Source organism: Hyphomonas sp. NPDC076881, assembly GCF_050269995.1.
Classification (GTDB): Bacteria; Pseudomonadota; Alphaproteobacteria; order Caulobacterales; family Hyphomonadaceae; genus Hyphomonas.
The window spans coordinates 56,564-112,821 of record NZ_JBNNJJ010000001.1 but is presented as its reverse complement, the minus strand read 5'-3'; the positions used below and the strand labels follow the sequence as shown (position 1 = coordinate 112,821).

Here is a 56,258-nt window from a genome sequence, read left to right as displayed (position 1 = left end):
CCGGCGGTTGGGGCAAACCTTCATTCTGGAGACCGAACCGGACGGAACACGCACCGTACTCACAGGCCGCACCGGCCTTTTGCAGGAGCCGCGCTCCGGGGAGTGGGAAATTATTCTTCAGGAGGGCGCGGGCGCATCCTATCGCGACAGCGATCCGCCAGATGAGTATGACAGGATCGAATTTGCAGAGCTTATCTGGCCGGTCATCCCGGATGCCGGACAGTACCGCGAACGCGGTAATGACGAGCGGGAGTTGTTCCTCTCCGAACTGCTTAGCCCATCATCAGCAGCCAGCGGAGAGGGCGTTGAGCCTGCCGTCGCGGCCTCGGCGTTTCATGACCGAACCAGCCGCGCAGCCTTGCTGCTGGTCATGCCCTTCATCGCCATCCTTCTGGGCTTGAACCTCGGCCGGATCGCGCGCTCCAGCGGTGTGATTCTGGGTATCCTCATCCTGCTGGGCATTCAGAAGGTTCTGGAGTTTACTCTGGTCCAGGCCAGCGAGGGGATCATCCCCTCCTGGGCAGGCTTCTGGCCCATCGTCTTTCTTGCCGCGCTCGTCTCGCTTGCCTTGTTCCAGCGTCTTTCCGAAGGCAGCCTTCTTGCCGGGCGCCGCAGGATCGTTGCCCGCCAGGGAACCGATTATGCCAGCGCCCTTGCCGGGAAGCAGGCTACATGACTACGCGACTTACCCGGTATCTCTCCTTGCTTTTCCTGCAGCGGCTGCTCGTTGTAACGCTGGCGCTTGTGGCGCTGCTGGGCGTCCTCGACGCACTCAGCAATGCCGACAAGCTGCCTGCTGGCGCCGGGTTTGAGGGGCAGATGCGGTATATGTGGCTGCGCCTGCCGGCCCTGTTCGACCGGATTGTCGTCTTTGCCTTTCTGCTGGCAGCGCTTCTCACCTATGCATCACTGTTCCGGCGCAATGAACTCGTATCGATCTCCGCTTCCGGTATTTCCGTATTCGGACAGATGAGGACGCTGGCGCCCGTCGTCTTCATGGCGGGCGTGGTCTCTGCCTTGGTAATCGATACTACGGGCCCGCCCTCCAGCCGCGCGTTGCAGGCCTGGCTCGGCGTAGATGCGCTTCAGGAAGACGCCCAGACGCCGGAAAAGCTCTGGCTTTCAGATGGTCCGCTGCTGATCGAATTGAGCAGCATGCAGAATGATGAATTAAGCGGCATCACGATTTTCGAACGGAATGCCGAAGGGGCCGTTATTTCCGTCACGATGGCCGAAACCGCGCGTCCCGCTGATGGTGGCTGGCAGCTCACCAACACCAGCCAGCGGCGCTTCGATGGTGATGCGCCCCGCGAGATGTCCTTCTGGCCAAGCCCGCAAACGCCAGATAGCCTTCAGCTGCTGCTCGCGCCCCCCCGGGATCTGGCCGTCTCGAATCTCCTTGCGCTCAGTGAAATGCGCGGATCGGGCAGCCGCCCATCCGGCGCTTATCTCCTCTGGGCGCTGAACCGGATATTGCTGCCAGTCACTGTAATCGGCTTTCTGTTCCTGGCCGTGCCGATCATGCAGGTCTATGGCAGGCGGTCGAATGCCGATCTGGCCGTTGCCGGGGGAGTTGCCGCTGGCTTTGTTTATATGGTGGTAGACGGCATCCTGAAAACGCTGGCAGAAAATGGCAGCCTCAGTCCGGTATTAGCCGTTGCGCTTCCAATCATCGTCCTCTTCTGCGCCAGCCTGTGGCTGGCGTTAGACCGTGAGGTCAGAAAATGAGCCGCCAGATCGGCTTTATCGTCAATCCGCTCAGCCACACAGTCCAGCGCAAAGGTTCAACGCTCGAACGGGTTGCCGCGCGCGTGGAAGGTGCCGTGCTGATCCGCATCAATGACTTTGCCCATCTGCCTGATCAGCTGCGCCAGCTCGCCGGGGAGAATCCGTCTGCTGTCTTTGTTGAAGGGGGCGACGGTACGCTTCAGGCTGTGTTGTCAGGCTGGCCGGGCTTTGCTGAGGGAAACGCGCAACTTCCGGATCTGGCTGTCCTGCCGGGAGGTAGCACCAATCTTGCCTTCAAGGTGGCTGGTCTCCGCCGCAGCACGGGTGATGATATTGAAGCACTCATAAGATCCTGTCGCGCGGATGGCCTCTCCACGCGAACCAGCTTGCCAGCACTCCGGATCGAAAGCGCCAATCTGGCGGCGCCTCTGGTCGGTATGCTGCTCTCCACCGGATCGCTCGCCCGCGCGATGCTCTACACCCAGAAGCAGATACATGGGGACGGCCACAGGGGATCGCTCGCTGTCGCCAATGCGGCCGCTCGCTTCGTCGTCTCCCCAGGATCCTATCTGGATACGGATGGAGCGCCATTGCTGCGCCCCTGTGATTTCAAGGCAGCAAGCGCGGCCTTCCGCCTGCAGGGCGTTCATGCGCTCAGCCTCATGACGACCCTTCCTTATCTGAGCCTCGGCTTGAAGCCCTTCTGGGGGGAGGCGAGTGGGCCAATCGCAGTTACCTACGCTCAGTGGCCCATCACCGGATTCCGGGCTGCATTCCTGAAAATTCTCGCGAATGCTACAGGTCCGGAAATGACCCGCCATGGGCTCACAAGCTACCGGACAGACAGTCTCACGCTTCACTGTTCTGGCCCGATTGTGCTGGATGGGGAGCTATTGCAAATCCCGGCATATGATCCCATCCGGATCACGTCCACCCGCCCCATCCGGTTTCTGAGATAACGATGACCGACGCCCGTTTACCGGCCTTACGCACCCTTATCCTTGAGGATCAGATTGAGTTGGGCGACGCGGCTCGCGAAGTCGCGCAAGCGATATGCGAACGCCACAAGGGCGCTGTGCGGGGGCTGGTCTTCTACGGATCCGCCATGCGTCAGGGCGAAGTGGCTGACAAGATGTATGATTTCTATGTTATTGTGGATCAGTACAAATCTGTCTACGGATCAGGTTTGAAGCGTTTCGGGTCGTGGTTACTCCCACCCGGGGTGCATTACATGCAGATCACGGGCGCAAACGGTAAGCGCCTGCGAAGCAAATATTCGATCGTTTCGGAAAAAGCGTTTCATCGGCGTGCGCGGGGCGGCGCCTTTGAGAGCATGCTCTGGGCACGTTTCGCGCAGCCTTCTGCCATATTGTCGCACGATTCTGAAGTGCGCGTGCAGCTTCTGGACACGCTGGCCCTCGCCTGCGCGCATTTTGCCGGAGAAATCCGCCCGCTTCTGTCAGGCCCGGTTACACCCCTCATGCCGTGGGTCAGAGGCCTCAGTGAGAGCTACAGAACGGAATTAAGGCCGGAACGGCCCGATGCGCGCGCCAGCGAAATCGTTGCCCGTTTCGAGGCCCGTTATCGGAGGCTGTCGGAAATACTGTTCGCGGCAGAACTGGAAACACCGCCCAAGCCCAGCAGCGCCCGCGCGTTCCTCTGCCAGGCGAAATGGATACTGCGCAGAGTTGTTGGAAAGCCCATGGGCGCGCTGCGCGTCATGAAGGCGGCGGCCACCTTCGATGCCGGCCTCGACTACATTCTCGAAAAGGTCGAAAGCCATTCCGGCGTGCGCCTTCAGGTAACGGAGGAAGAACGCCGCCGACCTCTGATCCATGCGCCGTCTCTGGCCTGGCGCCTCTATCGCGCAGGCGCCTTTCGCTGACGGCGCCGTTTGCGCCGATCTTGCCGATCTTTAAGTCAGATCCCGGAAGGCCGAGATAATCGCGTCGATCTCTTCTGCAGAATGTGCTGCAGATACGCTGAGCCTCAACAGCGACTTTGCATGAGGTGTCGCGGGGGGAACGGCGAGGTTCACATAGATGCCTGCCGCCAGAAGCTGGTTCCATTCCCGCACAGCCGTCAGTTCGTCCGGACGGGGCAGGGCGATGATCGGTCCTGGAGGAGACGCCGGCGCGAACCCGGCCGCCGCCAACCCGGCGTGAAGCTGGTGCGCCCGCGCCATCAGTTCACGGCTGAGGTCGGGTCCGTGCATCATCTCCCCCATGGCGGCGCGCGCCGCCGCCACGTTTGAGGGCGATCCCGAGGCAGTGAAAAGATAAGGACGGCTTACCAGCCGCATCAGATCAAGGCCGGAATGGCGCGATACGCAGAAGCCGCCAATCGAGGCAAAGCTCTTCGAGAATGTGCCGGAGATAAAGTCGATCTTGTCGAGCACGCCAAGCGCATCGGCAAGTCCGCGTCCACGGTCGCCATAACAGCCCACCGAATGAGCTTCATCCACATAGAGATAGGCGCCATGCTCGTGGGCCACGGCTACGAATTCATCCAGCGGCGCCACATCGCCCAGCATGGAATAAAGCCCTTCCACCACAACAAGGCGCGCGCCTTCATCAGGCAGGCGGGCCAGCCGTTTGGCGAGGTCTTCAGGGCTGTTGTGCCGGAAACGGATGGTTTCAGCGTCGCTCAGCCGGCATCCATCATAAATGCAGGCATGGCTGTCGGCATCAATCAGCAGATGGTCACCGCGCCCGGCCAATGTGCTGATCGCGGCGAGGTTTGCCTGGTAGCCGGTGGTGAAGACGACTGCAGACCTCGCCCCGAAGAATGTCTTCAGATCTTCTTCCAGATCGATATGCTCGCGGAATGTTCCATTCGCCAGCCGGCTGCCGGTTGTTGCCGTGCCCTGGCGGGCAATGGCATTGATGGCCGCAGATTTAACGGCCTCGGAGAATGTCAGCCCGAGATAATTGTTGGTGCCGGCGAGGATGATTTCCTGGCCATCCACGCGCGCGCGGGTAGGCGACAGGATTTCGTCGAACGTCATGCCGAAAGGCAGCTTGCCCAGCGACAACACCGCTTCGGCGCGTTGCCCGACCTTCTCGAACTTCTCGAAAATGTCGGACTTCTTGGCGTCACTATCGAACATTTGCGAGCTGTCCTATCTTTGCAACAAGGTCCTGAACGGTGTCGATATCGGATGCTGCCTCGACCGGCAGGGAAATATTGTAGAGGTCTTCAAGTTCCATCACGATGTCGAATATCTCGACAGAATCGACCTCCAGGTCGGCGCCTATCCGCGTATCCGGACGGATGGCTGCCTGAGTGTGGCTGCGTGTTGAAAGCACTCGGGCAACGTTTTCAAAGATCGCTTTATGATCTGTTCCTGAGGGCATCTTCACGCTCGTTTCTTCCCAAACCTGTTCATTTCCCTAGCAGACCGCTGAAAGGGGGCAATACACCGCTGCAGCGTTACGTCCAGCGGGATCGCCCCTGGGATCTGGGTCTCTGCCAGCCAGTCACCAGAGAGCAGTTCCTGCACCTTTCCGCTGGAAAATACCTGCGGTTGCCCGTTCAGCTTCACAGCAAGGTCTGCCGCATGACCAGCCGTTTTCATCAGTAGCGGCGGCATCACGACGCGCCGCACTGGGCGGAGCAGAACGCGCTGCGCGCTTTGCGCAACATCATCCCAGCCGAGATTGAGATGGCCGGCGGGCGCCATGGATCGTATGCCGCTCGCAGCATCCGTAGCGCAATCGGCAAGGCATCGTGAGGCATCCGCCACATCAATCACTGAAAAGCGGAAATTCTCGGCCGCGCCACCGGGGCAAGGCAGAAGGCCTCTGGCCAAAGCCGAAAACAGCGCCCGCGTTGCGTCATCATCAGGCCCAAGAACAGCCGGCGCCCGAAAGATAGTGAGCGCCATGCTTCCGGCATTGGCGGCGGCCAGTTTTTCGCCGTCCGCCTTGGAACGAGCATAAGGCGAAACATCGGGCCGCTGCGCGGTGAGGGAGGAGACATGTATGAAATGCTCCACGCCTGCAGCCTGCGCACGCCGCACGAGATCCCCGGTGCGGGCCGCATTCACCTCGTGAAATGTCGCCGCATCCCTCGCTTTCGTGGCGCCGGCCAGATGGATGACCACCCTCGCGCCCCGCACAAGTGAGGAAAGAGCCTCTTCGGATGCGAGATCGCCGGCAACCCATTCCACACCTGCGTATGCTGGCAAGGTTCTCCCCGGCGCGGCGCGCGCCAGCGCCCGGACCCGATGGCCACGCCGCGACAGGTCCGCCAGCAGTATCTTGCCGACAAATCCTGTCGCGCCGGTCAGTGCAATGAGCGGCCGATCCGTCATGGCGCAGACAGCGCGCTATCAGGGCAAGGCAGCGGCCCGGGTGGAGGCCTCCGCCTTGTCCTGATTGATCCGGCCGGACAGGTACGCATTGCGGGATGCCGCACGGCTGAGTTTTCCGGAACTGGTTACGGGAAGTGTCTTTATGCTGACGAGTTCAACGCTCACCGGTGCGCCGGCAACCGAACGCGCAGCTGCCGCAATGTCGCTCGCAAGCGCTTCGCGTATATCGGCCTCCTGCGACCGGCACTCGACAAGCAGGATAATCCGTGACGCATCTACCGCTTCCCGAATCTCGAATGCGGCAGACCGCGCAACGAGCCGCCCGCCAACTTTCTGGGAAACCCATTCGATGTCCTGTGGCCAGATGTTGCGGCCGTTGGAGAGGATCATGTCTTTCGAACGGCCCGTCACGACGATTTCATCGCCTAGCCAATAGCCAAGATCGCCAGTGTCCAGCCACCCGGATTCGTCCGTGAGCGGTTGAAAATCACGGTCTGCGCGGAAATACCCCGCTGCCAGAGAGGCGCTGCGGATGAGGATTCTGCCGATCTGTCTGAAGCCAAGCTCCGCGCCGTCTTCATCCACGATCTTGAGTTCCGTCGAGGGCAGGGGCCGGCCACAGCTCACGAATGACCTTTCGGCTCCGTCCCGGGTCAGGTCCGATGCCGGTACGGCGCGCCCGGAAGCCTGCATCCGTGTCACATCAACCTGGTCCGTATTGAGGCCGGTCTCCAGCGGCGCAAAGCTCACTGCGAGTGTGGACTCGGCGAGGCCATAGCTGGCGACAAAGGACGTGCGGCGAAAACCAGAGCCCGCAAATGTTTCGCTGAACTGGTCGAGGGCATCGGCCCGTACCATATCCCCGCCGATGCCGGCTGCGCGCCAACTGGAAAGATCGAGCGCCTCGCCGCGATGGCGCCGCACACAGAGTTCATATCCAAAGCTCGGACTGTAGGAGAGGGTGCCCTTGTTGGTGCTGATCAGCTTGAGCCAGGTTCCCGGCCGGCGCGCGAAATCTGTCGGCGAGAGAAAGTCGATCGAGAGTTGGGAGTAGAGCGGCGCAATCAGGAAGCCGACGAGCCCCATGTCATGATAGAGCGGCAGCCAGGAAACAGCCCGGTCACCTGCGCGTACCTGCAAGCCTTCCTGGATAATCGCCCGGCAGTTCGCCGAGAGGCTGGCCTGGGTGGCGACAATACCTTTTGGCTCGCTGGTGCTGCCGGACGAGAACTGGATATAGGACAGTTCATCCGGGCCGTGAGGAATTGGCTGCGCCGTTTCCGGAGGCAGATTGTCACCGCTAAGGTCGAACAGATCAATGGATTGCTGGGCAGTGGCCGACAGCAAAATCTCGTGCAGGGCAGGGGGCGCAAGCAGCGCCGAAAGCCCTGCGCTGCGAACCATGTTGCTGATCTGCCATTCATAGGTCTGGCGTCCGCCAAAGGCGGCCGGCAAGCTCAACGGCGCGGGCACCATGCCTGCATACTGGCAGGCCATGAAAGCGGTGACGAAGTCGGGAGAGGTTTCTGCCAACACGCCAATTCGCGCGCCTCGCGAAAACCGCGCGGCCATCCGGCCAGCCATATCCAAGGCCCTGTCGCGTAGCTCGCGATAGGAGAGGCTCCGGGTCAGCAGGCCTTCAGAATTGTAGAAGTTGATGCCGCTCTGGCCTGTGGCCGCGTAATCTAATGCGTCGCAAGTCGACTGAAAGGTGCCGAGACGCGCGGGTACCCCCGCCTCTGTCGCAGTTGGTTCCAAGTTGAAAGACCCCTGAACGTCTACTTTGCAGACTGCTGTTCCCGGAAATGGGTACAGGCCGCTCGTATGAATTCACGCTTCCGACATTTATCGTCAAGATGAATAGAGTTCTTTTGTGGGAAACAGACTGCTTCTTTTGTCAAACCTTACGGTAGTCTGACGAAGACTTGTATTTTCGCTCCGGAAACACGGAACATTGCCTCTTAAAGCGGAATCATCCGGCTGCGGAGAGACGCCAGCGTCCGGTCACCCGGGAAGCGCTTCAGCGCTCACTTTGCTTCCGGAAGGCGGCATAAAGCAGAATGAGCAGGAGCAGGGATGCCCCCGCCGTCGCCACCGCAGCCCCCAGGCTCCCATAGACCAGCACGGCGCCGGCAAGCGCGGCGGCATAGATAATCGATACGATGCCCCGCACCCAGAGCACGGTACCCGGCCGTCCCAGCGCCACCAATGCAGGCTCGATGGCCACACCACTCAGATCAAACACGGCCGCTACCGACAGGATGAGCAGCACGGGGAACACGAAGAGATAATCCTCCCCGCCCACCAGCCGCAGAACGCTTTGCCCGGCAAGGAGCACGACGAACAAAGCAATGACCCCCGCCAGCCCGCCGATCAGGCACGCCCGCAGCACTGTCCTGTTGATGGCCGCCCTATCGACCACCGCCAGCTTGGCGAATTCCGGATAGATCGCCCGGGCCAGGGCAATCGTCGGCTTGTTCAGCGCTCCGACCAGCTGCGTGGCAATCCGGAAACCGCCGGCGGACACGGCGTCCACAGCCCAGCCCACCGCGAGCACCGGGAACTGCTTCCAGATCAGGTTAAGCGAGGTGTTGAGATTGGTTGTCCAGGCAAACACCCAGAGGCCAGCATTCTCTTCCACCACACCCCGCACTCGCGGCCCCATCACCGGCTCCCGGAACCGTTTCCGGATCTCCCGCAGGCTGGCCCACCACATTGCCCCTGTTGTCACAAGTTCCGCCACCGCCCAGGCGGCCAGATATCCGGCAATGGACGCGCCGCTCATCCAGGCAATCAGGGCACCTGCCATCCGCGTGGCCGGCAACACCGTTTCGGCATAGGCGGCTACATCAAACCGGTCGAAAAGGCGTAAAACGCCGGTCGGCGCGCCGCGCACCCCAAACAGCAGGGACAGGCAGAACAGCGCGGCCAGATCCTGCTCTGGCCGCGACCAGCCAAAGTTCCCACCAATCAAGTATACCCCAGCTACCGAGAGAAGGGTGCCCGCCAATGCGGCGCCAAGGTCCAGCAGGGAGGCAAAGACAATGATACGCCTCAACTTGTCCGGCGCGGCGTCAGCCTCATGCTGCGCGCCGTAGCGCACGACCGTCTGCCAGGACTGGAACTGCGCCAGATTGGTCACTGCCTGGCCGTAGGACAGGATCAGCGCAAATATCCCGAACTGTTCGGCGCCGAGGCTCCGGGCGGTAAGCGCCAGGTAGAACAGGCTGAAAAAGCCCCCGGCGCCTTTGCCGGCCAGCAGCCAGCCTGCATTCCGGATCGCCCGTTTGATCGGCCCTTCAGACTTCATTCCTGTAGCGGCCACCCCAAAACCTTCTTTGCCAGACGGAACATCGTTTTATGCCTCAGAGCGAATTCCGATAGCCATGCGAAGAAAAATCGCGTCTCTGCACAAGTCAGGGGCCTTTAACCCTGTGGATCGATGGATTTGACGGTTGACGAGACCGTATCCCACGGATAAATCCCCGCCTCTCTACCCCGTGCCCAGATGGCGGAATTGGTAGACGCACTGCTTTCAGGTAGCAGCGCTGCAAGGCGTGGAGGTTCGAGTCCTCTTCTGGGCACCAAACTGCTCTTCGGGGCGGTTTCTCTGCGTCCAAAATAAACGTATAAATACAATAAAAACAAAGAGTTGCAGATTTCGGGTGTCCGGGGTCGTCCGTCGGCGTCCGCCTGCAGCCAGCCGGTTTTCTGGCATCATTTCTGGTATTATGGCACGCTTACCCTTCGAGAAGCGGAGGGCGATACCAGAAAAATGCCACTCACAGACTTCAAAATTCGAGCCCTGAAACCGGAGGCGAAATCGCGCAAATATGCCGATGGCGGGAACATGTATCTGGAGGTGAAGCCGAACGGCTCGAAGCTCTGGAAAATGGGCTACACCTATGCCGGAAGACAGAAGACCCTCTCCTTCGGCCCTTATCCCTGAACGACGCTGGCGAAGGCCCGCGAGATGCCGGAAGAGGCCAGGGCGCTCCTCCGGGAGGGCATTGACCGCAGAGTCCGTATTCCCTGCGCAGAAGCGCGGTGCCCAGCGATAGAGCCGCGCCACCTTCGTGTTGCCCCCGTCTCGTTGATCAAGATGAGGCTCGGCCTGTCGGTCTACCTAGAAGTTGCCACTTTTGGTTCTGTTTTCGCTTTGAGCGGCTCCTCTCAATTGCGCTCGTATACGGCACAAGCAAATCGGACGAGGAACTGTTCCGATCCGGATTTTTGTGCATCGCCATATTTGCTGAAGAGTGCCTTTATCTCCGATTTGAGCGCGTCTCGCTGGTTAGCATCAAGTTTTGCGACCATCCAAAGCTCGTGCTGCTTGTTCCCGGCCGGAGTAGCATCTTTATAAACCTTCTCGACTCGCCACCGCGTACCATCGAAAAAAAATCGTTCGGCAACAGGAGGATCGTGGCGTTCGATGCTTTGCATTAACGCTAGAGAGAGTTCGCGGCTTACGGTCTGGTGGCGAGCGACGTCGGTCACGACGAACTCGCGAGCCATGGGCATATAGAGTTTCTGGGGCCTTCCGCCACGTTTACGTTCCGACTGAACAGCCAATATCCCGGCTTTGTCGAGCCTTCGAACATATCGCCATGTTCGTCCTAGATCGTCGCCCAAGGCCTCTGCGATCTCTATGACAGGGCGTGCTTCCGTTCCAACGGCGTCGAGTATTTCGATCGTTCTCCGACAGCTCAGTAGGCGTACTGCGGCGGGCGATAGCGATGCACAGCTACTTTGCGATTCGTATTGCATGCAAAGTAGATAGCACCGATCAAACGCAAAGTCTGAAACTGAGGAACCTGTTCCATGAGCCTACGCTACTTTGCTTACCTGTGCCCCTTTATCCTCGCCGCGTGTGTTCAGCCAGGCTCGATCTCGTCGGGTGTTGCTATTCCACCAGCGAGCCTTCAACAGTCCAACGCCATTTTTAGCGAACTTCGCGAAACGCTGGAGCGCGAAGATTTTTCCGGCGTGGCGGCAATCGCAGAGGACGGAGAACTCTTCTTTGTTTCGGCCCACGGCCTGCAGGATCGGGAACGAGGGATTCCGAACACTGTCGATACAAGGTTCGCGCTAGCATCGACCGCGAAGGTGATCACGGCCATCGCCGTCATGCAGCTAGTCGAGCGAGGGGAAGTAGAACTCGATGAGCCGATTGGGCGTTTTCTTCCAGACTATCCAAACACCTTGGTTCGAGAGCGAGTGACGGTCAGGCATCTCATACATATGCGGTCCGGCCTTGGAGACATCTTCGACCTGGAACACGATCCGAGTACGAATCCACTCGCAAATCACGCGGACTATGTCCGGCTCTTCGAATCCGAACCCTTGGCCTTCGTGCCCGGCGAAGACTTCGCTTACAGCAATGCCGGTTACATCCTGTTGGGCCGTATTATCGAAATAGCGAGCGGTCAGGACTTTTACGCCTATGTGGCCGATAACATCTTCCAACCGGCAGGCATGAGGGAAACGGGATATGACGATGAGGGTAGGCCAGGGCCCAGAATGGCCGTGGGTTATCGCGCCGAGGGCTTTGATGGCATTCCCGAACGAGTGGAGGAGATAGAAGGCCGCTCGCTTGTTCCGAGCGCGAGCCCGCTTGGCGGACGCGGAACGGCAGCCGGAGGCGGATATTCTACTGTGAATGACTTTGCCAAACTCGACCAAGCGCTCCGCACGAACAGCCTGATTTCAGAGCAATCCTTTTCAGTGATCTTCGGCGATGGATTTGTACGCGGAGAGAGAAATGCTGGCATAGCTGGCGGTGCCCCGGGACTGAGCTTAGCCAAACCAACCCACCCAAGGGCGGGTTTGGAAAGGCGCTGTGCATCAGGGGGCGGTGTGCAACGGAAACCGTCATGAATATTGACTGGCTTGAGGATTATTTGGCCTTGATCGAAGCGGGCGGTTTCGCCCGTGCGGCCGAGCGGCGGGCGATGACCCAGCCAACTTTCAGCCGCCGCATTCGCGCGCTGGAAGACTGGGTTGGCGTGACGCTGATCGACAGGGGCACGCATACCATGCGGCTGACCCCGGCAGGGGAGAGCTTCAAGAGCGTTGCCGAGCAGGCGACCCGGCGGCTGCAACTGGGCCGCGAGCAGGCGCGCGCGGTCGGCAAGGCGTCCTCTGAGACGCTCCGCTTTGCCGCGACACATGCGCTGTCCCTCACCTTCTTTCCAAACTGGTTGCGCCAGCTGGAGAAGGACGAGCCAGCGACGGTGACCGTCGAGTTGACGGCGGATCATATGGTGGCGTGCGAGCGGCTTATGATCGAGGGGCGCGCTCAGTTCCTGCTGTGTCACCATCATGGCGCTGTGCCGACACGGTTTGGCAAGGATTTCCGCTCGGTGCTGCTGGGGCGCGATGTGTTGTTGCCGGTGATATCGCCGCAATTGGCGGCGGAAACTGCGCCGGAAAAGGCGCCTCAACTGGCGCTTTCGCCAGAGTCCGGGATGGGGCGGATTCTGGCGGCAGCCTGGACTATGAGCGGGCGCGCGCCGCCCTCCATGCCGGTGTTCACATCCCATCTGGCCAGTGTACTGACCGCGATGGCACGGAACGGACGCGGCGTTGCGTGGACAGCGCTCAGCCTTGTGAAAGAGGATATCGAAACGGGAACGCTTTTGCGGGCGGGCGCGCCGGAGCAGGACGTGCCCATCGAGATCCGGCTATGGCGGCCGGCGGCCCGCCAGTCTCCTGCCGCGGAGACGCTCTGGTCCAAAATTCTGAAAAGCCGGAAGTCTGACTCTCCCGCCTGACGCTTCAGGCAGGGTCCGGTGCTTCTGCGGTTGGCGCGAGTGCCCTGAGCGCCTCCATGTCCCGCACAGCCCAGGCGCCCTGTGATTTCGAGATCAGGTTGCGGCGCTTCAGAAGCGATATCTCCTTCTGCACAGTCTGGCGCGTGAGGCCGAGGAAGCTGGACAGCTCAGCAATGGTTATCGGTATATCAATAGCGCGCTGGCTGCCGATCTGGGGCGTTTCGCTCATCTCGGCCAGATTGTGAAGCACCAGCGCAACCCGTTGGGCGACTGTTGTTTCCGTCTGCTTTTCGCGGAAGGCGAACATCGAGCTTAAACCTGCTGCAAACTTGCGACAAAGCGCTTCGGGAATGGAGGGATGGGTGCGGTAAAGCTCGTCAAAATCGTCCTGCTTCAGGAAGCCTATACGGGCAGGGCTGGCGGCGACGGTGGTGTGGTGGTGCGGGCGGCGGGCAACCATCGGCGATTCCCCGAAACTGTTGCCGCGAATGTAGATCATCAGCAGGGATCTTTCCCCATCCGGCCGATCTGCCAGCAGTTTAACGAAGCCGGACTGGATCTGGTACATGCCGTCTGCGGGCTGACCGCTTTCCTTGATGGTCTCCCCGGTCTCGATATCACGATAAACGAACCGCTCACGGATGGCTGCCCGCGCTGGGGCGGGGAGTTCATTTATCCAGTTAAGCTGACCTGCAATATGCATGGCGTCCTCCTGAGTACGATCTGACTCGGGGAGGCGGCGATGGCAAACCCCCTTCGGCATATCCGGACAGAACGCTTTTTATCCAAAAATGTAAAATCCTTGCCACGTGAAAGACGGTTCCATGTCTTAAGCCGACCAAGATGGCGGGCAACACGCCGTATGAAACGTATTGGGAGGAGTACCCTATGAAATCACTTTCGATCCGCCTTGCGGCGGGCGCCTGTTCCCTTGGCGTGCTGGCATTCTGCGCCGCCACGGCCCAGGCGCAGGAGAGCGCAGGACAGGCCGGCGGGGAAACGGCTGCGACATCCGAAGAGATACAGGAGAGCGCCAGAACGCTGGGAACGGTGACCGTGACCGCGCAGCGCAGAAGCGAAAGCCTGCAGGACGTTCCGGTCATGATTACCGTTTTCGGAGCCGATGAGATCGCCGCCGCGCGAATCCAGCAGATTGATGACATCGTCACGCGCACGCCGGGCCTCAGCTTTGATGCGTTTCCCGCCTCTCAACCGCGCCTTTACATTCGCGGCATCGGCTCTGGCGACCGCGGCGCCTCGGGGGATCCGAGCTCGGCCGTATTCCTGGACGAAGTGTATCTGGGCAGGCCATCAGCGGTTGCCTTTGATGCGTTCGATGTCGAGCGGATCGAGGTTCTCAAGGGGCCGCAGGGCACCCTTTATGGGCGAAATGTTGTGGGCGGCGCGATCAATGTGATCTCGAAGAGGCCGATGCGCGACAGCTTCGGAGCCGGAGCGAACGCAACAGTCGGCAATTACGGCAGGCTGGACGGGGCGGGCTTCCTGAACGTACCTCTGGCTGGAAACACTGGCGCCGTGCGGATGAGCGGCTCCTATCGCTCCAATGACGGCTACGTGGAAAACCCTTTCCTGGGCCGGGATGTTGATGATCAGGAGACGATCAGCGGCCGTTTGCAATATTACGCAGAGCCGACCGACAGCCTACGGATCCATTTCACCCTGGATGGGACACGGGACCGGGCTGCAGGCACTGCGAACCATGTTCTGGAGCTCGACGAAACCAATCCGCTGTCGAACTTCTACACACAGAATTTCGATCCGGATGTAACCTATGGGTCTGATCCGGGCTTCTTGGAGCGGGACACCTGGGGGGCGCGTGGAGAAGTTGCCTATGACTTCAGTTTTGCAACGCTGACAGCGCTGGTTTCCTACCGTGATCTCGACTATGGCTTTGGCTACGACTTTGACGGCGGTAATCCGGATCCTTCCTCGCCAGGCTTTAATGCCATCAATATCAGCGGCGGAAACGAGGAAACGGCAGAGCTTTCCAGCCAGGAGCTCCGGTTGTCATCACTTCCCGACAGCCCGGTTACATGGGTTGTGGGCCTGTATCGCTACAATCAGAATGTGCTGCGGACCGATAGCCTGTTTCTGAATGCGGCCATGATTGCGCCCATTGAACTGTTCGATGCGTTCGTGGCTGATGCCGAACTCAACAGCCATGCCGTGTTTGGCGATGTGTCTGTTCCGGTTACGGACAAGCTGACGGTGTTTGGCGGGCTGCGCTATTCGAAAGACGAGAAGACGCAGCGTGTGTTCAATACAGACAGCAATGTGCCGTTGCGGGCGGATGAACTGTTTGATGCGACAGCTTCTGCTGATTTCGATGATCTGACCTACCGTGCGGGTCTGGAGTACCAGCTGACATCGGACCATATGGCCTATGCCAGCGTATCGCGCGGTTTCAAGAGTGGTGGGTTCAACAGCGAGCCGTCAGATGCCGCTGCTGCCGTTACGCCTTTCGATCCGGAAGTGGCGGTGCAATATGAGATCGGGCATAAAAGCCTGTTCCTTGACGGCGCGATGATCTGGAACAATTCGCTGTTCTATGTCGATTATTCCGATCTTCAGACGACCCAGACGGACAATGGAGTCCGCATTATCACCAATGCCGGCGAGGCGCATATCCAGGGTTATGAAACCCAGCTTCAGCTTAACCCCTCCTCTAATTTCAATATGGCTATGGCCTATGCTTATACTGATGCCGTGTTTGACGAGTTTGTGGAAGATGGCGTGGATTATTCGGGAAACCGGATTTCCCGTTCGCCCAAGCACAAGGTGACCGTGTCGCCTTCCTACACACTGACGCTGGCGAATGGGCCGGATCTGATTTTCGCAGTCGATTATCAGTACACCAGCAAGATTTTCGACGATAACAGCAACCAGCCTCCCGAACTTCGGGACGCGACGAGCTTTGTGGATGCGCGGGTCGTGCTCGAAGGGCTCGGCAACGGGATGAGTGTATCGCTCTGGGGTAAAAACCTCACAGACGAGCGGACACGGACGTTCCAGGGCGGTTTTCTCGGGGCCAACTTCGGTGCGTTCAATCCTCCCCGCACCTATGGTGTTACCCTCTCCTGGGACTACTGACCTCCAGCGGGAGGCGCCTGGCGCGCCTCCCGTTTCTTTCGGATGAATTCAGGTTTGATATGAGTGAAGAACTGACACTGCCCATTAAACTGCTTGTGCCCTGCGGGTCTTTGGGCGCTGGAGTGCGTGAAGACGAAGTTGAGTACGGACTGTCCCGGGGCGCACATGCGATTGCCACCGATGCCGGCTCCACGGACAGTGGGGCAGCCTATCTCGCCACCGGAAAATCAAAAAACAGCCGCGGCGCCGTGAAGCGGGATCTGATGATCCTCATGAAAGCGCATGCGCGCACGGGTATCCCTGTCATCATTGGGACATCCGGTCAGGCAGGCGGCGACCTGAATGTCGATTGGACGCGGGAGATCCTGCTTGAAATCGTCGCTGAACTGGGTATTTCGCCCAGGATCGCGCTGCTTTACAGCGAGCAGGCACGCGACAGTATCAAGACGTTCAACGCCGCTGGCCGTATCCGGCCGCTGCCCCCTCTTGGGGCGTTGGACGACGAGACAGTAGATGCGTGCGACCATATTGTAGCTCTGATGGGTGTGGAGCCTTACATTGCGGCGTTGGAGCAGGGGGCGGATGTTATCCTGGGCGGGCGCTCGACCGATCCGGCCGTGCTCGCGAGCTTCCCCATTTGGAAAGGCGCTGGCTGGGGGGCTTCCTGGCATGCGGGAAAAGTGGGCGAGTGCGGCGCGCAGTGTACGGAGAAGCGAGATTCTGCCGGTGTGCTGCTGAGCATCGGCATGGACGGTTTTGATGTCGAACCTCTGGCGCGGGACAATTACTGCGCACGCGAGGGGGTTTCGGCCCATATGCTGTACGAAAACACAGATCCCTACATCCTGACTGAGCCCGGTGGGCAGCTGGACGTAACACAGGTGACATATGAGGAGCTTGACGACAGGCGCAGCGTGCGCGTGACCGGAGCTGTATGGAAGCCGCGTCCCTACACGATGAAACTGGAAGGCGCCGGTGGAGGCAAATTCCAGACGATCATGCTCGTGGGGATTCAAGACCCGGACGTATTGCGGGATGTATCCGGATTTCACGACCGCTTCCTCGAGGCGCTATACCTGCGCGCACGGCAGACACTGCCGCCAGAAGAGCACGACGATTTCCACATTTCAATCCGGATGTATGGCTGGAACGCGGTAGATGGCAGACCTGTGCCGGCAGGCACGCCGGCGCCGCGGGAACTGGGTGTGTTGTTCATCGCGACAGCGCGCACGCAGGAGATTGCCAATGCCATTACCCATGCCTGCAACCCGTATTTCTTCCATTACCCCGCCGTGATGGACAAGGAATTGCCCAGCTACGGCTTTGCCTTCTCCCCTGCAGATGTGCCGCGCGGACAGGTCTACGAGTTCAAGCTGAACCATGTTGTCGAGGTCAGCGATCCTCTCGAACTGGTGCGAACAAAATGGGTAAACTTGTGATCGTGTGCGGAATAAACTTAAGGAAGGGGAAAGCATAATGGCCAGGCTCGGTGAAGTTTCCCGGCATGTGCGCTCGAAGCAGGCCGGCCCGTTCTGGGTCACGATTGATATCTGGTTCGATGGGCCGGGCAGTTTTGAACGTTATAGCGCGAGCCCGGCACTGTCACCGGAAGTATTTGGCCACCTTTTTGGCACGAACCCGGCGCTCGTGAAGCATATTCCGGTGCCTGACCTCAATCTTGTGAAAATTTCCTATCCCCGGGCAACGCCGCAAGGCGGCATGGTTGAGCGTGATATGCATTCTGGGCAACAATATGTGCGTCTTCTGGATATTGAGCTCGATTAGCCCATCCCGCATAGCTGTTCAGTCATAACCGTCAGATGCCAGACAGAAAGTACTCCAGTATGAATGCGACAGCCCGACCAACTCAGATGTCCTGCTCAGATGCCGAGTGGAGGGTCCGCTGTGATCTGGCCGCTGCTTATCGGCTTGTCGCAATGTTCGGATGGGATGATCTGGTCTTCACGCACATCTCTGCGCGTGTTCCGGGCCCGGAACACCACTTTCTGATCAATCCATATGGCTGGCTATTTGAGGAAATCACGGCCTCGTCGCTCGTCAAGGTGGATCTTGATGGCCAGAAGATCGGAGAGTCCGATGCCTGGGTTAATCCGGCGGGCTTTACGATTCACTCTGCCGTTCATGAGGCGCGCGAGGACGCCAATTGCGTGCTGCATCTTCACACTGTGGATGGCGTGGCGGTATCCTGCCAGGAAGAGGGTTTGCTGCCAGTCAACCAGACGGCCATGCTGCTGAATGGCCAGCTATCCTATCACGATTATGAAGGCGTTGCGCTTGATCACGATGAACGTCCGCGCCTTGTGGCGGATCTGGGCAGCAGCAATGCGATGATCCTGCGAAATCACGGCACGATGTCTGTTGGCCACTCTGTCGCGGCAGCCTTCTCCATCATGTATTTTCTGGAGCGCGCCTGCTCGATCCAGATCGCAGCGCAGGCTGGCGGAAAGCTCCGTATACCTCACGATGAGGTGCAATCGGTTGTTGAGGCGCAATCGAAAAGCATGTCGCAAGTCGCAGACATGCTTGTCTGGCCAGCCTTGCTGCGCCGCCTCAACCGGATCAATCCCGGCTTTGATTCATAAGTGATCTCCTTCCGCTCGGCGGGATAACGATATCCTCAGAATAAGCGTTTCAGGATCGGAAGAAGAATGTCTGCCCCCTCGAAGAAAAGTTTCCGGTTGCCGTTACATCAGCTGTTGGCCTATTGCAGCCTGACGATCCCGATCACGGCGGTTGGCATGCCGGTGACCACCTACCTTCCGCCCCTCTATGCCGGGCAGGGAGGCCTGGGACTGGCCACGATCGGCTTTATCTTCATGATTGCCCGGATATGGGACGTCGTCACTGATCCGATTGTGGGCGTCCTGGTGGATCGGTTTCAGTGGCGCCATGGCCGCCGGAAGTTCTGGATCGCGCTCAGCGTGCCTCTGTTGTGTATAACCGCATTCTTTCTGTTCATGCCAGCAAGGGGAGAGCCTGCCAGCGCCTGGGCGCTGCTATTTCAGCTTCTGGTGCTTTATACCGGATGGACATTTCTACAGACCACGCATCAGGCTTGGGGCGCTGATCTGACCCCGGATTATGACGAGCGGTCGAAACTTTTTGGCTACCGGGAGATGATGAGCGCAGGCGGCACTCTATTAATCCTCTCCCTGCCGGCGCTACTGGGTAGCTGGTTCTCGTTCGACGAATATGGCGAAGTGGCTTCCATGGGCTGGTTCCTTGCGCTGGTCCTCCCGCTGACGATCCTGGTTGCTTTCGCGCTCGTTCCGGACAAGTCGATCACACCGGTCATCCTCCATCGCCCGAAGATGACGCTCTCGCAGATTCTGTCCGGCATGAAGGAACGGGCGATCTGGCGGATACTCGCGGTGGAAATCTGCGTAGGCATTGGCGTAGGCATCACGGCGTCCACTTTCCTGTTTGTCGCGCGGGGCGTCATCGGCATGGAGAGCGGGGCGAGCAGTATCCTGCTCATCTTTTTCATCTTCTCCATCATCGGCATTCCGCTCTGGCTATGGGTCAGTAAGCGGCTGGAGAAGCATACAGCGCTGCAGATCGTCTGCCTTTACTCGCTGGTGTGCAACCTTATTCTGATCCCCGCACTCATGTGGGGTAATCTCTGGCTGTTCATTGCCTTGGTGGCACTTCTCGGCCTCAGCTTCGGCGCCCCGCAGGCCTTGCTCCGGGCCATGATCGCCGATCAGGTGGATCGCGAGGAAGTCCGTACCGATATCAACAAGGCTGGTTTCTATTTTGCCTTCATGGGCACGTCTTATAAGATCGGCCAGGCCACTGCCATCGGGGTCAGCTTCCTGCTGCTCGCGCTGATCGGGTTCAACCCGGAAATGCCTGAAAACCCTGATCACAGAATGGGGCTGATCTTGGTCTTCACGCTTGTGCCAGTGGTAATCTTTGCGCTGTGCATTCTGATCTGCCGGAACTACCCTCTTACGCGCGAAGCCCATGCCAAGGACCGGGAAACATTGCGCGCGCGGGCGGCGCTGAAGCACGGCGAAGCAGAGGCGCCCGTCGCGGCCGGATGAGCTGAGGCCCGGGGTAATTAGCATTCTGCCGGGAAGATGATCACCTCAAAAGGCACGACGATTATTCCTGCTTGTTCATGCGCAGCCATTCCCGAAGTGGCTGCAGCAGGGCGATTGCGCGCGGGAAGGTTGTTGCGCCAACGCCGTCACGCATTTCCATGAGGAAGGGCCGAATGGCGGCCAGCGCTGTGCTGTGGGCCTTCAGGCCTTCTTCCGTGATTGATACCAGCCGGCTTCTTCTATCTTCCTTGTTAGGCTCAACGAGCAAGTAGTGCTTCTTCTTGAGCTTCTCGACACTGTCGCCCACGCTGGCCTTACTGAGCGACAAGTGGTCCGCAAGCTGATTGATGCTTGTGCGCAGTCCGGGCCTTCTGAAGAAGAACTGCAGAATGGCGAACTGAGCAATGCTCAGGTCGAGTGGAACATCTGCGCTGAACCGCGCCGCAACATGGTTCTGGATGACGTTCATGTCCGCCAGCAGTTTGAAGGCATCCTCAATCTCTAACAAAGTTTCATGAACCATCGTGTTGTCTCCCGTTGCTATTAGTAAGGGTCCTTACTAATAATTTGCACTGCAGCAAACGCTGTTTAAGCTCACCCAAAGGAAGTCAACGTGACAGGTTACAAATGCACAATATCCATATTGGCCGTTTCCTTGATCTGGCCTTGCTGGGGCCACTCCCAGGCGGCGGCCGAAGATGGAATTTCCGGTTTCGTTGTGGGTGGCGCAGCCTCCCGGCCTGATTATGAGGGCTCCTCAGATCCCGAAACAGTGCCTCTCTTTGCGGCCGAGGTGAATTACAAGTCCCTCAGCCTACGGGCATTTGGCGATGATATTGAGCTGGACATTTCTCCTTATGAATCTCTGGAATTCGGACCAATTGCATCCTTCCGCAGCGGTCGCGGCGATGACGTTGAAAATGTCACAGTCGGTAGCCTGAGGCAGATTGATGATGCCCTGGAAGCCGGCGTCTTTGGCAAGCTCACATATCAGAGCGTATTTACGCTGAGAGATCAGCTTTCCTTTGGCGCAGAGTTTCTCGCGGATGCGTCCGGCACGCATGACGGCTATGTCGCAACATTCGGTGTGGGCTATGACCGGCAAATGACAGACAGGTTCGGCATCGGACTAGATATCAAAAGCCGTTATGCAAGCGAAGATTATATGGACACGTATTTCAGTATTGATGCGGACAATGCTCTGCGCTCAGGCTTGCCACTCTATCAAGCGGGTAGCGGCATCAAGGATGTCGATTTTCAGATTTCGGCTGAATACATGCTGACCCAGAACTGGGGTATCGTTGGTATAGCGAGCCACAAGTATCTTCTGGGGGACGCAGCCGACAGCCCGGTCGTCGCGATGGGGGGCGATGAAGCCCAGCAACGTTTCGGAGTTGGCTTGCGGTTCAAGTTTTGAATCTGTTGCCGGAACAAGACGGCCAGTTCGAACTGGCCGTTTTGTGCTGCTCTGCCTTATCGCCCATCCGTTACAATACAGGCGGCCGGGGGGCTTTTCCCGTCAATCACTTCCGCCGCACACAGCGCAGCAATCATGTTGGTGCGCGCCAGCGCTTCGTGCGTGGAAGCGCCGGCATGCGGCGCGGCAATCACATCATGCCGGGCGATCAGGGCGTCGGTCACAAGCTGTTTTGAAGGATCGCTTTCGCTCTCGTAGACATCCAGCCCCGCGCCAAGGATCTGCCCGCTTTCCAAAGCCGCCAGCAGCGCGGTATCGTCTACCAGCCCGCCGCGGGCCGTATTGATGAGCACGGCGGAAGACTTCATCCTGCTAAATGCTCCGGCATTAAACATATGCCGCGTCTCAGGCGTGAGGGGGGCGTGTACGGAGATATAGTCGGCCTCCTTCAGCAGGGTTTCAAAGTCGACATGGCGCAGGCCGAATGTTTCCACGTCTTCCTGGGCGAGGCGCGGGGCGCAGACCAGGATTTCGGCTTCAAATCCGCTGAGGCGTTTGGCAAGGCTGCGCCCGATGCGGCCGAATCCGACAATACCGACCTTGCGCCTGTAGAGTTCCGTCCCGACAAGGATGTTCCACTTGCCAGCATTCATCGCGCGCTGGGCTTCCTGGAAGCGGCGGCCGATCGAGATCATCATGCCGATCACCTGATCCGCCACCGAGGCGTCATTCCCACCCGCAGCGATGGCCACAACCCGGCCAAACTCTTTGGCGGCCTGCACATCAACCTTTTCATAGCCCACCCCGCGGCGTGAAATGACGGCCAGATCGGGAAGTGCGTGAAATACCTCGCGGGTGATGCGGGCATGTCCCACAATCCAGCCGCCGGCCGCGGCCAGCAGGGTGCGGATGTCCTCCACATCCAGATCGCCTTCGCCTTTGCCATCGGGCAGGGACGCGATGACCACCTCAATGTTCCGGTCCTGAAGAAAGGCGATGGCTGCGTCGTCAAAGAATTTTTGAGTGACGACCACCTTCCGGGGAGGCTTGCTCATGTCTATTGTCCTTGAATATCTTCAGGCCAGCCAGGCGCGCGCGCCCAGATAGCGGGATTGGAATGCTTCGATCTCGTTGCGCCACTGAAGCGTCATGCCGACCGCGTCGAGCCCCTTCAGGAGCATGAACTTTCGCCGTTCGCTGATTGCGAAGCCGGCTGTGTCATTTCGAGAGTCTATCGTCTGGGCCTCCAGATCAATCGTGATATCATCGCCCTTCATGGCATGGTATGTTAGCATACGGATGGCCTTGTCTTCTGCTTCGATGGCAAGCAGGCCGTTGCGGGCGCAATTGTCAAAAAATATTCCCGCAAAAGAAGGCGCGATGATTGCCCTGATCCCGAATTGCCGGAGGCCCCACACCGCATGTTCGCGCGATGACCCACAGCCGAAATTGGCACCTGTAACCAGAAACGCCGCGTTCTTCCACGGCACCTGATTCAGCACGAATTCCGGCCGGTGCGCCCCCTCATCATCAAACCTCAGATCATGAAACAGCCCCTTATCCAGACCGCTCCGGTCGATGCCCTTCAGGAACGTCTTGGGCATGATCACATCGGTATCAATATTGGCGGCGGGCAGGGCGGCAATAATCCCCGAGACACGTGCGAACGGCTCAATAGGCATCGTTGATCTCCAGTTGGCGCACATCGCAAAGATGGCCGGATACCGCCGCCGCTGCCACCATCGCGGGGCTCATCAGATGCGTCCGGCTACCCGCGCCCTGGCGCCCTTCGAAATTCCGGTTGGTGCTCGACGCGCAGCGCTTGCCCGGTGCAATCACGTCATCATTCATCGCAAGGCACATGGAGCATCCCGGCTCGCGCCATTCAAAGCCTGCCTCGCGGAAAATCCGGTCAAGCCCTTCGGCTTCGGCCATGCGCCGGACCTCCCTTGATCCGGGTACGGCAATTGCACTGACGCCAGCAGCTACTTTGCGTCCCTTCAATACCGATGCGGCGGCACGCAGGTCTTCCAACCGTGCATTCGTGCACGAACCGATGAAAGCGTGATCAATCCGGATATCCGCCAGCAGCATGCCGGCCGTCAGTCCCATATAGCCGAGTGCGCGCTCGGCATCCTTGCGCCGGGCGGGGCTCGCTTCCAGAGCGGGGTCGGGAATGAAATCTGAAATCGGCGCTGCCTGATCGGGGCTCGTGCCCCAGGTCACCATTGGTTCGATGTCACGGGTGTCAATCTCCACACGCGCATCAAACACGGCGCCGGCATCTGTGCCCAGCGTGCGCCAGTATTCAAGCGCCGCTTCGAACTGATCCCCTTTGGGCGCGCGGGGTTTACCTGCAAGATAGGCGAACGTCTTTTCATCCGGCGCAATCAGCGCGCCCCGCGCCCCGCATTCAACCGCCATATTGCAGACCGTCATTCGGCCTTCGATCGACAGACCACTGATCGCTGGGCCGGTAAACTCCACCGCATGCCCCTGTGCCCCATCAGCCCCAATCTTGCGGATAACGGCCATAATCAGGTCCTTCGCGGTCACCCCTGGCGGCAGATCACCGCTCACAGCGATCTCCATATTCCGCAGCCGCCGGTAAACCAGTGTCTGGGTCGCCAGGAAATGTTCAATGTCCGATGTGCCGATCCCGAATCCCAGCGCGCCGAAGGCGCCATAGGTTGTCGTATGGCTGTCGCCGGCCGCGATCACGAGACCAGGCAACGCCAGGCCAAGCTCGGGCATCACGACATGCTCGATACCCTGCTGACGATGATAAAGGTCGAAAAGCTCAATGCCGAAGTCCCGGCAGTTCCTGACGAAATATGCCATCTGAATATCGTCAGCCTGCACTTGCGGCGACGTAATCTTCTCTGGCCGAGTGGAATTGACATGGTCAATCACCCCGAGCGCCGACGCAGGGCGGAAAACAGGGCGCCCCGCCTCGCGCAGACCGGTGAAAGCCTGAGGGCTCGTATATTCGTTGAGCACGGTGCGATCAACATACAGCAACACTTCGCGCCCTTCAGCGTCCAGTGATCGTACAGTGTGGCTATCGACCAGTTTGTCGTACAGGGTTCTGAAGGCCGCCATGAAGTCTCAGGAGTAAATGCGTTTCAGGCCGCACGTGTAGCAGGGAGAAATCCCGTCGTGTCGTGCAAAAACTGCATGATTTCATGCTTGATCCTGCGCCCGTCGCGGCGGCCGGGGCGGCGGTCTGCCAAATATTCCTCCGGGGTACCACAGTCAGGACTTGACTTATGATCGGGAAAAGAACATTAAGAGAACATTAACGCAGGGAGTTGGGAAGGTGGCACCGATGATGGATTATCCGGGTATTTCTGAAGAGTTTCGTTCTTGGATCCGGGCCGGCATTACGCGCAACGCCAAATGGCTTCTGGTGTTTTCCGACATGGTGGACTTTGTGGACTTCTGCGACTTCTGTGAGGATGATGCGGCGCTTGAGCTGGAAATCGCGGCAGATGAAGCGCATGGCGATGAGGTGCGGCTGGTGGGTGTCTACAAGCTCTGCGGCACTGAAGAAGAGATCATCGACCGCGTCCGCGGCAAATGGGCGGTGGCCTGAAGCGGGAGGCTGCTTGGGCCGGGTCCTCGCCCGTGTTGCTGGTTTGAGAGAGAAGGGCGGCCGCGCCAGCGGCCTCTCCGGCTTGACTGCCGTTAAGTCATGTCTCTGAACAGCGGCTCAAATTGATCGCAGCCAAACAGGGCCCTTGCACATGAAACCTCCCGCCTGGCGCCAGGACCGCGCCGTCTATCCTTTCTCCTGTGCCATCCAGACCCGCTATACGGATGAAGATAGCCTCGGCCATATCAACAACATTTCTGTCGCTGCTTATTATGATGAGGCGCGGTCGAGATTTTCCCGCCATGTCTTCGCAAAGGTCGATCCGGCCGAAATGACCCGCATCGTCACCGCTGACAGCCGCGTCACCTATCTCGCTGAAGTTTTCCACAAGGATGGAGTGGAGGTCTGCACAGGCATCCTCCGCATCGGGACAGCGTCCTACGAGATCGGCCAGGCGATGTATCAGGATGGCCGCTGCGTCGGTATCTGCACAACCATCTTCGTTCAGGCGACCCCCGCTGGCTCAAGCCCCCTGTCAGCAAGCCTGAAAGCCGTATTGCAGGACATGATCATCCACGCCCCGCCCGTGCTTGCCGGGGGCGCGCCGGTTTAGCAGCGCCGAGGGCCGTTTTTCATCGCGTCTTCGCCAGCGCCTGCAGCACGAGCTTCTGCGTCAGCCGCTCCTTCCAACTGGCTGGCGCCGCCAGTGACAGGCGCTCAAGGTGAGGCCGGAAGGCGGCCTCCGCCGGTTTGCCAGGTCCAGCGAGCAAGGCGCCCAGAATGAACCCGGCCCGCTTCGCCCCCGTCGCCGTCTGCACGCTCAGATAGGCCAGTGCCGGGGCAATTTCGCGTTCAACCTCCGTCAGTTCGGTTCCAAACGGATAGGCCGGCAAATCGGCGGCGTGAGGCGCCAGCGCGCGGCGGATGCTCTCCGGGGTATTGGCGCGCCAGGCGGCGGGCACGGTGAAATCCGCCGGCAGTTTCTTCGCGGCGATGGCGTCGCGCACAAGGCCGTCGATGAAGCGCGCGTCGGTAATCGCCAGCATGGCGCGCACGCATTCTTCGTCCGTCTTCCCGCGCAAATCGGCCACGCCATATTCCGTTATGATGATGTCGCGCAGATGGCGCGGCACAGTCGTGTGGCCGTAAGACCAGACGATGTTTGACTCCACCTTGCCGCCCGCCTCGCGCACGGCCTTCACAAGGATGATCGAGCGGGCGTCTTCCAACTCATGCGCCTGTGCCACAAAATTATATTGTCCGCCTACGCCGCTTACCACGCGCCCGTCTTCCAGTGCGTCGGAGATCACGGCGCCCAGGCAGGTCGCCTTCATGGCAATGTTGATGAAGCGCGCATGGGCGCGCTCGCGCCGCCGGGCGGCTTCATTGCCATAGAGCGCGTTCACATCCGCCACGCTCGTCATATTGATGGCGGCCAGCAGGTCCGGTCCCGCCTCACGCAGGGTCTGATAAAAACTCTGCGGGCCAAGATAGAACCCGCCATCAATCGTCGCCGCGCTGCCCTCGCGGGGGCGGCGCGTGAACACGCCGGCGCGCAGCAGTTCCAGCATGCCTTGTGTGAACATCTCCGTGCAGCCATAGAGGCCGTGCTCAAATGCGCCGTCGCCGCCTTCCTCCACTGGCCCGCCAGGGCCAGGCAGGGCGCCGAGGGCCGCATTGAAAGCTGCTGTTTTCAAATGCCGTAGACGGACGGATTGTGCCGCCCCGTCGCCCAGAGATCCGATGCCGATCTGCAGGGTTCCGCCATCCTTCACCAGCCGCGCCGCGCGCAGGCCGATAGCGTGGCTCAGCAAGTCCACCTGCGCGGCAGGCAGGCCCGCCAGATCATACCCGCCGCCATCCAACAACATGTCAAACTCGCTGGCGGGCACCTCGGCATCATTGGTCATGAAAGGCAAGCGGTCATTGATTTCGCCAACCACCACAAAGCTCTCCCGGCCCGCCTGGCGCTGAAGCTCGGGGATGAGGTCGAGCGTAATGTCGGTATTGCAGGAGAGGCTGTAGCGCCCGTCCTGCGCCGCGATCATCTGGCCGATCACATTCACCCGCGCCGAAACGATGCGCCGCATCGCATGGGTGTAGTTGACGCTGTTGTAATGGCGTTGAGCATACGCATTGTTGAGCAGGGTGCCGGTCGCCAGGAAAAACTCCTCCACCTGCACATTCGGGGGCAGGGCGCCCCGCGCCCGGTCCACGGCGTAGGTCAGGTCCGGATAGTCACCGAACAACCGCTCGACCACCGGCCCGCCAAATTGCACCGGCAGTCCTGCGCCCAGCTTCGGCCGCACCAGCGTCAGCGCCGTAAAGATTGTCAGCTTCACCGAAGGGTCAGCCTTGGCAAAGTCATAGAGCGCATTGGTCAGGCTATTCGCCTTGCCGAGGCCAAGGGGCAGGGCCAGGCGCACATCCTTGCCCACCCGGTCGATCACCTCCCGCGCGCAGGCTTCTGGCGAAGTGTGCCGGGCGGGCAGGGTGGTCTCTGGATGAAGGGGCGTCCCCGTCATGAATAAGTCTCCGATCTGTCCCGGCGGGTGCCGGGTTGGCCAGGGGCGTCGTGCACGTGTCCGAAACTGTCCGAAAGTGTCCGGATTTGTCCATCTGGTGTCACAGCCTGCCTGCCAAATGCCCGAAACAGCCTCGGATTGCCGCTGGGTGACACCTTCCAAACGCCTTCCAGCCTGTGCCATGTCTCATCTGTGAAACCAAGGCGCTGCGGCCCTCAACCCCCGCTGCAGCCAGAGACAGGGGAGTGACATGGCAAAACTCAAGACACGTCTGACCGAAATGTTCGGCGTCGAAACACCGATCTGCATGGGCGGCATGACCGGCGTGGGCTACGGCGAACTCGTGGCCGCTGTTGCAAATGCAGGCGCACTCGGCTTCATCACGGCTCATATGTTCAAGTCCGGCGAAGAACTCCTCGCCGAGATCGAGAAAACCAAGAAGCTCACCGACAAGCCTTTCGGCGTAAACCTCACGCTGCTGCCCTCGATCAACCCGATCCCCTATGACGAATACCGCGAAGCGATCATCCATAGCGGCATCAAGATCGTCGAAACGGCTGGTCGCGCGCCCACCGACCACCTGCCGCGCTTCAAGGAAAACGGCGTTAAGGTGATCCATAAGTGCACCTCGGTTCGCCACGCGGTTTCTGCCGTAAACAAAGGCGTGGACGTCATCTCCATCGACGGTTTCGAGTGCGCCGGCCACCCTGGCGAGGATGATGTCGGCCTGATCGTTCTGCTGCCCGCGACCGTTGATGCGGTCGATGTTCCCGTCATCGCTTCGGGCGGTATGGCAGACGGCCGCGGTCTGGCGGCGGCCATTGTGCTGGGCGCAGACGGCGTCAACATGGGCACCCGCTTCTGCGCCACCGTGGAAGCCAAGATCCATGAAAATGTGAAGAAAAAGATCGTTGAGAACAACGAACTCGACACGGTTCTCGTTGGCCGCTCGCTGCGCAACACGGCCCGCGTCGCCAAGAACGACATCTCCGTTCAGGTTGCTGAAATCCAGAAGGATCCGGCCAAGACATTCGCGGACGTGAAGGAACTGATGGCCGGTGTCCGGGGCCGCGAAAACGTGCTGCGCGACGGCGACATGGACGGCGGTATCTGGACCACGGGTCAAAGCCAGGCGCTGATCCATGACATCCCGACCTGCCAGGAACTCGTCAGCAACATCATGAAGCAATACGAGCAGGCCCGCGCCCGCATCCTCTGATCGCGGCAAGGCATTGCAATTGGAAGAAAAGCCGGGCGTGCATCTCTGCCGCCCGGCTTTTTTTGTGTGCGCGTGAAAACGGCTTCAGTCGGTGGCCGCTGGCGTTTCCGGCGGATCCTTGAGAACCTTCAGGAGGCCTGCAGGGGAAAGCGTTTCAGGCTCGCCCTGGCCAGCCGGGCGGCGCACCACCACGCGCTCCACCGGCGGTGCTGGCCGCATCACCGGCCTCGCCGGATCATGGAACGGGTTGGCGTCATACATGCCGGCAAATGCCGGGTCTGTGAGATAGCTCGGCAGGCGCGCCAGTACGGGCGCATCGCCTGAAAGCTGCAGCAGCATCTCGTGATCGGCGAGATCCAGAAGCCTTTCGGCAGGACGGAAGCCGACAATCGCGGCCATGGATTCTGCCGCCAGCATGGTGTTGGCCCCGAAGCACTGTACGGCCCGGCAATTGTTCACCATCGTCTGCCAGTCATCGGGATAGAGGTTGCGAAGCTGGCTGGGGTCCTGCCAGAAACTCCAGGTCTGCAGGCCATAGCCCCGCATCAGCGTCACTGCCCGGCGCAGCGGCGTGAATGTTCCCAGCTGCGCGGCCTCGTCCAGCAGGAACAATGTGGATTTTTCCGGCCGCGCATTCCGCCGTGTGATCAGGGTCATCAGCGTATGCACCCACAGGCGCAGCAGCTTTCCGTGGCTGTCAAGCATATGCGGCGGCAATACCAGATAGATCGACAGCGGGTCGCCCCTCGTCACCGCGTCCAGCTCGAAACCGGTCGAAGCGAGGCTCTTTGTGATCGCGTCGCCTCGCGCCACCTCCACAATGGATTGTGCAAAGGAAAGGATACCGCCCAGCGTAGACACAGCGCCCAGCCGCAGCATCTGCCCGATCCGGACTGCCTCGGAATTGCGCGACCGCTCAAGCGCGCCCAGCACCGTCGTGGCACTGGAAAGCGTGGACGCCGGGTTCTCTGCCATCTGAGAGTAGATGCCCGCCTCGCCCATGGCCTGGGCCACAAGTTCACGGACAGTCCCGAGATGCCGGCGGGCTGGCGGCAGATCGGACACGACATGCAACATCACGCCAAGAACAAAGGTTGCTCCGCGTTCGGACCAATAGTCGCCGTCATTGGTGTTCCGTCCCATCCGGTTGTCGATCATCGTGGCGATGATGGCCATGGCATCGTCCACCAGCGTGGGCCCGGACGGGTCCAGCAGGTCCAGCGGGTTGATCGGCGTGGAGGGAAGGCCGGTCACGCCAATGGGGTCTACAATAGCCACCGTATGGCCAAGTTCTTTCCGGCGACGGGCGGTAATCAGGGCGTTTTCACCCTTCGGATCGATCACGATCAGTGGTCCGTCAAACCGCAGAAGCGCGGGGACGATACAGCCAACCCCTTTGCCCGCACCCGTCGGGGCAATGGTCATCAGATGCCCCTCCATCTCCATCAGGATCGGGTCAATGAACCCTGTGGCAGGCGTGCACTCCGGATCGCCGAAAGAAAAGCCGATCGGCGTTTTCTTGTGCTCAAGCTCCATCGACCAGCCGACGAGCAATCTGTTGCCGCCCAAATCTGACGGCAGTTCGAGTTTCGACTGAACAGGCACAAGATCCAACATAGTTCCCCCCAGGGTCAGATTCGGCTGACGATCATGGGTCCGAGGAGGCCTTCCTCCCGAACCGGCAATTCTGACAGCAGCACATCATCATCAATCATCTCCACAATACCGTGTGGAAAGACCGCCATTACAGCCCGGAACAGGCTGCCGCCATAAAGGACTGTGCCTGTATAGTGCGCCAGCGCTTTGGTCTCTTCTTCCGGCTCTGTCTCGATAAATGCGCTGAGATGAGCCTGGGCAGCGGCCTCAATGCCTTCGGGCAGCAGGCGCGCCTGCAACTCCTCCTGCGCCGCGACCGGCTGAAACCGCCCCTCGCTGGCATGCACCCAGTTCATGAACAGGTGCAGATAGTCCAGCCGCTGATGATGTGTTTCCAGAAGCGGCGGTAGATCCATGTTGAGTTCATGGATGACTGCGGACGTACCGTTGAGAAGGGCCATGCCATCTTCATGCACGATAACATTGATCAACCCCGGACGCCCGTAACCGGCGTGTCCTGCCATCTCGACCAAAACGGTGTCTTCATAGCAGGCGAGGTTGCGAACCCGCGCCCGGTCGATGCTCCAGTCGATGGCCAGGTTCTTGATGTCGCGTTCGTCTTCCAGCCATTCGCAGATGGCAATGATGGTGCTTAGGGCCATATCCCCGGAAAGATTGCGCCAGTTGCCGGGAATGATCGGCGGCGCGGTCCAGCCCTCATAGCGAGGCTGTGACAGCGCAAATCGGAGTTGTTCAATCTGTGTTGGCGTCATGTCTGGGCTTTATAGCAACCCGGATGGTCTTGCCTACCGGGAGATGAACGGCGCTGGAACGCGCAGACGCAGGCAAGCCCAAAGAGAAACGGGAGGGCCTCTTGACCCTCCCGATAGCTGTCTGCGGCTTACTTAGCGGCGGCGTAGAGGCTGTTCACCTCGTTCCAGTTCACAACCTCCCACCAGGACTTCAGATAATCGGCGCGGCGGTTCTGATATTGCAGATAGTAGGCGTGTTCCCATACATCGACCGCCAGCACGGGCGCGCCCTTCACGGCGGCAACATCCATCAGCGGATTGTCCTGATTGGGGGTGGAGGTGACCTTCAGCCCCTCATCGGTCACGACAAGCCACGCCCAGCCTGATCCGAATTGCCCCGTCGCGGCCTTGTTGAACTCCGCCTTGAAGGCGTCCATCGATCCGAAGGTCGCGTCGATGTCTGCCGCGAGTTCAGCAGACGGCGTGCCCCCCTGGCCGGCAGGCGCCATGAGCTTCCAGAACAGGCTGTGATTATAATGGCCGCCGCCATTGTTGCGGATGGCGGGGGAAAGCGTCGAGATCTTTGCCAGCAGCGCTTCCAGCGGCTCAGCAGCCAGCGCAGGTTCGGAGGCCAGCGCCGCATTGAGGTTGTTCACATAAGCGGCGTGGTGCTTGCCATGATGGATTTCCATGGTCTTCGCATCAACGGCGCCCTCCAGCGCGTCATAGGCATAAGGCAGATCGGGCAGGGTGTATGTGACAGCGGTAGCTGCTGTTTGCGAAGCGGCGGGCGCTGAAGGCTCGCTCGCGAGAGCCGTGGTGCCCATGCTGGTGCAGGCGACAGCCCCCAGGGCTGCGGTGGCGATGGCGAGTGTTCTCAACATGTGATCTTCTCCCTGATCTGAAAGCAGTTCGTGAAAATAATGCGGCGCAATCTATGCACCCTGCCCATATGGGGCACGCAGGCAGCGAGGTCACGGTTCAAATTACGAAACGTCAGCCTGTAGTCAGTCAACTGCCTCGGAAAATCGCGTTCGGGGCGCCATTGTTCCCACCTCACAGGATTGTGAAGCGGGCAGCCATTCCTCATGCGTCTGCCCACATTCTGATGAGGTTGGCTTCAGTCTTTGCCAGCGTCAGCAATTCCGCAGAGCCCGCCGGAAAGGCGCGCGCCAGACCCACTTTCAGATTTGCGATGTCAAACAGGATCGCGCGTTGGGCCGCGTCCCGGATCGCGCTCTGTATCCAGCTGACAAATACGTATCGCTCACCGGAGATCACCGGAGCGACGCGATGTAACTCCGTAGACGGATAGATAACCATGCTGCCCGCAGGCAGCTTCACTGACTCTGTCCTGAATACAGTCTCGATTTCAAGTTCGCCGCCCTCATAGGCTTCGGGGGGCGAAAGAAACAAGGTGAAGGAAAGGTCCGTGCGTATCCGTCCGTCGCCTTTGCCCATAACCGGATTGTCGATGTGCAGGCCGTAAGTGTCGCCGGCGCCGGTGCGGCTGATCAGGGGCGGCGCAAATTTCAGCGGGCGGGCATAGGCTTCCACCACCGGATGACGCTTAACGGTGTCCAGCAGCATGTCGCGCACTTTGGTGCCGGTCCGGCTGGTGAGGTCTGCCTGCTGGTTCTGCTTCACGCGGCGCGCAGTCGCCCCGGCGGTCTTGCGGCCATCCTCCCAGCGCAGCTCGGCAAGCGCCCTTGTAACCTCCGCCAGCACATCAGGGCTCAGTACGTTTTCAACGACAATCATCTCAGGCCTTCCGCGCCTCTGGTCTTGCGGCGCAGCTCCATTTGCTTTAACTGCAACTCATTCTCAATCATAAACAACATATGTGGAGCGCACGAATGAGCAAGTCGTACAGAGCCTGGACCGGTCTTGGCCTTGGCCTCGCCCTTATTTCTACCGGGCTTGGCGCCTGCGGAAAGGCCACGCCCCCTGCGGCGGATGCGCCCGAAGCGGCTTCCGAACAGTCTGCCGCAACGGCTCCGGCGCCCTCCTTTGAGGAAGCGGTCGAGGCTGTGGCCTCCGGCGGGGAAGGCGAAGGCGGCATTTCGCTCGATCAGGCCGCCACCGATCCAGTCATCTATGGGGCAGCTCTGGGCGTGACGGAAGCTCACGTCATCGCGGCGCGCGACGCCTTCGCGCTGGGCGAAAAGGACGCTGCCGCCGAGATGTTTGCGCACCCGGTCAGCGAAGTGCTGATCGAACTGGAAGACCTGTTCAAGGCGCGCGGCGTGACGCTGTTCGACAATCTGCTGCTGGAGGCCTCTCAAGCCGTGATGGCTGGCGAAAGCGCTGAGCAGATCAGCGCGCGCACCGATGCCATCATTGCGGCGCTGCGCGCAGCGGGCACCAAGGCGCCGGAATCTTCGCGCAGCCCGGTTTCCATCCGCGCTGCCATCGCGGCGGATCAGGCAGACCGCGCCGCTGCCATGTACCGCATCGCCAGAGAAGCGGGCACCTATGAGCCCTATCTGGACGGTTACGGCTTCTACAAAGCAGGCCTTTCCCTCTTCAAGGATCAGGAAGCCCAGATCACCGCCGCAAACCCGGCAGGCGCAGCAGCTCTGAACGAGGCTTTTGCCGAACTCGCCAAAGCCTATCCGGATGCGGGCCCTCAGGCTGAATTGAACGCGGATCTCTCGGCCATCACGGTCGCAGCCTCCAGCGCCGTGCTGGCCAACAGCCACTGACCGGCCCGCCCGGCGTCAGGATATGAATGAACAGGCCGGGCGCGTCCCGGCCTGTTTCATCTGGTCCCGTAATAATCGCAGAGCGTATCGATCAGGGCTTGAGAGATGCCCGGCCGGCACCGGTAATAAATCGTCTGGGCGTCGCGGCGGCTTTCCACCAGCCCGGCTGCGCGCAGTTTGGCCAGGTGCTGGGAGACCGCGGACTGGGATTGCCCCGTCATCTCCGCTAGCTGGTTGACGGGCAGTTCCCCCTCGCTCAGCGCGCACATGATCTTCAGCCGGGTTTCGCTGGCCATTGCCTTCAGGACGCCAGCGGCTTCGTGAACCCTCTCGGTGACCACGGCAATGCTGCTCGCCTTTTTGCGCTTGGCCATTGCCATTAAATGTTCTCCTCGGAAGGGTCAGACTGGTGCGTAGACGAGGTGGGGCGCTTCTGCGCACCTGTCCAGCCCGCGAGATGGGAAAACTCAGACCAGGCCCGCAGTTTGAGCAGCCAGCCACAACCCGATGACGAGGAATAGAAGCGCGGCGATCCCGCGCACAACCTTGAGGGGGACGCGCCGGATCAACTCATGCCCCAGAAACACTGCGGGCACGTTCGCCAGCATCATCCCCAGCGTCGTGCCCATGGTGACCATCAACAGGTCATTGAACCGGGCACCGAGGGCAACGGTTGCCAGCTGGGTTTTGTCGCCCATTTCCACCAGGAAGAAGGCAATCACCGTCGTCATGAAGGCGCCAAAGCGGGCGGGTTTGTCCTCCATATCGTCGAGCTTGTCGGGGATCAGCGTCCAGGCGCCCATGGCGATGAACGACGCGGCGATCAGATACCGGAACCAGTCGCCTTCCAGAAAGGCAGCAGCCTGCGCCCCGGCAAGTGCCGCCAGGAAGTGGTTGGCAAGCGTGGCCACCAGAATACCGAGAATGATGGGAACGGGGCGCTTGAACCGTGTTGCCAGCAAAATGGCCAGCAGTTGGGTCTTGTCGCCAATCTCGGCGAGCGTGACCACGGCGGTCGAGGTGAAGAGTGCTTCCACGAGGATCGTCTCCGGGCCGGGCAGTTGTTGATTCCAACGACATCGCATCCTCGCCCGGCAAGGCAGGAGGCAATGTCATTGGTCTCGCCCGAACGGTATGACCGCTCCTTCCGCACCATGGCCTCTCGACCAAGTATGTTGACGCGGAAGCCCACCTTGCGGTGGCTGGCTACTCCCCAGATGACCCGTGCCGATTATCCCGGAAGCGCCGCCCATGCAAGAGCCGCGTGGAAAGTCCTTCACGAGGATGAACTGAAACACTGGCCAGGCGTCCCAAACCCGTAGAATCTGAACACAAGCCCGATGGACACGTGAATGTTACTTTATTACATTTATGGCCAGTTCAGTATTGTGTGGAATGAGGTGGTGTGTGGTGAGGTGTTTTGCGGCGGCAGTTATGATTTTCCTGCTCGCTGCGTGCGGCGGCGGCGCGCCTGACGGTCAGAATGATGCCCTGAACGAACCTCCTCCAATGCCGGAAGGCGCCGTCAGTGAAACCTTCGAGCGGCCATCTCCCTCCGCCTACGTCAGCGAGCCGGGGCAGGCGGTTCCCGAATCGGGCGGCGAGAATGGTTATTGGGGTGTCCGGGAGGGAGAGGCGCTTCCCATCATCTGGGAAGACCTGATGCCCCAAGGGGCCGGCGAAGCGCTGGAGCAGGAGTATGCCGAATTCTACAAGGCGCTGGAGGCCCGGTATGCCAGCCAGCCAATGGAGATGATCGAGGAAGGGTCAGACCTTGATTACATGCCGCAACTGGGCGGGTTCGACACCGTTCCTGAGCTGGACGGCATGCTGATCCGTATACCCGGCTATGTGGTGCCCTTCGATTTCAACCTGAAGAACAAGCAGGCGGCTTTCCTGCTCGCCCCCTATATGGGGGCCTGTATCCATACTCCGCCGCCGCCTCCCAACCAGATCATCTATGTCGAAGCCGATCCTGCCGTGAAGATCGATGACATATGGACCGCCTACTGGCTGGAAGGGACGCTGAGTGCGCAGACGCAGGAAAGTGATCTGGCCGCTGCCGCTTACACGCTGACGCTCACCAAGATCGAGCCCTATGGCGTTCCCTGAGCGCCCCGGAAAAAGGGGTGACCCGAAAATGCCCGTCTCTGCGCCTTAAGGGGTGAGGGCAAATGTGCCCTCAGCTCTGCCTTGTGCCCATGCCGGGCAAGGGGCACGTCAGGAGAGACTTGCCATGCTGCGTGCGCTGATCGTTGCCCCGCTTCTGATTATTCCGGTGTGCCTTTATCTTCTTGTCTCTCTGACGGCAGGAAAGGGGGGGACGCAAGCAAGACTGGATGGCGCATTGTTCAGTCTACCCATGATGTCTGGCGGGCGATTTGTGTTCGCTCTGGGCGATCTTGTCCTTCTGATCGGGCTCATCTTCCTGTTTGTTGAAATCCTCAAGGCAGCGCGCACCAAGGCAGACGCCATCGTCAATCATTCCCTTTCGATGGTGTTGCTGTTGTTCAGTGTGATCGGGTTCCTGGCCTTTCCGGGCTTTGGAACGTCCGTCTTCTTTCTGCTGATGGTCATGACGCTGCTGGATGTCGTCGCCGGGCCCATCGTCAGCATCGTTGCCGCCCGGCGCGATTTCGGGATCGGGGAGAATGTCGGCGGCTAGGTCTCAATTCTTGCAGGTCAGTGCTCGAAGGGGGGCAATTTTCTCTTCCTCCCATCCCGCAGTCGTATCTTCCAGCAGGGCTTTCACGCCGAAATATCCCTCCGCCCGCCTGACCAGCCCGCAAGACCATACCCGCGCCGGATCGCCTGCATCAATCTCTGCGCCCTGCGAAAGAACGTTCAGCAGGCGGACCTGGTAGAATTTGTCTTCCGGAAACTGCTGCACCAGCCCTTCCATGAGATGGGCTGCTTCATCCGCAGCCATGTGTGCCGCGCTGATATTACCGGACCTGAACTCAGCGGTCGCGAGCTTCTGCAGCATCGCAGACAGCCCTTCCGGGCCGCCGGCATCCTCTGGATCATCGGCCATGATTTCCCGCGCTAGGGCAACGGCCTGCTCGGCGCTCGCGCGGCTCCTTGCCATATCTCCCGCCAGGCGCGAAGCAGTGGCCATCTCGCCATGGGCGACCATCAGCTGCGTTTTGAAGTAATAATTTTCCGGTTTCTCAGCCAGCTGCGCCGCGCGCAATGTTATGGCTGTGTCCAGCGGTTCGAGCGCCTCCGCCCCGCGCTCTGCGCCGGTTAGCAGCATCGCTTCCTGCATGGCGAAATAGGCCTGCATTTCCTCGCCGCTGCCGATGCGCGCCACCATCTCCGGCGTCAGCTCCGATCGCCACTGGCGAACCTTGGTCAGCGCTTCTTCCGTACGTTTCTCGGCGGTCAGCAACTGAAGTTCATCGGTCCGGATGCTCCAGAAGTGCCGGAGAATAGGGCCTTCCCCTTCGCTGCCAAGAGAAAGGCCCCGTTCGGCGAGAAGCCGGGCCCGGTCATTGGCCTGATGCGCCGTCACCAGATCGTTCTTGTGGTAGAGATACTGCATCGTCAGCATGCGCTCGGCCATCAGCAGTTCGGCAATGGCCGTTTTATCATTCGGGTTCTGCTCCAGCGCGCTGTTCAGGGCCTTCTGCGCATCCAGGAACAGCTGCATGGATACTTCATTTTCGCCCAGGTTTGCGATGCCGATGCCGCCATAAAGGTCGGCCAGCCGGGACGTAATGATGCCCACCTCGACCAGAACTTGCTCTGGCGCCTCCTCGTCGAGTTGGAGGCCGTCGATATAATCCTTCACCACCCCGGCAAGCGCCTTGCGCGCTTCCATTGATCCTGAGATCTTCTCTGTCTGGTCGTACACGTCGAAAACCAGCGTACGGCTGAGCTCCCGCGCCTGGGTGAAACGCTTGTTCGCAATGTCGAGGGCGGTTTCGGCGCGGTTGTACTGCACCACAGTCGTGGCCAGCGCCGCGCTAAGCCCAATGATCACTCCCGCAATCGATGCCACGGTGATGCGGTGGCGGGCTACGAACTTCCTGAACCGGTAGAAACGGCTCCCGCTGTAAGCCGCCACCGGCTTGCCGGACCGCAGGGCGCTGATGTCCTCATTGAGGGCATCGACGGAGGCATACCGGTCCGCAGGCTCCTGCGCCGTGGCGCAATTGATGATCGCCGTCAGCTCAGGAGATCGCTCGTCCGGTTTCAACAGGTCCGCCAGCAGTTTGCCTAGCGAATAGATGTCAGACAGCGTGTTGGCAGCCGCCCCGCGCGAACGCTCCGGCGCGGCATAGCCCGGTGTATAGCTCATCGCCTCCTTGCTGCCGGGCGGGTTGAACCGGGCAGGGGGCGAGCTGTCGGGAGATTTGGAAATTCCAAAGTCGATCAGCTTGACCAGGCCGCCCTTGTTCACCAGCACGTTGGAGGGGGTAATATCCCTGTGAATGATCAGGTTCTGGTGGGCAAACTGCACAGCGCCGCAAAGGCTCTGAAACAGATGCAACCGTTCACGGAGGGAAGCGCCGGTTCGCTCCGCCCAGACCAGCAGAGGCTCGCCGTCCACATATTCCATGATCATGTAGGGAGAGCCGTCGGCCATCTCCCCGCCATCATACAGGCGCGCGATGTTGGGATGGTTCAGCGCCGCAAGGATCTGCCGTTCCCGCTCAAACCGCTCTATGAGAGTTTCGGAGAGAACGCCGGGCCGGATGATCTTGATGGCGACGGTATGATCGAAATTGCCGCTCGCCCGCTCGCCCTTGTAGACCGCGCCCATGCCGCCCTGGCCGATCGTCTCGATAATGCGGTAGGCGCCAACCTGTTCGGGCGCTTCCGGCTCAACCGTATCCTGGCGGGCGCCGCCGGTCTTCAGGGCGCCTGGATGGGCGCGCTCGGTAGCCAGCAGGCCCAGCACACGCTTTTCCAGCGCCGCGTCTCCGGCGCACTGACTGCGTACCCAGGCCTCCCGCTGATCGGAGGGCATGTCGAGGGCCTGCGAGAGGAGTTCGAGGGCGCGTCGTTCAGTCGATCCGGTGCTCATCCTGCTTTGCTTCATTGAGGCAATCCAGCAGCCAGGCACGCGCCGCCCGCCAGTTGCGTTTCACCGTGGCTTCAGAAACGCCCTTGATGGCGGCGATCTCTTCCAGCGTCATACCCCCGAAATAGCGCAGTTCGACGATTTCGGCCTTCTCCTCGTCAATGACGCTGAGCCGGATAAGGGCCTTCTCCAGCACATCCATCTCGATCCGGTCGGCACTGCCATCGGAGAGGCGGGACACCAGGGTCACTTTCTGATGGTGGCGCTTGTCGGACCTTTTCTTACGCGCGTGGTCGATCAGTACCCGTCGCATGGCCCTTGCGGCCAGCGCCAGGAAGTGAACCTTGTCGGCCCATTCGATCTGGTCCACCCGCATCAGGCGGATGACGGCTTCGTTCACCAGGTCTCCGGTCGAAAGGGACAGGTTGCGTTCAGAGCGGATCAGGCCCGCCGAAATCTGCCGGAGTTCGGAGTAAAGCTCGGTGAACAGCCGGTCGCGCGCGGTCAGGTCGCCCGCCCGCCACGCATCCAGCAATTGCTTGGCCGATATGTCACCCGGTTGGCTCATCGCCACCTCCCGCTGCGAAACTGTCGCAAATTCCGTGCCGCGACAAGGCGCAGCGCCCGCTCTGGAAATATTTTTCGGAGATTGTGACCGGAAATCGCGCGATCTCGCGCCTTCAACATCAGAAGCGAATTAGCTGAAGGCGCCTCAGATGGAACAGACCCTCCAAGAGACATTGCAACAGATCCCCCCCGAAGCGTGGCCAATCATTGAAATCCTCTTCAATGTCACGATGGCGGCAGCGGGCATCTGGCTTGCCCTGACAGTCTTCGTCATCTGGAGACGGCATGCGTCGAACCTGACGCCCGTTAATGCAACCAGCAAGAACAACAAGGCTCAGCCCGACTTCCTGAAGGTGGACCAGAAAGCCAGGGCCGAGGCGATCAAGCGCGGGGACCTACACGAAAGAGCGCTTGACCGGCGGGACGCGGAAGAAGCCAGGGCAGAGGTCAAAGCCAATTCCGCGTCTCGCCGTGAGCCTTTGACATTCGCTCAACGGATCGCCGGCCTCGTCACTTTCGTGATGTCGGTGTTCACCCTGTTTTCGATTGTCACAACCTCGATTTTCACCGTCTCCCGCATGGGAGACATGGTCGGGGAAGTGTCGGCGGTAGACCGCATGGTTTCGATCGTCATGGCGCATCCGATCCCGGTCTCTGTCTGCGTGCTGATCATCTTCGCCCGCGTCTACACCCAGTTCTTCATGACCGCTAAGAAGGAGGGCTGATCCATGGCCTCTATGCCTCTCGTCCTGACTGACCCGAACCTTCTTGCCGAATTCGTGCGGGAAGCCGAATTCAAGACCTTCTTCGAAAAACGCTTTGCCGCGCCGCCAGATCTTGCGGCCCTGCTGTTCAAGAATGGCCAGCTGATCGACAGCTTCGCCGGCGCCCACTTCTCCGTCGGCGGCCTTGCGAATGCCATCAAGGGTGTCGTAGGCGGATCAACGCATATCGCCATCATGCTGGCAGACCTGAAACCCTTCAGCGTCAATATGAGCTTCCAGGGCGTTTCGCGGGACAATGTGGAGGTTGGCGGGCTCTGCACATTCGAGCTGCAACTCAACCCCGACAAGCCGTCCAACATCCTCGGCCTGATGCGCGGCGTCGCGCGCAATGAGCGGGGTTCGGAGAAGGAAAGCGAACTTCCCGGCCGCAAGGCGCTTACTACGCTCGACATTCTGGAGCGTCTCGCGCCCCATGTATCCGACCGCGTGCTGGAGGCTGTGATCAGCCGGACTGACGCCGGTGACATGCGCGGCAATACCGGATTACAGGACAAGATCCAGGCGGACATGATGCAGGAAGCTGAGCGCGTGCTCGGCGATCTCGGGGTGCTGGTCCGCGCTGTCTCCGTTGAATGGGCGCTCAACAGTGTCGAGATGGAAGCCTTCAAGCGCGCCCAGATCGACCGGGATCAGGAGGCGTTGGATTACCAGCTTCAGCTTCTCAAGCGCGAGATGTCCCGCGAGGCTGAAGCCACCCAATTCAAGCTCGAAACTTCCGCAGACCTTGCCAAGGTCCAGGCCGCGACGGATGACGAACTCGCCCATATGGTCCTCGACAGCGAGGTGCGCTTCATCGACGCCCGCGAGGCTGTCACGCGCCGTCATGAGATGGAATCCCTCGCTCATGAGGTGGAAGTTCTGCGTACTGAACGCGCGGCCAAGGTGGAGATGGAAATCGCCGATGCCGGCCATCTCATAGACCTGACCAGGGAAGCGGCCCGCCTGCGGAAAACCGAAATCGAGATTGAAGAGCTCGATGCCCGCCATGTTCAGAGCCTCAAGAAAATGGGGGTGATGACCGATCTTGAGTTGAACGAACGCCGTCAGCGTATGGAGCTGGACATCGCCCGCCTCGCTCAGGAGCAGGCGGCGCGTAATCTCGAGACAATGATGAAGCTGGAGGCTGCCGGCGACGACCGGACCGCCCAGCGCGGCATCCTCGTGTCGAAATCCGATACGGATAATAAGGTCGCCCTTATGAAAGCTGAGGCTGACGCGCGCACCGCGCAGCTGATGGCGGGCTCGAAAATGACGCCGGAACAGATCCTGGCGATCAATGCCGGTCTGTCGCCCCAGGTGGCCGAAGTCCTCAAGGAGCAGGCGCGGGCCCAGGCCGGCAACAGCCAGGAATCTATGGAAATCATGCGTGAGCTGATCAAGGGCGCTTCGGAAGAGCGCGCCGTCAGCCGTCAGCATGAACTGGACATCCTCAAGGCCGGTATGACCGGCGCCACCGGTGTCGCCCATGGCGCCGGAGGAAAAACCGGTACAACGCCAGAAAGTTTTGGCGAGAATGCCGCCAATGTCGATTGCCCGAAATGCGGCAGGTCGCTGCCCGCAAAGGCGAATTTCTGCACCGGCTGTGGCCACAAGATGCGGACTTGATCCCCATGGCCATCGTCACCTCCCGCAACACCGGGCCGCAACGGACACAGGCGGAGTGTTGCTACACCTCGGCCCTCGACTGTGACGCGACCTTCTGCGGAGACTGCGGAAAGCCGCTGATGCGGTGCATGGCAGCCGAGGAGTGCGCGGGCCTGCTGGATGATCGGGGGCTCTGCACGGTCTGTGTCGCGCCCTATCTGCAGGTGGATGCCGGCGCGCTGACTGTGGCAAAGGTCGGAGGCGCGGTCGCGCTTCCCATGTCCATCGGAAATCTGTCCGGCGTGCAGCGGCCTCTTTTCGTCACGGGCCTCTGGAGCCGTGAGGCATCTGGTCCGTGGCGGGAGGAAAATCTCGGCTGGGAGCGGCTGGATGCCGGCGAATCCCGCCCCATCAGCATCGTTGCAAACCAGATCGAACGGGCCGGGGCACACGGCCTTCAATTGCTGGTCGCGATGGCTAGCCGCTGGCGCTGGCGCCAGGAAAACTTTGCCTTCACCGCAAACCTCACCCTGATGGTGGAAGACCCGCATTCTGAAAAGGGGCCGGTCGTCAATATTGGCGGCGAAAGCGCCGGGCATGGAAACCTCGTCTACATATCCGGAAAGAATGATGCCAAACCGGCCATTCAGCAGACGGATCAGGCTGTCGCGCTGCCTTTGGTAAGAGCAGAGCGTGAAGAGCGCCGCCTTGGGTTGCGTGGCATTGATGCTGATAACTGGGTGCCCCGAAACGCCGAATTTTCCTGGCTCGGCTTTGGGGAGGGCGACGCGCCCTTCAACGGACCGATCATGACACAGGACGGCATGCTCGCCATCGGCCGCAGCCGCACCCGCCGTCAGGGCGGGGAGGGCGATGTGCGCCTGCTGGTCTCCGGGGCCTCAGACGAACTGGACGAATCCGCCAGCCTGCTCATCTCGCGCCGCCATTTTGAACTTTATATCGAGTCTGACCGCCTGATCCTTCGCGTAACTGCTGGCAGCGGGCTGCGCGTCAATGGCAATGCTTATGGCGAAGGCAAGATCGTCCGGCTCGCCGACGGCGATGTGATCGCGCCCCTTGTTTCCTCGCCGGAGAGGCTCGGTCTGCGGGTCAGTTTCCGCGTCGAGCATGGCAGCGCCCGGCAGATAATTTTCCAGCGCCTTTCTCAAGTCCGGAAGTAGGGGCTCCCAATGACAAAATGCAGAAATTGCGGCGCGCAACTCAATTCCGGTGACCGGTTCTGCCCGGAGTGCGGCGCCGATCAGCAGGGGAGCAGCCTCGAGGCGCTGATGACCATTGGCGGCCTGGAAACGATGGATCCATCCCAAGCACGCCCTACTGAACGCGAAGGTATGCGCGATCTTTCTCCCGGTACGGAATTTGCCGGTAGATACGTCATCGAGAGTATCGTCGGCAAGGGCGGTATGGGTGTCGTCTATCGCGCGCATGACAAGTTGGCCGACAAGGCGGTTGCGCTGAAGCTCATCCGGCCTGATCGCCTCGCCGGGCAGGGGGCTATCAAGCGCCTGATCTCGGAAGGCATCACCGCGCGCGATATTCGCCACCACAATATCGTGGCGGTCTACGATGTGGGCGAGACAGAAGGGCAACCCTTTGTATCCATGGAGTTCATCAAAGGGCAATCTCTGCGCGACTGGCACCGGGACAAGATCCGTCAGCGTCAGGACATACCGCTGCGGGTCGCTGCGCGCGTCATCGCAGAGGTGCTTGATGGTCTCGCCGCGGCGCACGGCGCTGGCGTGGTTCACAGGGATCTGAAACCTGAAAACATCATGCTGATCGACGAGCCGACCGCGGCCGCCTCGCCGTTGAAAATTCTGGATTTCGGGATTGCCCGCGCAACATCCGGCGCCATGGACTCGGGCATCGGAACTGGCCTCGGAACCCCGCGCTATATGGCGCCTGAACAGGTTACCGCCGCTGACAGTGCCGGCCCTTCCGCCGACATCTATTCTCTGTCGGTGATCTTCTACGAACTGCTCGTGGATGTTCTGCCCCAGGGACATTGGCAGCCGCCATCGGGCGGGCGGTCAGACGTGCCCAAGACCATCGACGCGCTGATCGAACGCGGCCTTTCCAACCGTCCGGCAAATCGTCCGCAGACGGCAAAAGAATACCGCAAGCAGCTTGTCGATGCGGTCAATGTCGGCCCGGCCTATGTTCCGGAAACAAAACCCGAGCGCACGCCCGGACCGCGCGGTAGCGGCGGTATGTTCAAATGGATTGGTATCAGCAGCGCGGCGGCCTTCGCCCTGTTCCTGCTGATCGCAGTCGCGGGCGCAATTGGAAATGAGAACGGCGGGGGCGGTGGGAATGGCGGCGGAGGCGGCGGCAGCTCTCCCTACGCCAGCCTCAGTGGGCGCTGGGACGATGGCGCCGGAAACGTCTACAATGTCAGCGTTTCCGGCAACGGCGCCTTCTCCGGAACTGGCCAGAGCAGCTATGGCTACAACCTCCAGATCTCTGGCAAGCTGAACGGCACATCCGGGGACTTCACGCTCAGCGCGCCAGGGGCCGGGTTGAACTATCAGGGGCGGATGCAGTGGGATCAGGGCTGCCACATCAGCTACCAGACCTATGACATGTCCGGCTCCTTCGCCGCGCAGGGCCAGATCCACGTAAATCACCCTCCGGGCGCGCCATGCCCCTGATGATTATCGCAACTCTGCACACTGAAAGCCGGCATTGCCGTCAGCGCTACCCCTTTGCCCCGCCACTCAAATCCTGAACGGAGAAGTCCAATGTCTGGTAACTGGTCTGGTTTCAGCCTCAATGGCTGCCGCTTCGAGCCCAAGCCGTCTGCCGCGCCGACCCTCGCCGCGCCTACCATCCGCCTGCCGGACCGGGTCGACCTGCGCGTCCACTGCTCGCCGGTCGAGAACCAGCTACAGACGAACTCCTGCGTTGCCAATGCCGTTATCGGCGCGCTGGAATATCACCATCTCAAGGCAGGCCGTTCACTGACGGATCTTTCCCGCCTGTTCGTCTATTATAATGCCCGGAAGCTTTCGGACTCGACACATCTTGACCAGGGCAGCTTCATTCATCATGGCATGGCCGCCGTGCTGGCTTATGGCGCGTGCGAGGCGGCGCTCTGGCCCTTCAATGAGTCGATGGTCACCACTCAGCCTCTTGAGACCTGCTATCAGAACGCCCGCAACTATGAAGCTGTCCAATATGCCCGCACCCCGCGCGGCGTCCCTGCGCTCACCGCTCTGGCGCATGGTCTGCCCATCGTGTTCGGCATCTTCGTGCCCGGTGAATACTACGATGCTGCCGCGAAAAGTGGCCGTATGCCGCGTCCGGACCAGGTGGTGCCCCAGCGTCCGCCATCGGGCCATGCGATGCTCATCGTCGGCTACGACATGACCGAGCGCGCCTATCTCGTCCGCAATAGCTGGAGCGCCGGTTGGGCAGAGCAGGGCTATTGCTGGATCCCGTTCGAAACGATGGATGCCTGGTCCATGGAAGAGGATTTCTGGACGATCGGTGCCATCGAGGACGCGAAAGGGTTTACCCTGATGGGGCCAAGCCTCACCGAGTCCATGAAAGGCGTGGGTGTGTCGTCCGAATTGCTCGAAGCCCGGGCCCGCAAACTGGAGAGCCTGCGAACAGGCCTGCGCAGCCAGCTCAACAGCAATCTCGAAACAGCCAAGCGCGACTTCCGGGATCGCTTGCGCGGAAAGTAACTGCGGCAGAAGACGCCGGCCGCACTTGTCACAGACAGGGTGATCGGGTCAGCGCGGCTCGGCCGGGCCGGCGGGCAGATCTGTCACCGGGCCCACATCCAGAACGGGGGAGGCGTCAATGTCTGCGGCGCCAAGCAATGAGACAAGCCGCGTCAGCGCCGCGTTGACGTAAGCTTGTTCCCAGTCGGGCAGCTGCGCAAACCGTGCGCCAAACTCCGCCTGCAGAAGATCCGGCGCCGCCTTCAGAACCTGGCGGCCTTCTGGCGTGATCTGGACCCTCACTGTGCGGCGGTCGGCGTCTCCCCGATTGCGCAGAACAAGACCGCGTGCCTGAAGCTTGTCGAGCAGGATGGAGATCGTCGCCTGTTTCAGCCCCGCCGCCCGGGCGAGTTCGCCCGGCTGCGCGCCATCCCGCTGCGCCAGCTCCTTCAGCACAACGAGTTGGGAGGGGGTGAGGCTGGTGTCGCGCGCCAGGGAGCGTGATTGGGCCTCCACGGCCTTGAGAATCCGGCGGAGGGAAATCAGCGCCATTTCGGAGGCGGGATGGGTCGATTCGAGGGAGTCATCTGCAGCGATCATGAGGTTCAATCTAAGTCAATTCCATTGATCAACAAATAATTTGTATACCTAAATATCTGCTGGATGCCCTGTCATTTCCAGCGATTATGCTCATTAACAATGCAACCAACCACGGGCCTTGGGGTTGACATTCCCGTCAGGATAATAATTTGACGAACAAAATAATAGACCAATGGGAGCCGTCATGCCCGATGAGGCCACCACAATGGATGGAACCGATTCCATCCCGGACCGAAGTCAGACCGCAGGTGCCGTGATCCAGATCGGATCGCCGGTGCCGGAAGATGCGGCCGAAATTAACGCGCTAATTGCCGCCTGTCCGCCACTCGACACCAATTCGCTCTATGCGAACCTGATCCAGTGCACTCATTTTGCCGCTTCTTCTGCCGTGGCGCGAATGAACGGCAAGGTTGTGGGCTGGATTTCCGGCCATCGCCCGCCCGGTAAGGGGAACACCTATTTCCTCTGGCAGGTCGCCGTGCATGCGGACGCCCGCGGTCAGCGGCTGCCCCGCCGGATGCTTGCGCACATCCTCTCCCGCCGCGCGCAGGCGGGCGTATCGCAGATCGAAACCTCCATCACGCGCGCCAATGATGCTTCCTGGGGATTGTTCCGCAGCATAGCGGGCTGGCTGTCTGCGCCGCTGCGCGAAGAGCCCTGGTTTGATCGCCACCGGCACTTCGCTGGCCAGCACGATACCGAATTTCTCGTCACCATTGGCCCATTCCAGGCGCCGAAGGCTTCGGGCTGATCCGTCAGCCCCCTGTCAAATCAGAGCAAAAAAAGGAGCCATCAATGGCCTATGAACATGCATCTGCACCCTCGAATATCTTTGAACGCCGCGAGTCCCGCGTGCGCAGCTATTGCCGCTCGTTCCCGGCAGTGTTCCGCTCTGCGCGCGGCGCCGAACTGATCGCGGAAGATGGCACCCGCTATATCGATTTCCTGGCTGGCTGCTCCACATTGAATTACGGCCACAACCATCCGGAACTGAAGCGGGCCCTGCTGGACTATATCAAGGCCGATGGCGTGGCCCATGGCCTTGACATGCACACCCGTGCCAAGGCCCGCTTCCTAGAAACTTTCGAGCGCCGCATCCTGAAGCCCCGCGGGATGGACTATCGCGTGCTGTTTCCGGGGCCCACGGGGGCGAACGCCGTTGAGGCAGCGCTGAAGACGGCACGGAAAGTCACGGGGCGGACGAATGTGATCGCCTTCACCAATGGCTTCCATGGCATGACGCTGGGCGCGCTCGCTGCCACCGGTAATTCCGGCAAGCGCGGCGGGGCGGGCGTCCCGCTGACCGGTGTAACGCACGAAGCCTATGACGGCTATTTCGGCGATGACACCGATACGGCGGACCAGTTGGACCGGCGCCTGTCGGACCCCTCTTCGGGTCTGGACAAGCCGGCCGCCATCATTGTGGAAACAGTGCAGGGCGAAGGCGGGCTGAATGTTGCTTCGGATGCCTGGCTGCGGAAGATCGAGAAGATCGCCCGCAAGCATGGCGCGCTCTTCATCATCGATGACATCCAGGCCGGGATTGGCCGTACGGGCGGCTTCTTCAGTTTCGAGAAGGCAGGCGTCACGCCGGACATCGTGACGCTGGCCAAATCCCTTTCCGGGCTTGGCTTGCCGATGGCGCTGACACTCATCCGCCCACAGCATGACCAATGGAAGCCGGGCGAACATAACGGCACCTTCCGGGGCAACAACCACGCCTTCGTGACGGCCGCCAAAGCGCTGGACCTCTTCTGGGCCGATGACGCTTTCGAGAAGGAAACGGCTCGCAAGGCAGCGCGTCTGCGCGCAGGGCTGGAAAAGATTGCCGTATCCGCGCCGTTTGCCGGCCGCCTGAAGGGGCGGGGCATGATGTCGGGCATCGAGATGGAGAGCGGCGAAGTTGCCGCAGAAATCTGCGCGGCCTGCTTCGCCAATGGCCTCATCATCGAGACCAGCGGCAGCCGGGATGAGGTGGTCAAGGTGCTGGCGCCCCTCACCATCAGTGATGAGCAACTCGATGCCGGCCTGAAAATTATCGCGGATGCCGTGCGCGCAGTGAATGCGCGTCAGCAGAAATCCGCAGCCTGAAGGAGACAAGAATGATTGTACGAGACCTCGCAAAGGAAATCCTCACAGAACGCCGTGTCGACAGCGATGGCTGGTCTTCCGTCCGCCTGCTGCTGAAAGATGATGGCATGGGATTTTCTTTCCACATCACCACCATCCATGCCGGCGCCGAGTTGCACATGCACTACAAGAACCATCTTGAGAGCGTGTTCTGCATGGAAGGCACAGGGTCGATCACCGACATCGCAACCGGCGAGACGCACACCATTCGTCCCGGCGTCATGTATGCCCTGAACAAGAACGACAAGCACATCCTGCGGGCTGACGCGGGCGCGCCGATGATGATGGCGTGCGTGTTCAATCCGCCGGTCACCGGCAAGGAAGTGCATGGCGCAGATGGCGCCTATCCTGCCGATGCCGCCCTCGAAAACTCTGCCTGAAGGGAGATATTCCATGATGACGGACACAGAACAGGATTTATATCCTTCCCGCCAGAAACCCCGGCCCGAATGGCTGGAGCGCCGCGACCCCGTGGTGCATGGTCAGCCGGGGCAGGAGCCACCGGTAGACCGTGAGCTGATTGATCAGTTCGTGCGCGATGGGTTTGTCGTGCTGGAAAATGTCTTTACGCCTGAAGAGGTGAAAGCCCTGACTCGCGAAGCAAACGCCCTGCGCGAGCGCGGCGGTCTGATCCCCGAAAGCCGTATCAGTGAGCGCGGAATGGAGGGGGCAGACGCTGTGCGCTCCGTCTTCGCGCCGCATCGCCAGTCTGACGTCTTCGAACGTCTGGCGGCGGATGAGCGGCTTTCAGGTCTCGCCCGGTTTATCCTCGGCGATGAGGTTTACATCCATCAGTCGCGCATCAATTATAAGCCTGCCTTCCGCGGCAAGGATTTCTACTGGCATTCCGATTTTGAAACCTGGCACACGGAAGACGGGATGCCCCGCATGCGGGCGATCTCGATGTCGGTGATGCTGACGGACAATCACCCCCATTCCGGTCCGACGATGTTCATGCCCGGCAGCCATATGAACTATGTAACCTGCGTGGGCGAAACGCCGGACGAGCATTACCGCGAGTCCCTGAAGAAGCAGGAATATGGTGTGCCTGATGGCGATAGTCTCGCCCATCTGGCAAAGCTCGGCGGTATCGAAGGTCCGGCGCCCAAGGCTGGCTCTGTCGTGGTTTTCGATTGCAATACGATGCACGGCTCCAACAGTAACATCACGCCCTATGAGCGCATCAATGCCTTCTTCGTGTTCAATGCCTGGAGTAACCGCCTGCGCGAACCGTTCGGCAAAACAAAGCCGCGTCCGGAATTTGTGGCCCACCGTCAGGTCAAAGAACCTATCCGCCCACTGAAGACCCTGCCGCCATTCCCCGTGGGAGGCCGATAACATGAAACGTACCGTGGAAAAGATCGGCGGCACGTCGATCTCCAATACGCAGGCCGCGCTGGAAAATGTGCTGATCGGTGGCCGTAACGGCGCAGAGCTTTATAACCGCATTTTTGTCGTCTCGGCCTATTCGGGCATGACGAACCGGCTGCTTGAGCACAAGAAATCCGGAGAGCCGGGCGTGTTCAGCCTGTTCTCCGGCGCCGGCAATAAATGGGCCTGGACCGAGGCGCTGGGCGCAGTGGCCGCAGCCATGGAAGAGAAGAACGCCGAAATGTTTGGCGGCGATCCTGAGCAGGCCATCGCGGACAATTTCGTGCGGGAACGGATTGAAGATGTTCGCAACTGCCTGATCGATCTGCACCGTCTCTGTTCCTACGGCCAGTTCCGGCTGGATGAAAATCTCGCCACCGTGAAGGAAGTTCTCTCCTCGTTGGGCGAGGCGCATTCGGCGTTCAACACAGCCCTGCTTCTTCAGAAGCATGGCGTGAATGCAAAGGCTGTGGATCTCACCGCCTGGCGGGACGAGCGCGATCTGACCATGGAAGAGCGGATGCAGGACGCGCTCGGCAAGATTGACCTGGAAACAGAACTACCCATCGTTACTGGCTATGCCAGTTGCCGCGATGGTCTCGTGCGCCAGTTTGGCCGGGGGTATACGGAAGTAACCTTCTCCCGCCTGGCTGCCTTGATCGGTGCGGATGAAGCGATCATCCACAAGGAGTTCCACCTCTCCAGCGCCGATCCAAACCTCGTCGGCAGCGACAAGGTCTGCAAGATCGGCCTGACGAATTTCGATGTGGCCGACCAGCTCTCGAACATGGGCATGGAAGCAGTCCATCCGAAAGCCGCCAAGATCCTGCGCCAGGCGGGTATTCCCCTACGGGTGAAGAATACCTTCGATCCCAAGGATGGCGGCACGGTCATCTGCGCAGACTATGCGCCGGAAAAGCCACGGGCGGAAATCGTCACTGGCCTCAAAGGCGTGTTCGCGCTGGAAGTGTTCGATCAGGATATGGTCGGCGAGAAGGGCTATGACGCGGCCGTGCTGGAAGCGCTCACGCGCCATTCCATCCGTATCGTGTCGAAATGTTCCAATGCCAATACGATCACCCACTATGTCGAAGGCAGCCGCAAAGCCCTCAAGCGCGCCGCCGCTGACATTGAGGCCCGCCTCGCGGGCGCGGCCGTCTCGACCAGCCGCGTGGCGATCGTTTCCGTCATCGGCGCGGATATAAACGTGCCCGGCATCACCGCGCGGGCGCTTACCTCCTTGCATGACGCTGGTGTGCCGCTCATCGGCCTGCAGCAGGTCTCCCGGAAAACGGATATTCAGGCCGTGATCCAGGAGGAGGATTTCGACACCGCCATCTGTGCCCTGCATGAAACGCTGGTGGAGCGGGCAGGCGCCTCCATCAGGCCGGCCGCGCCGCTGCGTCCGGCGGCGTGATGCAGCTTCTCGACAGGCCGGGGCTGGTCCTGTCGGGACACGGCAGTTTTGCGGCCTACCGGAACATCCTTGTTCTGGTGGCTGCGCTGACGCTGCTTCAGGGCGCTATGGCGGCGCTGGCCATGGTGATGTCGCTGAAACTGCTTGCAGCAGGCGTCGCCGGTGCCGGCATCGGCGTGGTGGCGTCGGCCTATTCGGCCGGCTTCCTGGGGGGGACGCTGATTGCGCCCCACGAAATCCGCCGCATCGGGCATATCCGCACATTCACGCTGCTGGCAGGCCTCTGCGCGCTGACCGCGTTGATCCTGCCGGTTGCGGGGCGTGAAATTGCCGGCTGGTCATTGCTGCTTGCGCTAGCAGGGGCAGGGGCGGCGGGCATGCTCACGGCGGGCGAAAGCTGGATCGCCAATGCCGCCCCGCCTCAGAAACGGGGCGCCATTCTTGGCTTCTACCATATGGTCTCCAAGACCGGCGCCATCGCGGCGCCTTTCCTTGTTGCCGCCGCCCTGGCGGGGCTTGGCGCCTTCATGGTGGTGGCGGGATTGTTCATCGCCGCGCTGCTGCCCGTCGCGGCGACCAATCGTAGCCAGCCCGAACTCGTCGCCGCCAAACCATTCGGGCCCAGACGATTGCTCTCCCTCGCGCCAGCGTCCGTTTTCGCGGCCTTCTGTGCGGGCGCCGTCAATAATTCCGTTGCCCAGCTTTACCCCGTCTTCGCCGCTGCCATCCGGCCTGAAGATGCCGCCGCCTTCTCCGCGCAGCTTAACGGCGCGATCCTTGCCGGCGCCATGATTGGTCTCTGGCCCATCGGCCTTGTGTCCGACAGGTTCGACCGCCGCATCGTCATTGCTGTAGCCGCCGGTATCGGGGCCGTTGCGGCTATCTTCCTCTTCATCACCGCAGCCATCAACATTCCCCCTCTCACGCTCCTCCTCGCTGCCATCTTCGGCGCCGGATCGCTCAGCTACTACGCCGTCGCCGTGGCCAATGCGGCAGATCGTGCGGCCCCGGAGGAAATCACGTCGATGATGGCAGGCATCCTCGTCGTCTGGGGTATCGGGTCTGTTATCGGCCCGCTGATTGCCGGTGGCTTTCTCCAGGTCATTCCGGGCGGGGGCGGCCTCTTCCTGTTTGCCGGCCTTGCGCTTGCGGGCCTGGCCATCGCTTGCCTCTCCCGTGCCGCCGTTTCGCCGCCTGTGCCCACGCAGGCGCGCGAACCATTTTCCGTATCCCCGGCCACCAGCCTTGCCATCGCGGAGATCGATCCGCGTGGCGAGCCTGAGCAACCGGACCTGTTTTCCGGGCCCACCTCCGGCCCACAGGAGGCCACCTCATGATCACCGCCATCAGCTTCGTCCTTATACTGCTCTCCTTCGTGGCAATCGGTCTGGCCTCAGGGCGAAAGGCAACCGGCAAGCGCAAGGACTATTACCTCGCCAGCAGCAGCGTCGCCCCCTGGCTTGCCGGGCTCTCCGCAGTCGCCACCAACAATTCCGGATACATGTTCATTGGGGTCATCGGGTTCACCTACCAGACCGGCCTTGCCGCCATCTGGCTGATGTTCGGCTGGATCGTGGGGGATTTCATCGGCTCCAGCTTCATTCACCGCCGCCTGCGCCAGGCCACCGCCCGGACCGGCGAGGCGTCTTTCGCCGCGGTGATCGCCCGCTGGTATGGGGAAAAGTTCGGTGTCTGGCAGAAGATTGCCGCTGTCATCATGGTCATCTTCCTGATTGCCTATGCTGCCGCGCAGATTTCGGCGGGCGGCAAGGCGCTCGAAGGTGTGCTCGGCATCAACCCATGGACGGGCGCGGTGATGGTCGCCACCATGGTCCTGATTTACTCCATCGTCGGGGGCATCCGCGCGTCGATCTGGACCGATGGCGCTCAATCAATCACCATGATGGCGGCCATGACGCTGCTGCTCATTGCCGCCTTCGCAGGCGTAGGCGGGGTCAGCGGGGCGATGGAGCTATGGCGCGCGATCCCCGGCTTTCTTGATCCTTTCCCGGATGATCTGCTCTTTCCCGGCGCACTTGGCATGGCGCTGTTCATTGTCGGCTGGCTGTTTGCCGGCTTCTCCGTGGTGGGCCAGCCGCATGTGATGGTCCGCTTCATGGCGCTTGATGATGATCGCAATATGGGCCGGGCGCGGGCCTGGTATTATGGCTACTTCACGATCTTCTATCTGCTGGCCACCGGCGTCGGCATGCTCTCGCGCCTCTATCTGCCGGATCTTGCCGACATCGACCCTGAACTCGCCCTGCCAATGATGGCAACCGAACTGTTGCCGCCCGTCCTCGTTGGTCTGATCCTGGCAGGCATCTTTGCGGCTACAATGTCGACCGCCGACTCCCTGGTCCTTTCCTGCTCGGCCGCCTTCACGCACGATCTGGCGCCCAAGCGGCTGGAGACTGCCTTCATGCTGAAAACGGCAACGGCGGTCTCCATCCTCATTGCGCTCGGCCTTGCCCTGTCGGGTAATCAGAGTGTCTTCAGCCTGGTCATCCTCGCCTGGTCGACACTCGCCTCGGCCTTCGCGCCGCTCCTCACGCTCTACGCCCTGCGCCGCCGGGTGTCGGAGCCAGCGGCGATCTTCATGCTGGTGCTGGGGGTCAGCGTGGCGCTCTTCTGGCGCTTCGGCCTCGGCTGGCACGACAGCATCTATGAAGGGCTGCCGGGCATTCTTGTGCCGCTGGTGGTGGGCTGGTTCCTGTCCCAGCGCCGCGAACCGGCCAGCGCGCCTGTTCAGCCTGCAGCCGCCGCAGGGGGCGGCCCGGCCGAATAATCCAGCGCCACCGCTTGAAAACAAGCGGTGGCAGTGCATTCAGGCAGCCTCCGGTTTACTGTATCTCCCCCTCTAGAAGCGGGAATTCAGGCATTTATGGCGTGTTCGCCACGAATTCCCGCATTCGTGACAATAAAATCTAAGGTGAAATCGGCTATGGCGCGAACACTAGCGACACAACAGCAGACTTCTTGCAGTTATGCGCGACGGAATACCGCCGGGCCTGCGTTCAAGCCCATAGAAATCATTTGAAGCTGAGCCTCCATGTCAAAGACCCATCTGCTGAAAGCCCGCTGGACCTGGATTATTATTGCCGCTGTGGCCGTGCTGGCCGCATGGCTGGCCTGGCAGGTCATCTGGGGCGGTGAGAAAGCCCCCGAGTACCAGACCGCAGAGGTCACCCGGGGTGATATTGAGGTGTCGATCTCCTCTGCCGGCAAGGTCGCCCCGAAGGACACCGTCGACGTTGGCGCGCAGGTGTCCGGCCAGCTGACTGAACTGCTCGTGGAAGCAGGCGATCTTGTTGAGCAGGGCCAGCTTCTGGCGCGCATCGATGCCACCATCGCCGAGACGAATGTGGAAGGCAGCCAGGCCCAGCTTCTGGAACTGCAGGCCAGCCGCCGGCAGCAGCAGGCCTCCCTGGAGCTTTCAAAGGCCAATGCAGATCGCGCGAAGATGCTGTTCGAGAATGATGCCATCGCCCGCGCTGATTTCGAAAATGCCCAGGCCGAATACACCATCGCTATCGGCGGGCTCGAGGCCATCAATGCCCAAATCACGCGCCAGAGTTCCACCCTGCGCGCCCAGCAGGCCACGCTGGAGTTCACCAATATCTACGCCCCGATTTCCGGCACGGTCGTGTCTCTGGAAGCGGTGGAAGGCCAGACACTCAACGCCAACCAGACCGCACCTACCATCCTGACGCTGGCTGACCTCACGATCATGACGGTCGAAACCGATGTGTCCGAAGCCGATGTCCTGCGCGTGAAGCCGGGGCAGGCGGCCTGGTTCTCGACGCTGGGGGATTCCACCCGCCGCTGGGAAACCTCGGTGCGTCAAATCCTCCCCACGCCGGAAGTTCTGAACGACGTGGTCCTCTACAAGGCGATGCTCGACATCGCCAATCCGGACAATCTGCTGAAGCCGGAGATGACCGCTCAGGTCTTCTTCATCACCGGCTCTGTCAAGGATGCCGTGCTCGTGCCGGTAACCGCGTTGCAGTCTGCTCCCCAGCGCGGCCAGCGCCCGCAGGGGCAGAACCGTGAAGGTGGCCGCGAACGCGCCGAAGGCGGGGCAGGGGAAGGCCGTACCGGCGGAGGCATGATGCAGGCTGAAGCCAGCGAGCGCGCCGGTGGCCCGCCGCAGGATGACAGCCAGCGCCGCGCCTTCATGGAAGCGCGCAAGGCCTATCCCGATGCCGAGGTCGCCACTGTCCTCGTCATGGCGGCAGATGGCACGCCGCGTCCGCGTCCCGTACTCATCGGCCTGAAGACGCGCACCCAGGCAGAAGTCCTCTTCGGGCTGGAGCCGGGACAAACCGTCGTTACCGGAGAGGTGTCGGCCAAGGCCCCGGCCACAACCGCCCAGACGCAGCAACGCATGCAACAGGGGCCGATGGGGCCGCCGCCGGGCCGCATGTAAGCGCCAGGTAGCAGGTATCGTCATGACCCCACCTCTGATCGAACTGAAAGATGTGACCCGCTATTACGGGTCCGGTGATACCGAAGTCCGCGCATTGGACGGCGTGTCGCTGACCATAGAGACAGGCGAGTTCGTCGCCATCGTCGGCCAATCCGGCTCCGGCAAATCGACGCTGATGAACATGCTCGGCTGTCTCGACCGGCCGACCACCGGCGTTTATTCAATCCGTGGGCAGAATGTCTCTGATCTTGATCCGGATCGTCTCGCGGCCCTGCGCCGCCAGACTTTCGGCTTCATCTTCCAGCGCTACAATCTGCTCGCCAGCGTCACTGCATCGGAGAATGTGGAAATCCCCGCCGTCTATGCAGGGCTCAAGCTCTCTGAGCGCCGGGAGAAGGCTGCAGGTCTCCTCGCCAAGCTCGGCCTCGGTGACCGGATCCACCACAAACCCGGCCAGCTTTCCGGGGGCCAGCAGCAGCGCGTCGCCGTCGCCCGCGCGCTGGTCAATGATGCTGAAGTGATCCTCGCGGACGAGCCTACAGGCGCCCTCGATTCCGGCTCCAGTAATGATCTGCTGAATCTGCTCGAAGACCTCCACGCCTCCGGCCGCACCATTATCCTGATCACCCACGATCAAAATGTCGCCGCCCGCGCCAAGCGCGTGATCGAAATCCGCGATGGCAAGATCGTCTCCGACACCGGCAACCACCAGGCAGTTGCCGAAGAAGCGCCCCAGTATCGCTATGACCGCAAAGGTCCGTCGCCGCTCGCCCAGGTGGTGGAGTCGGTCAAGATGGCGTTCCGCTCATTGCGGGCCAATCTCTTCCGCACCGCGCTCACGCTGCTTGGCGTGG

General features: G+C 60.7%; 53 protein-coding genes, 1 tRNA gene, 1 pseudogene and 1 riboswitch (2 of these 56 running past the window's edge). Of the genes and pseudogenes, 34 read left to right on the top strand and 21 right to left on the bottom strand.

Going from position 1 to position 56,258, the window contains the following annotated elements; translation table 11 throughout:
- The 4 genes in view from ACQKI2_RS00525 to ACQKI2_RS00510 are tightly spaced (at most 2 nt apart) and all read left to right on the top strand, a layout consistent with a single transcriptional unit that may run on beyond the window.
- Positions 1-676, top strand: the 3' portion of a protein-coding gene (locus tag ACQKI2_RS00525) for an LptF/LptG family permease (RefSeq protein WP_427377790.1). It extends 503 nt beyond the left edge of the window; 676 of the gene's 1,179 nt are visible here — the last part of the coding sequence; the start codon falls outside the window, past its left edge; it ends in the stop codon at positions 674-676.
- Positions 673-1,728, top strand: coding sequence for an LptF/LptG family permease (locus tag ACQKI2_RS00520; protein ID WP_427377789.1), 1,056 nt, complete (start codon positions 673-675; stop codon positions 1,726-1,728). Before ACQKI2_RS00525 ends, ACQKI2_RS00520 begins: the two co-directional genes overlap by 4 nt.
- Positions 1,725-2,687 (top strand): diacylglycerol kinase family protein, encoded by a 963-nt coding sequence (locus ACQKI2_RS00515; RefSeq protein WP_427377788.1) that lies wholly within the window; start codon positions 1,725-1,727, stop codon positions 2,685-2,687. The genes ACQKI2_RS00520 and ACQKI2_RS00515 overlap by 4 nt, the downstream gene beginning before the upstream one ends.
- A 2-nt stretch (positions 2,688-2,689) precedes the next feature.
- On the top strand, positions 2,690-3,613 hold the full coding sequence (locus ACQKI2_RS00510; protein ID WP_427377787.1) for a hypothetical protein: 924 nt from the start codon (positions 2,690-2,692) through the stop codon (positions 3,611-3,613).
- 30 nt (positions 3,614-3,643) lie between these two features.
- Here ACQKI2_RS00510 and spt read toward each other — a convergent pair whose 3' ends face one another.
- The 5 genes from spt to ACQKI2_RS00485 all read right to left on the bottom strand — a co-directional run bounded on the left by spt (position 3,644) and on the right by ACQKI2_RS00485 (position 9,368).
- Positions 3,644-4,837, bottom strand: coding sequence for a serine palmitoyltransferase (gene spt, locus ACQKI2_RS00505; RefSeq protein WP_427377786.1), 1,194 nt, complete (start codon positions 4,835-4,837; stop codon positions 3,644-3,646).
- Positions 4,827-5,036, bottom strand: a complete 210-nt coding sequence (locus tag ACQKI2_RS00500) for an acyl carrier protein (RefSeq protein WP_427377785.1) — start codon at positions 5,034-5,036, stop codon at positions 4,827-4,829. The genes spt and ACQKI2_RS00500 overlap by 11 nt, the downstream gene beginning before the upstream one ends.
- 50 nt (positions 5,037-5,086) lie before the next feature.
- Positions 5,087-6,043 (bottom strand): NAD-dependent epimerase/dehydratase family protein, encoded by a 957-nt coding sequence (locus ACQKI2_RS00495; RefSeq protein ID WP_427377784.1) that lies wholly within the window; start codon positions 6,041-6,043, stop codon positions 5,087-5,089.
- Between the two features lie 18 nt (positions 6,044-6,061).
- Complete coding sequence (locus ACQKI2_RS00490; protein WP_427377783.1) at positions 6,062-7,801, bottom strand: fatty acyl-AMP ligase; 1,740 nt, start codon at positions 7,799-7,801, stop codon at positions 6,062-6,064.
- Positions 7,802-8,063: 262 nt separating this feature from the next.
- Positions 8,064-9,368: a lipopolysaccharide biosynthesis protein gene (locus tag ACQKI2_RS00485; RefSeq protein ID WP_427377782.1), complete on the bottom strand. Its 1,305-nt coding sequence runs from the start codon at positions 9,366-9,368 to the stop codon at positions 8,064-8,066.
- A 177-nt stretch (positions 9,369-9,545) separates the two neighbouring features.
- On the opposite strand from ACQKI2_RS00485, the gene ACQKI2_RS00480 reads away from it, so the two are divergent.
- Together ACQKI2_RS00480 and ACQKI2_RS00475 are read left to right on the top strand one after the other, a co-directional pair.
- A tRNA-Leu gene (locus ACQKI2_RS00480) sits at positions 9,546-9,630 on the top strand.
- Between the two features lie 188 nt (positions 9,631-9,818).
- Positions 9,819-9,992 carry an Arm DNA-binding domain-containing protein gene (locus ACQKI2_RS00475; RefSeq protein ID WP_427377781.1) on the top strand — a complete coding sequence of 58 codons (174 nt, stop codon included), beginning with the start codon at positions 9,819-9,821 and terminating at the stop codon, positions 9,990-9,992.
- Positions 9,993-10,216: 224 nt separating this feature from the next.
- Here ACQKI2_RS00475 and ACQKI2_RS00470 read toward each other — a convergent pair whose 3' ends face one another.
- The gene (locus ACQKI2_RS00470) at positions 10,217-10,675 is read right to left on the bottom strand and encodes a hypothetical protein (RefSeq protein ID WP_427377780.1); all 459 of its coding nucleotides are present in this window, start codon (positions 10,673-10,675) and stop codon (positions 10,217-10,219) included.
- 189 nt (positions 10,676-10,864) lie between these two features.
- Between ACQKI2_RS00470 and ACQKI2_RS00465 the strand changes: the two genes are divergently transcribed.
- Both ACQKI2_RS00465 and ACQKI2_RS00460 read left to right on the top strand, forming a co-directional pair.
- Positions 10,865-11,920 (top strand): serine hydrolase domain-containing protein, encoded by a 1,056-nt coding sequence (locus tag ACQKI2_RS00465; protein ID WP_427377779.1) that lies wholly within the window; start codon positions 10,865-10,867, stop codon positions 11,918-11,920.
- Positions 11,917-12,816: a LysR family transcriptional regulator gene (locus ACQKI2_RS00460; RefSeq protein WP_427377778.1), complete on the top strand. Its 900-nt coding sequence runs from the start codon at positions 11,917-11,919 to the stop codon at positions 12,814-12,816. Before ACQKI2_RS00465 ends, ACQKI2_RS00460 begins: the two co-directional genes overlap by 4 nt.
- Positions 12,817-12,820: 4 nt before the next feature.
- Here the strand turns inward: ACQKI2_RS00460 and ACQKI2_RS00455 are convergent, their stop codons facing one another.
- Positions 12,821-13,519 (bottom strand): Crp/Fnr family transcriptional regulator, encoded by a 699-nt coding sequence (locus ACQKI2_RS00455; protein WP_427377777.1) that lies wholly within the window; start codon positions 13,517-13,519, stop codon positions 12,821-12,823.
- 185 nt (positions 13,520-13,704) lie between these two features.
- Here ACQKI2_RS00455 and ACQKI2_RS00450 point away from each other — a divergent pair, with 185 nt between their 5' ends.
- The 5 genes from ACQKI2_RS00450 to ACQKI2_RS00430 all read left to right on the top strand — a co-directional run bounded on the left by ACQKI2_RS00450 (position 13,705) and on the right by ACQKI2_RS00430 (position 19,994).
- The gene (locus ACQKI2_RS00450) at positions 13,705-15,927 is read left to right on the top strand and encodes a TonB-dependent receptor (protein ID WP_427377776.1); all 2,223 of its coding nucleotides are present in this window, start codon (positions 13,705-13,707) and stop codon (positions 15,925-15,927) included.
- 59 nt (positions 15,928-15,986) lie between these two features.
- Positions 15,987-17,366 (top strand): acyclic terpene utilization AtuA family protein, encoded by a 1,380-nt coding sequence (locus tag ACQKI2_RS00445; protein ID WP_427377775.1) that lies wholly within the window; start codon positions 15,987-15,989, stop codon positions 17,364-17,366.
- A 37-nt stretch (positions 17,367-17,403) separates the two neighbouring features.
- Positions 17,404-17,712: a DUF4387 domain-containing protein gene (locus ACQKI2_RS00440; protein WP_035595661.1), complete on the top strand. Its 309-nt coding sequence runs from the start codon at positions 17,404-17,406 to the stop codon at positions 17,710-17,712.
- Positions 17,713-17,771: 59 nt separating this feature from the next.
- Positions 17,772-18,530, top strand: coding sequence for a class II aldolase/adducin family protein (locus tag ACQKI2_RS00435; RefSeq protein ID WP_427377774.1), 759 nt, complete (start codon positions 17,772-17,774; stop codon positions 18,528-18,530).
- A gap of 66 nt (positions 18,531-18,596) precedes the next feature.
- Complete coding sequence (locus tag ACQKI2_RS00430; protein ID WP_427377773.1) at positions 18,597-19,994, top strand: MFS transporter; 1,398 nt, start codon at positions 18,597-18,599, stop codon at positions 19,992-19,994.
- A 61-nt stretch (positions 19,995-20,055) separates the two neighbouring features.
- Here ACQKI2_RS00430 and ACQKI2_RS00425 read toward each other — a convergent pair whose 3' ends face one another.
- Positions 20,056-20,517: a MarR family winged helix-turn-helix transcriptional regulator gene (locus ACQKI2_RS00425; protein WP_427377772.1), complete on the bottom strand. Its 462-nt coding sequence runs from the start codon at positions 20,515-20,517 to the stop codon at positions 20,056-20,058.
- Positions 20,518-20,607: 90 nt separating this feature from the next.
- On the opposite strand from ACQKI2_RS00425, the gene ACQKI2_RS00420 reads away from it, so the two are divergent.
- Positions 20,608-21,411, top strand: a complete 804-nt coding sequence (locus ACQKI2_RS00420; protein WP_427377771.1) for a MipA/OmpV family protein — start codon at positions 20,608-20,610, stop codon at positions 21,409-21,411.
- 56 nt (positions 21,412-21,467) lie between these two features.
- Here ACQKI2_RS00420 and ACQKI2_RS00415 read toward each other — a convergent pair whose 3' ends face one another.
- From ACQKI2_RS00415 to leuC, 3 genes are read right to left on the bottom strand one after another with little or no spacing between them, the layout of a single operon-like run.
- Entirely contained in the window at positions 21,468-22,466 is a 999-nt protein-coding gene (locus tag ACQKI2_RS00415; RefSeq protein ID WP_427377770.1) for a phosphoglycerate dehydrogenase, read from the bottom strand.
- Positions 22,467-22,487: 21 nt separating this feature from the next.
- The gene (leuD, locus tag ACQKI2_RS00410) at positions 22,488-23,093 is read right to left on the bottom strand and encodes a 3-isopropylmalate dehydratase small subunit (protein WP_427377769.1); all 606 of its coding nucleotides are present in this window, start codon (positions 23,091-23,093) and stop codon (positions 22,488-22,490) included.
- A complete protein-coding gene (leuC, locus tag ACQKI2_RS00405; RefSeq protein WP_427377768.1) occupies positions 23,083-24,513 on the bottom strand; it encodes a 3-isopropylmalate dehydratase large subunit in 1,431 nt (476 codons plus the stop codon). Before leuC ends, leuD begins: the two co-directional genes overlap by 11 nt.
- Before the next feature lie 217 nt (positions 24,514-24,730).
- On the opposite strand from leuC, the gene ACQKI2_RS00400 reads away from it, so the two are divergent.
- Together ACQKI2_RS00400 and ACQKI2_RS00395 are read left to right on the top strand one after the other, a co-directional pair.
- Positions 24,731-25,006, top strand: coding sequence for a hypothetical protein (locus ACQKI2_RS00400; protein ID WP_427377767.1), 276 nt, complete (start codon positions 24,731-24,733; stop codon positions 25,004-25,006).
- 151 nt (positions 25,007-25,157) lie between these two features.
- Positions 25,158-25,619 (top strand): acyl-CoA thioesterase, encoded by a 462-nt coding sequence (locus tag ACQKI2_RS00395; protein WP_427377766.1) that lies wholly within the window; start codon positions 25,158-25,160, stop codon positions 25,617-25,619.
- Positions 25,620-25,638: 19 nt separating this feature from the next.
- Here the strand turns inward: ACQKI2_RS00395 and ACQKI2_RS00390 are convergent, their stop codons facing one another.
- Positions 25,639-27,531, bottom strand: coding sequence for an acetyl-CoA hydrolase/transferase C-terminal domain-containing protein (locus ACQKI2_RS00390; protein WP_427377765.1), 1,893 nt, complete (start codon positions 27,529-27,531; stop codon positions 25,639-25,641).
- Positions 27,532-27,757: 226 nt separating this feature from the next.
- Between ACQKI2_RS00390 and ACQKI2_RS00385 the strand changes: the two are divergent.
- Positions 27,758-28,750 (top strand): annotated as a pseudogene (locus tag ACQKI2_RS00385) (NAD(P)H-dependent flavin oxidoreductase); the annotation flags it as partial.
- 84 nt (positions 28,751-28,834) lie between these two features.
- Here ACQKI2_RS00385 and ACQKI2_RS00380 read toward each other — a convergent pair.
- The 4 genes from ACQKI2_RS00380 to ACQKI2_RS00365 all read right to left on the bottom strand — a co-directional run bounded on the left by ACQKI2_RS00380 (position 28,835) and on the right by ACQKI2_RS00365 (position 32,859).
- On the bottom strand, positions 28,835-30,367 hold the full coding sequence (locus tag ACQKI2_RS00380; RefSeq protein WP_427377764.1) for a type IV secretory system conjugative DNA transfer family protein: 1,533 nt from the start codon (positions 30,365-30,367) through the stop codon (positions 28,835-28,837).
- Positions 30,368-30,381: 14 nt separating this feature from the next.
- On the bottom strand, positions 30,382-31,119 hold the full coding sequence (locus tag ACQKI2_RS00375; RefSeq protein ID WP_427377763.1) for a hypothetical protein: 738 nt from the start codon (positions 31,117-31,119) through the stop codon (positions 30,382-30,384).
- A 128-nt stretch (positions 31,120-31,247) separates the two neighbouring features.
- Positions 31,248-31,982, bottom strand: a complete 735-nt coding sequence (locus ACQKI2_RS00370) for a superoxide dismutase (protein WP_427377762.1) — start codon at positions 31,980-31,982, stop codon at positions 31,248-31,250.
- Positions 31,983-32,184: 202 nt separating this feature from the next.
- The gene (locus ACQKI2_RS00365; protein WP_427377761.1) at positions 32,185-32,859 is read right to left on the bottom strand and encodes a Fe2+-dependent dioxygenase; all 675 of its coding nucleotides are present in this window, start codon (positions 32,857-32,859) and stop codon (positions 32,185-32,187) included.
- A gap of 95 nt (positions 32,860-32,954) precedes the next feature.
- Here ACQKI2_RS00365 and ACQKI2_RS00360 point away from each other — a divergent pair, with 95 nt between their 5' ends.
- Entirely contained in the window at positions 32,955-33,803 is an 849-nt protein-coding gene (locus ACQKI2_RS00360; protein WP_427377760.1) for a hypothetical protein, read from the top strand.
- Positions 33,804-33,859: 56 nt separating this feature from the next.
- Here the strand turns inward: ACQKI2_RS00360 and ACQKI2_RS00355 are convergent, their stop codons facing one another.
- Together ACQKI2_RS00355 and ACQKI2_RS00350 are read right to left on the bottom strand one after the other, a co-directional pair.
- Positions 33,860-34,177 (bottom strand): ArsR/SmtB family transcription factor, encoded by a 318-nt coding sequence (locus tag ACQKI2_RS00355; protein WP_427377759.1) that lies wholly within the window; start codon positions 34,175-34,177, stop codon positions 33,860-33,862.
- A gap of 93 nt (positions 34,178-34,270) precedes the next feature.
- Complete coding sequence (locus ACQKI2_RS00350) at positions 34,271-34,840, bottom strand: TMEM165/GDT1 family protein (protein ID WP_427377758.1); 570 nt, start codon at positions 34,838-34,840, stop codon at positions 34,271-34,273.
- Positions 34,841-34,853: 13 nt separating this feature from the next.
- A riboswitch (yybP-ykoY riboswitch) is annotated at positions 34,854-35,031 on the bottom strand.
- A 206-nt stretch (positions 35,032-35,237) separates the two neighbouring features.
- Here ACQKI2_RS00350 and ACQKI2_RS00345 point away from each other — a divergent pair.
- Positions 35,238-35,915 (top strand): DUF3299 domain-containing protein, encoded by a 678-nt coding sequence (locus tag ACQKI2_RS00345; RefSeq protein ID WP_427377757.1) that lies wholly within the window; start codon positions 35,238-35,240, stop codon positions 35,913-35,915.
- 124 nt (positions 35,916-36,039) lie between these two features.
- The gene (locus ACQKI2_RS00340) at positions 36,040-36,468 is read left to right on the top strand and encodes a hypothetical protein (protein WP_427377756.1); all 429 of its coding nucleotides are present in this window, start codon (positions 36,040-36,042) and stop codon (positions 36,466-36,468) included.
- A gap of 3 nt (positions 36,469-36,471) precedes the next feature.
- On the opposite strand, the gene ACQKI2_RS00335 is transcribed toward ACQKI2_RS00340, so the two are convergent.
- Both ACQKI2_RS00335 and ACQKI2_RS00330 read right to left on the bottom strand, forming a co-directional pair.
- Positions 36,472-38,835 (bottom strand): protein kinase domain-containing protein, encoded by a 2,364-nt coding sequence (locus ACQKI2_RS00335; RefSeq protein WP_427377755.1) that lies wholly within the window; start codon positions 38,833-38,835, stop codon positions 36,472-36,474.
- Positions 38,816-39,400: a sigma-70 family RNA polymerase sigma factor gene (locus tag ACQKI2_RS00330; RefSeq protein ID WP_427377754.1), complete on the bottom strand. Its 585-nt coding sequence runs from the start codon at positions 39,398-39,400 to the stop codon at positions 38,816-38,818. The genes ACQKI2_RS00335 and ACQKI2_RS00330 overlap by 20 nt, the downstream gene beginning before the upstream one ends.
- Positions 39,401-39,548: 148 nt before the next feature.
- Between ACQKI2_RS00330 and ACQKI2_RS00325 the strand changes: the two genes are divergently transcribed.
- From ACQKI2_RS00325 to ACQKI2_RS00305, 5 genes are all read left to right on the top strand, one after another.
- Positions 39,549-40,124, top strand: coding sequence for a hypothetical protein (locus ACQKI2_RS00325; protein ID WP_427377753.1), 576 nt, complete (start codon positions 39,549-39,551; stop codon positions 40,122-40,124).
- Between the two features lie 3 nt (positions 40,125-40,127).
- Positions 40,128-41,789, top strand: coding sequence for a hypothetical protein (locus ACQKI2_RS00320; RefSeq protein ID WP_427377752.1), 1,662 nt, complete (start codon positions 40,128-40,130; stop codon positions 41,787-41,789).
- Positions 41,790-41,794: 5 nt separating this feature from the next.
- On the top strand, positions 41,795-42,949 hold the full coding sequence (locus ACQKI2_RS00315; protein ID WP_427377751.1) for an FHA domain-containing protein: 1,155 nt from the start codon (positions 41,795-41,797) through the stop codon (positions 42,947-42,949).
- Between the two features lie 9 nt (positions 42,950-42,958).
- A complete protein-coding gene (locus tag ACQKI2_RS00310; protein WP_427377750.1) occupies positions 42,959-44,440 on the top strand; it encodes a serine/threonine-protein kinase in 1,482 nt (493 codons plus the stop codon).
- Between the two features lie 90 nt (positions 44,441-44,530).
- Positions 44,531-45,478, top strand: coding sequence for a C1 family peptidase (locus tag ACQKI2_RS00305; RefSeq protein ID WP_427377749.1), 948 nt, complete (start codon positions 44,531-44,533; stop codon positions 45,476-45,478).
- A gap of 48 nt (positions 45,479-45,526) precedes the next feature.
- Here ACQKI2_RS00305 and ACQKI2_RS00300 read toward each other — a convergent pair whose 3' ends face one another.
- The gene (locus ACQKI2_RS00300) at positions 45,527-46,057 is read right to left on the bottom strand and encodes a MarR family winged helix-turn-helix transcriptional regulator (RefSeq protein ID WP_427377748.1); all 531 of its coding nucleotides are present in this window, start codon (positions 46,055-46,057) and stop codon (positions 45,527-45,529) included.
- Positions 46,058-46,241: 184 nt separating this feature from the next.
- Between ACQKI2_RS00300 and ectA the strand changes: the two genes are divergently transcribed.
- The 9 genes from ectA to ACQKI2_RS00255 all read left to right on the top strand — a co-directional run.
- Positions 46,242-46,808 carry a diaminobutyrate acetyltransferase gene (gene ectA / locus ACQKI2_RS00295; RefSeq protein ID WP_427377747.1) on the top strand — a complete coding sequence of 189 codons (567 nt, stop codon included), beginning with the start codon at positions 46,242-46,244 and terminating at the stop codon, positions 46,806-46,808.
- Positions 46,809-46,852: 44 nt separating this feature from the next.
- Positions 46,853-48,148 carry a diaminobutyrate--2-oxoglutarate transaminase gene (gene ectB, locus ACQKI2_RS00290; protein WP_427377746.1) on the top strand — a complete coding sequence of 432 codons (1,296 nt, stop codon included), beginning with the start codon at positions 46,853-46,855 and terminating at the stop codon, positions 48,146-48,148.
- Positions 48,149-48,159: 11 nt separating this feature from the next.
- Entirely contained in the window at positions 48,160-48,567 is a 408-nt protein-coding gene (locus ACQKI2_RS00285) for an ectoine synthase (protein WP_035595599.1), read from the top strand.
- A 16-nt stretch (positions 48,568-48,583) separates the two neighbouring features.
- On the top strand, positions 48,584-49,525 hold the full coding sequence (gene thpD, locus ACQKI2_RS00280) for an ectoine hydroxylase (RefSeq protein WP_427378033.1): 942 nt from the start codon (positions 48,584-48,586) through the stop codon (positions 49,523-49,525).
- 1 nt (position 49,526) lies between these two features.
- The gene (locus tag ACQKI2_RS00275; protein ID WP_427377745.1) at positions 49,527-50,975 is read left to right on the top strand and encodes an aspartate kinase; all 1,449 of its coding nucleotides are present in this window, start codon (positions 49,527-49,529) and stop codon (positions 50,973-50,975) included.
- Positions 50,975-52,312: an MFS transporter gene (locus tag ACQKI2_RS00270; RefSeq protein ID WP_427377744.1), complete on the top strand. Its 1,338-nt coding sequence runs from the start codon at positions 50,975-50,977 to the stop codon at positions 52,310-52,312. The genes ACQKI2_RS00275 and ACQKI2_RS00270 overlap by 1 nt, the downstream gene beginning before the upstream one ends.
- Positions 52,309-53,763 (top strand): sodium/proline symporter, encoded by a 1,455-nt coding sequence (locus ACQKI2_RS00265; RefSeq protein WP_427377743.1) that lies wholly within the window; start codon positions 52,309-52,311, stop codon positions 53,761-53,763. The genes ACQKI2_RS00270 and ACQKI2_RS00265 overlap by 4 nt, the downstream gene beginning before the upstream one ends.
- A gap of 264 nt (positions 53,764-54,027) precedes the next feature.
- Positions 54,028-55,404, top strand: a complete 1,377-nt coding sequence (locus tag ACQKI2_RS00260; RefSeq protein WP_427377742.1) for an efflux RND transporter periplasmic adaptor subunit — start codon at positions 54,028-54,030, stop codon at positions 55,402-55,404.
- 22 nt (positions 55,405-55,426) lie between these two features.
- Positions 55,427-56,258, top strand: partial view of a MacB family efflux pump subunit gene (locus ACQKI2_RS00255; protein WP_427377741.1) — the 5' end (the start) only. 1,106 nt of this gene lie beyond the right edge of the window; only the first 832 of its 1,938 coding nucleotides appear in the window; it begins with the start codon at positions 55,427-55,429; the stop codon falls past the right edge of the window.

Coding starts and splice junctions, on each gene's coding strand:
- ACQKI2_RS00335 (WP_427377755.1), bottom strand. CDS start 38,835: ATGAGCACCGGATCGACTGAACGACGCGCCCTCGAACTCCTCTCGCAG.
- ACQKI2_RS00450 (WP_427377776.1), top strand. CDS start 13,705: ATGAAATCACTTTCGATCCGCCTTGCGGCGGGCGCCTGTTCCCTTGGC.
- ectB (WP_427377746.1), top strand. CDS start 46,853: ATGGCCTATGAACATGCATCTGCACCCTCGAATATCTTTGAACGCCGC.
- ACQKI2_RS00415 (WP_427377770.1), bottom strand. CDS start 22,466: ATGAGCAAGCCTCCCCGGAAGGTGGTCGTCACTCAAAAATTCTTTGAC.
- ACQKI2_RS00340 (WP_427377756.1), top strand. CDS start 36,040: ATGCTGCGTGCGCTGATCGTTGCCCCGCTTCTGATTATTCCGGTGTGC.
- ACQKI2_RS00305 (WP_427377749.1), top strand. CDS start 44,531: ATGTCTGGTAACTGGTCTGGTTTCAGCCTCAATGGCTGCCGCTTCGAG.
- ACQKI2_RS00390 (WP_427377765.1), bottom strand. CDS start 27,531: ATGACGGGGACGCCCCTTCATCCAGAGACCACCCTGCCCGCCCGGCAC.
- ACQKI2_RS00330 (WP_427377754.1), bottom strand. CDS start 39,400: ATGAGCCAACCGGGTGACATATCGGCCAAGCAATTGCTGGATGCGTGG.
- leuD (WP_427377769.1), bottom strand. CDS start 23,093: ATGCCTATTGAGCCGTTCGCACGTGTCTCGGGGATTATTGCCGCCCTG.
- ACQKI2_RS00395 (WP_427377766.1), top strand. CDS start 25,158: ATGAAACCTCCCGCCTGGCGCCAGGACCGCGCCGTCTATCCTTTCTCC.
- ACQKI2_RS00285 (WP_035595599.1), top strand. CDS start 48,160: ATGATTGTACGAGACCTCGCAAAGGAAATCCTCACAGAACGCCGTGTC.
- ACQKI2_RS00510 (WP_427377787.1), top strand. CDS start 2,690: ATGACCGACGCCCGTTTACCGGCCTTACGCACCCTTATCCTTGAGGAT.
- ACQKI2_RS00310 (WP_427377750.1), top strand. CDS start 42,959: ATGACAAAATGCAGAAATTGCGGCGCGCAACTCAATTCCGGTGACCGG.
- ACQKI2_RS00425 (WP_427377772.1), bottom strand. CDS start 20,517: ATGGTTCATGAAACTTTGTTAGAGATTGAGGATGCCTTCAAACTGCTG.
- ACQKI2_RS00445 (WP_427377775.1), top strand. CDS start 15,987: ATGAGTGAAGAACTGACACTGCCCATTAAACTGCTTGTGCCCTGCGGG.
- spt (WP_427377786.1), bottom strand. CDS start 4,837: ATGTTCGATAGTGACGCCAAGAAGTCCGACATTTTCGAGAAGTTCGAG.
- ACQKI2_RS00370 (WP_427377762.1), bottom strand. CDS start 31,982: ATGTTGAGAACACTCGCCATCGCCACCGCAGCCCTGGGGGCTGTCGCC.
- ACQKI2_RS00455 (WP_427377777.1), bottom strand. CDS start 13,519: ATGCATATTGCAGGTCAGCTTAACTGGATAAATGAACTCCCCGCCCCA.
- ACQKI2_RS00345 (WP_427377757.1), top strand. CDS start 35,238: ATGATTTTCCTGCTCGCTGCGTGCGGCGGCGGCGCGCCTGACGGTCAG.
- ACQKI2_RS00275 (WP_427377745.1), top strand. CDS start 49,527: ATGAAACGTACCGTGGAAAAGATCGGCGGCACGTCGATCTCCAATACG.
- ACQKI2_RS00265 (WP_427377743.1), top strand. CDS start 52,309: ATGATCACCGCCATCAGCTTCGTCCTTATACTGCTCTCCTTCGTGGCA.
- ACQKI2_RS00260 (WP_427377742.1), top strand. CDS start 54,028: ATGTCAAAGACCCATCTGCTGAAAGCCCGCTGGACCTGGATTATTATT.
- ACQKI2_RS00325 (WP_427377753.1), top strand. CDS start 39,549: ATGGAACAGACCCTCCAAGAGACATTGCAACAGATCCCCCCCGAAGCG.
- ACQKI2_RS00465 (WP_427377779.1), top strand. CDS start 10,865: ATGAGCCTACGCTACTTTGCTTACCTGTGCCCCTTTATCCTCGCCGCG.
- ACQKI2_RS00355 (WP_427377759.1), bottom strand. CDS start 34,177: ATGGCCAAGCGCAAAAAGGCGAGCAGCATTGCCGTGGTCACCGAGAGG.
- ACQKI2_RS00520 (WP_427377789.1), top strand. CDS start 673: ATGACTACGCGACTTACCCGGTATCTCTCCTTGCTTTTCCTGCAGCGG.
- ectA (WP_427377747.1), top strand. CDS start 46,242: ATGCCCGATGAGGCCACCACAATGGATGGAACCGATTCCATCCCGGAC.
- ACQKI2_RS00380 (WP_427377764.1), bottom strand. CDS start 30,367: ATGTTGGATCTTGTGCCTGTTCAGTCGAAACTCGAACTGCCGTCAGAT.
- ACQKI2_RS00440 (WP_035595661.1), top strand. CDS start 17,404: ATGGCCAGGCTCGGTGAAGTTTCCCGGCATGTGCGCTCGAAGCAGGCC.
- ACQKI2_RS00495 (WP_427377784.1), bottom strand. CDS start 6,043: ATGACGGATCGGCCGCTCATTGCACTGACCGGCGCGACAGGATTTGTC.
- ACQKI2_RS00375 (WP_427377763.1), bottom strand. CDS start 31,119: ATGACGCCAACACAGATTGAACAACTCCGATTTGCGCTGTCACAGCCT.
- ACQKI2_RS00360 (WP_427377760.1), top strand. CDS start 32,955: ATGAGCAAGTCGTACAGAGCCTGGACCGGTCTTGGCCTTGGCCTCGCC.
- leuC (WP_427377768.1), bottom strand. CDS start 24,513: ATGGCGGCCTTCAGAACCCTGTACGACAAACTGGTCGATAGCCACACT.
- thpD (WP_427378033.1), top strand. CDS start 48,584: ATGACGGACACAGAACAGGATTTATATCCTTCCCGCCAGAAACCCCGG.
- ACQKI2_RS00475 (WP_427377781.1), top strand. CDS start 9,819: ATGCCACTCACAGACTTCAAAATTCGAGCCCTGAAACCGGAGGCGAAA.
- ACQKI2_RS00460 (WP_427377778.1), top strand. CDS start 11,917: ATGAATATTGACTGGCTTGAGGATTATTTGGCCTTGATCGAAGCGGGC.
- ACQKI2_RS00515 (WP_427377788.1), top strand. CDS start 1,725: ATGAGCCGCCAGATCGGCTTTATCGTCAATCCGCTCAGCCACACAGTC.
- ACQKI2_RS00435 (WP_427377774.1), top strand. CDS start 17,772: ATGAATGCGACAGCCCGACCAACTCAGATGTCCTGCTCAGATGCCGAG.
- ACQKI2_RS00315 (WP_427377751.1), top strand. CDS start 41,795: ATGGCCATCGTCACCTCCCGCAACACCGGGCCGCAACGGACACAGGCG.
- ACQKI2_RS00320 (WP_427377752.1), top strand. CDS start 40,128: ATGGCCTCTATGCCTCTCGTCCTGACTGACCCGAACCTTCTTGCCGAA.
- ACQKI2_RS00300 (WP_427377748.1), bottom strand. CDS start 46,057: ATGATCGCTGCAGATGACTCCCTCGAATCGACCCATCCCGCCTCCGAA.
- ACQKI2_RS00365 (WP_427377761.1), bottom strand. CDS start 32,859: ATGATTGTCGTTGAAAACGTACTGAGCCCTGATGTGCTGGCGGAGGTT.
- ACQKI2_RS00430 (WP_427377773.1), top strand. CDS start 18,597: ATGTCTGCCCCCTCGAAGAAAAGTTTCCGGTTGCCGTTACATCAGCTG.
- ACQKI2_RS00270 (WP_427377744.1), top strand. CDS start 50,975: ATGCAGCTTCTCGACAGGCCGGGGCTGGTCCTGTCGGGACACGGCAGT.